The organism is Bradyrhizobium sp. 172 (assembly GCF_023101065.1).
Lineage (GTDB): Bacteria > Pseudomonadota > Alphaproteobacteria > Rhizobiales > Xanthobacteraceae > Bradyrhizobium > Bradyrhizobium canariense_D.
This window is the reverse complement of sequence record NZ_CP064702.1, coordinates 171855-229525: the sequence shown is the minus strand read 5'-3', so window position 1 is coordinate 229525 and position 57671 is coordinate 171855. Positions and strand designations below refer to the sequence as shown.

Annotated in this window: 52 protein-coding genes, 1 tRNA gene, 6 pseudogenes and 1 other annotated feature (2 of these 60 cut by a window edge); of the genes and pseudogenes, 31 read left to right on the top strand and 28 right to left on the bottom strand. The window is 60.8% G+C overall.

The window, feature by feature from the left end:
* The 5 genes from IVB07_RS39670 to IVB07_RS39650 form a co-directional block, all read left to right on the top strand.
* Positions 1-1370, top strand: partial view of an alkaline phosphatase family protein gene (locus IVB07_RS39670; RefSeq protein WP_247405587.1) — the 3' portion only. The gene continues 136 nt to the left of window position 1, outside the view; 1370 of the gene's 1506 nt are visible here — the last part of the coding sequence; its start codon lies beyond the left edge, outside the window; it ends in the stop codon at positions 1368-1370.
* A gap of 1001 nt (positions 1371-2371) precedes the next feature.
* Positions 2372-3442: an MBL fold metallo-hydrolase gene (locus IVB07_RS39665; RefSeq protein WP_247767877.1), complete on the top strand. Its 1071-nt coding sequence runs from the start codon at positions 2372-2374 to the stop codon at positions 3440-3442.
* A 265-nt stretch (positions 3443-3707) separates the two neighbouring features.
* Positions 3708-4226, top strand: coding sequence for a hypothetical protein (locus IVB07_RS39660; RefSeq protein ID WP_247767876.1), 519 nt, complete (start codon positions 3708-3710; stop codon positions 4224-4226).
* 478 nt (positions 4227-4704) lie between these two features.
* A complete protein-coding gene (locus tag IVB07_RS39655) occupies positions 4705-5637 on the top strand; it encodes a hypothetical protein (RefSeq protein ID WP_247405581.1) in 933 nt (310 codons plus the stop codon).
* A gap of 119 nt (positions 5638-5756) precedes the next feature.
* Positions 5757-7058 carry a DUF2235 domain-containing protein gene (locus IVB07_RS39650; RefSeq protein ID WP_247294325.1) on the top strand — a complete coding sequence of 434 codons (1302 nt, stop codon included), beginning with the start codon at positions 5757-5759 and terminating at the stop codon, positions 7056-7058.
* A 313-nt stretch (positions 7059-7371) separates the two neighbouring features.
* Here the strand turns inward: IVB07_RS39650 and IVB07_RS39645 are convergent, their stop codons facing one another.
* Positions 7372-8040, bottom strand: a complete 669-nt coding sequence (locus IVB07_RS39645; RefSeq protein WP_247357274.1) for a hypothetical protein — start codon at positions 8038-8040, stop codon at positions 7372-7374.
* Between the two features lie 130 nt (positions 8041-8170).
* Here IVB07_RS39645 and IVB07_RS39640 point away from each other — a divergent pair, with 130 nt between their 5' ends.
* The 11 genes and pseudogenes from IVB07_RS39640 (at position 8171) to IVB07_RS39590 (ending at position 16761) form a co-directional block, all read left to right on the top strand.
* Complete coding sequence (locus tag IVB07_RS39640) at positions 8171-8317, top strand: hypothetical protein (protein ID WP_247294346.1); 147 nt, start codon at positions 8171-8173, stop codon at positions 8315-8317.
* Between the two features lie 547 nt (positions 8318-8864).
* Positions 8865-9458 carry a DUF6088 family protein gene (locus IVB07_RS39635; protein WP_247357273.1) on the top strand — a complete coding sequence of 198 codons (594 nt, stop codon included), beginning with the start codon at positions 8865-8867 and terminating at the stop codon, positions 9456-9458.
* The gene (locus tag IVB07_RS39630; RefSeq protein WP_247294350.1) at positions 9451-10464 is read left to right on the top strand and encodes a nucleotidyl transferase AbiEii/AbiGii toxin family protein; all 1014 of its coding nucleotides are present in this window, start codon (positions 9451-9453) and stop codon (positions 10462-10464) included. The genes IVB07_RS39635 and IVB07_RS39630 overlap by 8 nt, the downstream gene beginning before the upstream one ends.
* 185 nt (positions 10465-10649) lie before the next feature.
* Positions 10650-11753 (top strand): DUF3800 domain-containing protein, encoded by a 1104-nt coding sequence (locus IVB07_RS39625; protein ID WP_247767874.1) that lies wholly within the window; start codon positions 10650-10652, stop codon positions 11751-11753.
* A 239-nt stretch (positions 11754-11992) separates the two neighbouring features.
* Positions 11993-12412: a transposase gene (locus IVB07_RS39620; RefSeq protein ID WP_247767872.1), complete on the top strand. Its 420-nt coding sequence runs from the start codon at positions 11993-11995 to the stop codon at positions 12410-12412.
* Complete coding sequence (gene tnpB, locus IVB07_RS39615; protein ID WP_247357269.1) at positions 12406-12759, top strand: IS66 family insertion sequence element accessory protein TnpB; 354 nt, start codon at positions 12406-12408, stop codon at positions 12757-12759. The genes IVB07_RS39620 and tnpB overlap by 7 nt, the downstream gene beginning before the upstream one ends.
* A gap of 51 nt (positions 12760-12810) precedes the next feature.
* Positions 12811-13509: pseudogene (locus tag IVB07_RS39610) on the top strand (transposase); the annotation flags it as partial.
* Positions 13510-13579: 70 nt separating this feature from the next.
* Positions 13580-13864, top strand: a complete 285-nt coding sequence (locus tag IVB07_RS39605) for a plasmid pRiA4b ORF-3 family protein (protein WP_247294356.1) — start codon at positions 13580-13582, stop codon at positions 13862-13864.
* A 592-nt stretch (positions 13865-14456) separates the two neighbouring features.
* The gene (locus IVB07_RS39600; RefSeq protein WP_247294358.1) at positions 14457-14666 is read left to right on the top strand and encodes a hypothetical protein; all 210 of its coding nucleotides are present in this window, start codon (positions 14457-14459) and stop codon (positions 14664-14666) included.
* Between the two features lie 92 nt (positions 14667-14758).
* Positions 14759-15553: a hypothetical protein gene (locus tag IVB07_RS39595; RefSeq protein ID WP_247294360.1), complete on the top strand. Its 795-nt coding sequence runs from the start codon at positions 14759-14761 to the stop codon at positions 15551-15553.
* Positions 15550-16761 (top strand): hypothetical protein, encoded by a 1212-nt coding sequence (locus tag IVB07_RS39590; RefSeq protein WP_247294362.1) that lies wholly within the window; start codon positions 15550-15552, stop codon positions 16759-16761. Before IVB07_RS39595 ends, IVB07_RS39590 begins: the two co-directional genes overlap by 4 nt.
* A gap of 122 nt (positions 16762-16883) precedes the next feature.
* Here IVB07_RS39590 and IVB07_RS39585 read toward each other — a convergent pair.
* A pseudogene (locus IVB07_RS39585) lies at positions 16884-18041 on the bottom strand (IS3 family transposase); the annotation flags it as partial.
* Positions 17716-17832, bottom strand: a sequence feature (AL1L pseudoknot). (Overlaps the previous pseudogene by 117 nt.)
* Before the next feature lie 52 nt (positions 18042-18093).
* Between IVB07_RS39585 and IVB07_RS39580 the strand changes: the two are divergent.
* Both IVB07_RS39580 and IVB07_RS39575 read left to right on the top strand, forming a co-directional pair.
* A complete protein-coding gene (locus IVB07_RS39580) occupies positions 18094-18267 on the top strand; it encodes a hypothetical protein (RefSeq protein ID WP_247767871.1) in 174 nt (57 codons plus the stop codon).
* Between the two features lie 184 nt (positions 18268-18451).
* Positions 18452-19225 carry a hypothetical protein gene (locus IVB07_RS39575; RefSeq protein WP_247405568.1) on the top strand — a complete coding sequence of 258 codons (774 nt, stop codon included), beginning with the start codon at positions 18452-18454 and terminating at the stop codon, positions 19223-19225.
* A 211-nt stretch (positions 19226-19436) separates the two neighbouring features.
* On the opposite strand, the gene IVB07_RS39570 is transcribed toward IVB07_RS39575, so the two are convergent.
* The 4 genes and pseudogenes from IVB07_RS39570 to IVB07_RS39555 all read right to left on the bottom strand — a co-directional run bounded on the left by IVB07_RS39570 (position 19437) and on the right by IVB07_RS39555 (position 23285).
* Entirely contained in the window at positions 19437-21593 is a 2157-nt protein-coding gene (locus IVB07_RS39570) for an exonuclease domain-containing protein (protein ID WP_247767870.1), read from the bottom strand.
* Positions 21594-21668: 75 nt separating this feature from the next.
* Positions 21669-22418: an SOS response-associated peptidase gene (locus IVB07_RS39565; protein ID WP_247297813.1), complete on the bottom strand. Its 750-nt coding sequence runs from the start codon at positions 22416-22418 to the stop codon at positions 21669-21671.
* A 4-nt stretch (positions 22419-22422) separates the two neighbouring features.
* Positions 22423-22872, bottom strand: a complete 450-nt coding sequence (locus tag IVB07_RS39560) for a hypothetical protein (protein WP_247767868.1) — start codon at positions 22870-22872, stop codon at positions 22423-22425.
* Positions 22873-22884: 12 nt separating this feature from the next.
* Positions 22885-23285: pseudogene (locus tag IVB07_RS39555) on the bottom strand (hypothetical protein).
* Between the two features lie 169 nt (positions 23286-23454).
* On the opposite strand from IVB07_RS39555, the gene IVB07_RS39550 reads away from it, so the two are divergent.
* The 6 genes from IVB07_RS39550 to IVB07_RS39525 all read left to right on the top strand — a co-directional run bounded on the left by IVB07_RS39550 (position 23455) and on the right by IVB07_RS39525 (position 30917).
* On the top strand, positions 23455-24786 hold the full coding sequence (locus IVB07_RS39550) for a metallophosphoesterase (protein ID WP_345946457.1): 1332 nt from the start codon (positions 23455-23457) through the stop codon (positions 24784-24786).
* Positions 24786-25892 carry a GTPase-associated system all-helical protein GASH gene (locus IVB07_RS39545; RefSeq protein WP_247405544.1) on the top strand — a complete coding sequence of 369 codons (1107 nt, stop codon included), beginning with the start codon at positions 24786-24788 and terminating at the stop codon, positions 25890-25892. Before IVB07_RS39550 ends, IVB07_RS39545 begins: the two co-directional genes overlap by 1 nt.
* 1 nt (position 25893) lies before the next feature.
* On the top strand, positions 25894-26895 hold the full coding sequence (locus tag IVB07_RS39540; RefSeq protein WP_247767867.1) for a hypothetical protein: 1002 nt from the start codon (positions 25894-25896) through the stop codon (positions 26893-26895).
* A complete protein-coding gene (locus IVB07_RS39535; protein ID WP_247297801.1) occupies positions 26892-27779 on the top strand; it encodes a hypothetical protein in 888 nt (295 codons plus the stop codon). Before IVB07_RS39540 ends, IVB07_RS39535 begins: the two co-directional genes overlap by 4 nt.
* The gene (locus IVB07_RS39530; protein ID WP_247405539.1) at positions 27764-29809 is read left to right on the top strand and encodes a hypothetical protein; all 2046 of its coding nucleotides are present in this window, start codon (positions 27764-27766) and stop codon (positions 29807-29809) included. The genes IVB07_RS39535 and IVB07_RS39530 overlap by 16 nt, the downstream gene beginning before the upstream one ends.
* A gap of 343 nt (positions 29810-30152) precedes the next feature.
* On the top strand, positions 30153-30917 hold the full coding sequence (locus IVB07_RS39525) for a hypothetical protein (protein ID WP_247405537.1): 765 nt from the start codon (positions 30153-30155) through the stop codon (positions 30915-30917).
* Here the strand turns inward: IVB07_RS39525 and IVB07_RS39520 are convergent.
* The 4 genes from IVB07_RS39520 to IVB07_RS39505 form a co-directional block, all read right to left on the bottom strand.
* Positions 30914-32086: a hypothetical protein gene (locus IVB07_RS39520; RefSeq protein ID WP_247405534.1), complete on the bottom strand. Its 1173-nt coding sequence runs from the start codon at positions 32084-32086 to the stop codon at positions 30914-30916. The two genes, IVB07_RS39525 and IVB07_RS39520, sit on opposite strands and share 4 nt — an antisense overlap.
* Before the next feature lie 283 nt (positions 32087-32369).
* Positions 32370-32445: transfer RNA gene (locus IVB07_RS39515), tRNA-Ile, on the bottom strand.
* A 54-nt stretch (positions 32446-32499) separates the two neighbouring features.
* Positions 32500-33813, bottom strand: coding sequence for a DUF2130 domain-containing protein (locus tag IVB07_RS39510; RefSeq protein ID WP_247297819.1), 1314 nt, complete (start codon positions 33811-33813; stop codon positions 32500-32502).
* Between the two features lie 362 nt (positions 33814-34175).
* Positions 34176-35369 (bottom strand): cytochrome P450, encoded by a 1194-nt coding sequence (locus IVB07_RS39505; protein ID WP_247767866.1) that lies wholly within the window; start codon positions 35367-35369, stop codon positions 34176-34178.
* 147 nt (positions 35370-35516) lie between these two features.
* Between IVB07_RS39505 and IVB07_RS39500 the strand changes: the two genes are divergently transcribed.
* On the top strand, positions 35517-36245 hold the full coding sequence (locus IVB07_RS39500) for a TetR/AcrR family transcriptional regulator (protein WP_018456547.1): 729 nt from the start codon (positions 35517-35519) through the stop codon (positions 36243-36245).
* Positions 36246-37029: 784 nt separating this feature from the next.
* On the opposite strand, the gene IVB07_RS39495 is transcribed toward IVB07_RS39500, so the two are convergent.
* Positions 37030-40119: an EAL domain-containing protein gene (locus tag IVB07_RS39495; RefSeq protein WP_247767865.1), complete on the bottom strand. Its 3090-nt coding sequence runs from the start codon at positions 40117-40119 to the stop codon at positions 37030-37032.
* A 649-nt stretch (positions 40120-40768) separates the two neighbouring features.
* Positions 40769-41326, bottom strand: coding sequence for a hypothetical protein (locus IVB07_RS39490; RefSeq protein ID WP_247767863.1), 558 nt, complete (start codon positions 41324-41326; stop codon positions 40769-40771).
* Between the two features lie 5 nt (positions 41327-41331).
* Between IVB07_RS39490 and IVB07_RS39485 the strand changes: the two are divergent.
* Positions 41332-41436: pseudogene (locus IVB07_RS39485) on the top strand (DNA ligase); the annotation flags it as partial.
* The gene (locus tag IVB07_RS40560; protein ID WP_256464742.1) at positions 41408-41533 is read left to right on the top strand and encodes a hypothetical protein; all 126 of its coding nucleotides are present in this window, start codon (positions 41408-41410) and stop codon (positions 41531-41533) included. The pseudogene IVB07_RS39485 and the gene IVB07_RS40560, both read left to right, overlap by 29 nt.
* Before the next feature lie 42 nt (positions 41534-41575).
* Here the strand turns inward: IVB07_RS40560 and IVB07_RS39480 are convergent, their stop codons facing one another.
* The 4 genes from IVB07_RS39480 to IVB07_RS39465 all read right to left on the bottom strand — a co-directional run bounded on the left by IVB07_RS39480 (position 41576) and on the right by IVB07_RS39465 (position 44909).
* Complete coding sequence (locus IVB07_RS39480; RefSeq protein WP_256470647.1) at positions 41576-42136, bottom strand: DNA-directed RNA polymerase subunit alpha C-terminal domain-containing protein; 561 nt, start codon at positions 42134-42136, stop codon at positions 41576-41578.
* A 677-nt stretch (positions 42137-42813) separates the two neighbouring features.
* Positions 42814-43227 (bottom strand): hypothetical protein, encoded by a 414-nt coding sequence (locus tag IVB07_RS39475; protein ID WP_245288443.1) that lies wholly within the window; start codon positions 43225-43227, stop codon positions 42814-42816.
* Between the two features lie 376 nt (positions 43228-43603).
* Positions 43604-43957, bottom strand: coding sequence for a hypothetical protein (locus IVB07_RS39470; protein WP_247767860.1), 354 nt, complete (start codon positions 43955-43957; stop codon positions 43604-43606).
* A gap of 781 nt (positions 43958-44738) precedes the next feature.
* Positions 44739-44909 (bottom strand): hypothetical protein, encoded by a 171-nt coding sequence (locus IVB07_RS39465; protein ID WP_018456540.1) that lies wholly within the window; start codon positions 44907-44909, stop codon positions 44739-44741.
* An 88-nt stretch (positions 44910-44997) separates the two neighbouring features.
* Here IVB07_RS39465 and IVB07_RS39460 point away from each other — a divergent pair, with 88 nt between their 5' ends.
* Positions 44998-45357 (top strand): hypothetical protein, encoded by a 360-nt coding sequence (locus IVB07_RS39460; protein WP_018456539.1) that lies wholly within the window; start codon positions 44998-45000, stop codon positions 45355-45357.
* A gap of 2 nt (positions 45358-45359) precedes the next feature.
* Positions 45360-45563 carry a hypothetical protein gene (locus tag IVB07_RS39455; protein ID WP_247385372.1) on the top strand — a complete coding sequence of 68 codons (204 nt, stop codon included), beginning with the start codon at positions 45360-45362 and terminating at the stop codon, positions 45561-45563.
* Positions 45564-46092: 529 nt separating this feature from the next.
* Here IVB07_RS39455 and IVB07_RS39450 read toward each other — a convergent pair.
* The 12 genes and pseudogenes from IVB07_RS39450 to IVB07_RS39395 all read right to left on the bottom strand — a co-directional run bounded on the left by IVB07_RS39450 (position 46093) and on the right by IVB07_RS39395 (position 56630).
* A pseudogene (locus IVB07_RS39450) lies at positions 46093-46738 on the bottom strand (FMN-binding negative transcriptional regulator).
* A gap of 65 nt (positions 46739-46803) precedes the next feature.
* Complete coding sequence (locus IVB07_RS39445) at positions 46804-46956, bottom strand: rubredoxin (protein ID WP_039799797.1); 153 nt, start codon at positions 46954-46956, stop codon at positions 46804-46806.
* Between the two features lie 367 nt (positions 46957-47323).
* A pseudogene (locus tag IVB07_RS39440) lies at positions 47324-48876 on the bottom strand (tripartite tricarboxylate transporter permease).
* Positions 48877-49344: a tripartite tricarboxylate transporter TctB family protein gene (locus IVB07_RS39435; RefSeq protein ID WP_018456533.1), complete on the bottom strand. Its 468-nt coding sequence runs from the start codon at positions 49342-49344 to the stop codon at positions 48877-48879. It abuts the pseudogene before it with no gap.
* 10 nt (positions 49345-49354) lie between these two features.
* Positions 49355-49888, bottom strand: coding sequence for a helix-turn-helix domain-containing protein (locus tag IVB07_RS39430; protein ID WP_247385366.1), 534 nt, complete (start codon positions 49886-49888; stop codon positions 49355-49357).
* An 87-nt stretch (positions 49889-49975) separates the two neighbouring features.
* Positions 49976-50926 carry a PDR/VanB family oxidoreductase gene (locus IVB07_RS39425; RefSeq protein ID WP_247523890.1) on the bottom strand — a complete coding sequence of 317 codons (951 nt, stop codon included), beginning with the start codon at positions 50924-50926 and terminating at the stop codon, positions 49976-49978.
* Positions 50927-51439 carry an MOSC domain-containing protein gene (locus IVB07_RS39420; protein ID WP_247282255.1) on the bottom strand — a complete coding sequence of 171 codons (513 nt, stop codon included), beginning with the start codon at positions 51437-51439 and terminating at the stop codon, positions 50927-50929. It lies immediately after the preceding gene.
* Between the two features lie 32 nt (positions 51440-51471).
* Entirely contained in the window at positions 51472-53115 is a 1644-nt protein-coding gene (locus IVB07_RS39415; protein ID WP_247768016.1) for a thiamine pyrophosphate-dependent enzyme, read from the bottom strand.
* Positions 53112-53789, bottom strand: coding sequence for a 3-oxoacid CoA-transferase subunit B (locus tag IVB07_RS39410; protein ID WP_247337895.1), 678 nt, complete (start codon positions 53787-53789; stop codon positions 53112-53114). The genes IVB07_RS39415 and IVB07_RS39410 overlap by 4 nt, the downstream gene beginning before the upstream one ends.
* The gene (locus IVB07_RS39405) at positions 53786-54448 is read right to left on the bottom strand and encodes a 3-oxoacid CoA-transferase subunit A (protein WP_018456527.1); all 663 of its coding nucleotides are present in this window, start codon (positions 54446-54448) and stop codon (positions 53786-53788) included. Before IVB07_RS39405 ends, IVB07_RS39410 begins: the two co-directional genes overlap by 4 nt.
* A 19-nt stretch (positions 54449-54467) precedes the next feature.
* Entirely contained in the window at positions 54468-55646 is a 1179-nt protein-coding gene (locus IVB07_RS39400) for an acyl-CoA dehydrogenase family protein (RefSeq protein ID WP_247768015.1), read from the bottom strand.
* Positions 55647-55664: 18 nt separating this feature from the next.
* Positions 55665-56630, bottom strand: a complete 966-nt coding sequence (locus IVB07_RS39395) for a tripartite tricarboxylate transporter substrate binding protein (RefSeq protein WP_247297760.1) — start codon at positions 56628-56630, stop codon at positions 55665-55667.
* A gap of 266 nt (positions 56631-56896) precedes the next feature.
* Between IVB07_RS39395 and IVB07_RS39390 the strand changes: the two genes are divergently transcribed.
* Both IVB07_RS39390 and IVB07_RS39385 read left to right on the top strand, forming a co-directional pair.
* Positions 56897-57559, top strand: a complete 663-nt coding sequence (locus IVB07_RS39390; protein ID WP_247367219.1) for a TetR/AcrR family transcriptional regulator — start codon at positions 56897-56899, stop codon at positions 57557-57559.
* Positions 57560-57572: 13 nt separating this feature from the next.
* A protein-coding gene (locus tag IVB07_RS39385; protein ID WP_247768014.1) for an MDR family oxidoreductase crosses the window boundary here: on the top strand, positions 57573-57671 show its 5' end (the start). 885 nt of this gene lie beyond the right edge of the window; the window shows 99 of its 984 coding nt (coding positions 1-99); the start codon lies at positions 57573-57575; its stop codon lies beyond the right edge, outside the window.

The window sequence follows — 57671 nt, the reverse complement described above, 5'->3', positions numbered from 1 at the left end:
GGAATGTCACCGTCTATCCGAGCGAAACGCGGGCGGCGATGCCTAGTCTTGTTACCGGCGCATCACCCGGGCGCCATGGCATGGTCGGGAACCAATACCTCGACCGCGCAGCGGTGCCGTCCCGCTACATCGACACAGCCGAAGACCAACTGGTCGAAACCCTGGATACGTTGAGCGGCGGGCGTCTCATGGGCGTGCCATCGCTCGGCGAGGTTCTTGCCGCCCAGGGCAAGACGCTCGCGGTGCTCGCGTCCAATTCTGCCGGGACGACCCGCCTGTTCAACCACAAGGCGCGCACGCTCGGTCATCCCACAATCTCGGGGCACTTCGCGCGGCTCGCGACTTCCCGACCTCTTCTCGAGGCGCTGAATGCTCGAATCGGTCCTCCCCCGGCGCCCCCGCCTGCAGGAACGCCCGACCTCGCAGCCCAGAGCTATCTGACGGCGGCTTTGCTCGACATCGTCTGGCCACAGCTTCGGCCTGACGTCACCATTCTCTCCTTTGGCGAACCGGACAGCTCGTCTCATTACTGCGGCACGGCAGAGGTACGGACCTTGGAAGCGCTCGCCTGGGCCGATCAGCAATTCGGTCGCGTTCTGGACTGGTGGGAGGCTGAAGGCCGGCGGCAGGACGTCCACATCATTGCCGTCTCAGATCATGGACACGTGAGCGTCCATGCGCAGGCTGACGTTCACCAAGTGCTCAGAGATGCCGGATTTCGTTGCGGCTCGGCGCCTGGGCAAGACGTAGATGCGATTCTCGTTCCCGGGCAGGTGGGGGCCATTTATCTGGCAGACCCCTCGGAGCTGAAGATCCGGCGAGCCGTCGCAGCAATGACCAAGGCGCCGTGGTGCGGACCGATCTTCACCGCTGGACGAAATGACATCGAGGGCATCGCGCCGGGCAGTTTTGCGCGACAGCTTGTGATGGCAGATCATGCCCGTTCCAGCGACATCCTGTTCTCCTATCGTGCCGATAGTGAAGTCGATCCATTCGGCCTCATCGGCCGAACCTGGAGCAACGACGCGCCGATCGGACTGGGAGTACACGGCGGCTTGCATCCTAAAGAGATGGCGGCGGTCGGCATTCTCGCCGGACCTGCCTTCCGCTCGGGCAGCCTTTCAGAAGTTCCGTCGGGGATCTGCGACATCGCGCCGACCATTCTGCATCTTCTGGGAATTGTCGCCCCTAGCCAAATGGATGGGCGCGTCCTCAACGAGACGTTTGCGACATTCCCCCAGGCTGCACCCGCTTCAGTCGTAGAGACCGTCTACGAGGCAGGCTCCTCCACTTACCACCAGGTCTTGCGCCGCATACAGGTCGGAGCCGTAGGCTATATCGAAGGCGGCTTTGCAGAAAGCGCCGCGTGAGCCTGATGGCTTTCCGCCTCGTACATTTTGCAGAATTTAGCCGTTCTATGCCGTCGGCTCCTTCTCACCCGTCTGCCCATCCGGGCTTACGGCCAGCGAAGACCAATTCACTAAGCCCGATGGTCCAATCTCGCTCGGGGGCGCGGCGCTCATTCCTGAGCAGGGCGCCGACCAGCGTTGATATAGACGAACAACTTTGTGGATGGGTTTGATAGTTGTGGCGCTCCCGGCCCGCGAGTCCTGGCCGAGGCTCGATTGATGATTCTGTGCGTCTAAAGCGCGAAAAGAATATCTGCACCGGGGCGACATCGGTAGTGATGCCTCATTCTCAGTCGCTATCCATACGCCCGCTGGCTCAGCCTTCTCGGTAGGTCGAAGATGAGAGGCGCGGGTCTCAACGACCGGTCCGGATCGTCTTGAGAATTGGTGTGGGTGAGTCCTGGCAGCTCCGTCAGGAAGCCATGGACCCCGCTTCTGATCCGTTCTGGGGATTCCTGGAAATCCCGATGGGCAGACGTTGTGCTCCGCGTGTTGCGAGAACGAGTGTCAGGAGGTACTGCAACTGAATTATATCCGGAATCGACTGCCCGCTACTTGCGGTGGCGAGCTTCTTTGCGGGGCGGGTGACGGCGATTCGCGCAAAGAAAGCGCGTTTTCGGACAAGTTGCGACGAGAAACGGCGTCTCAAGATAGATAAGAGCCCCCGGAGAACCTCCGCGGTATGCAGAATGCTCTGCGCGCGGCTTCAGCGGGCCGTCTGAGGCGCCGCGGGAGCGGCGCCGTATGGGGTCGAATTCCTCGTTCGATATTGGCGTTTTCAGGTTGGGAGGCCAAACGGGGAGCTGACTGATGCGAGATTTCCGTATCCCAATGCAACGCCACTCATCTGAGATTCAGGACTGACGTGTTTCTCGGCACCACTAGAAAGAGTCCATTTCGGTATCTCTGTGACCAGAATCATTGCCTGGAAACCCTCAGGCCAAGCTCTTGGAGACGGAAACGTGGCTGACTATTTTGAGGTCGATTTTTTAGATGTCGAAGCAAAGAGCAGCGGTGACGCCATTTGCGTTCGCTATGAGTTGAATAATCGTACCTTCATTCATGTCGTCGATGGAGGCTATCAATCAACCGGCGAGAAGGTCGTCAACTTTCTTAACAAATACTACGGGAAGCCGAGGCGGATCGATCATGTCGTGGCGACTCACAACGATGGCGATCATGCGGGAGGCCTGCAGCGCGTCCTGGAGGATTTTGAGGTCGGCGCGCTTTGGATGTTGCGACCCTGGCGTTATGCTGCAGAGCTTCTTCCTAGGTTCAAACGCTTCACGACCTCTCAAGGGCTGGAGACAGCCTTGAGGGAGGCTTATTCCAATCTAGTTGCTCTTGAAGAGATCGCCCTCCGAAAGAACATCCCGATATATGAACCATTTCAGGGTAGCACGATTGGTGCTTTCCGCGTGATGCCTCCGATCCGTTCGCGCTTTCTGGATCTGGTTGTCTCCTCCGACAAAACCCCCGAGGAGAAAGGGTTGCTCGAGATCGCGCGCGATGCGGTTATTCGTGTGGCGAAGGAGGCCGCCGCGCTCGTCAAGGCAGCTTGGGGTGACGAATATTTTCCCGCGGGCGAGACGAGCAACGAAAACGAGATGAGCGTGGTTCAGTATGCCTATCTCAATGGTTGCAAAATCTTGCTTACCGGCGATACTGGACGCACTGGGCTCAAAGAAGTCATCGACTATGCACCTTTGATCGGATTGACGTTGCCCGGCATTGATCGATTCCAGGTTCCTCACCACGGCGGGCGCCACAACGTTTCGACCGAACTGCTGGATCAACTCTTGGGTGAAAGGAAGGCGGCCCAGGGCGGTAAGACAACCTTCACCGCGGTAATTAGCTCGGCTAAAGCCGATGAGAATCATCCGCGCAAATCCGTTGTTCGAGCTATGCACCATCGTGGGGCGCATGTCATCTCAACCGAAGGGTCAGACAAGCGAACTGCCAAAGACGCTCCGGAACGCGATGACTACAGCCTCGCCGAATGCTTGCCATATCCCGACAGACAGGAAGACTGAGACTTGCGTTCGCATCTCAGGATGTCCCGGCGATCCATCTTTTTGTCGAATGACGTTCGTGTTGGCCGAAGGATAGCGAGCCGGTTCTCTCGCTCTTTGCCGCGGTGCGAGCCCCCAGATAGGCAAGAACAATGACAAGGGCTCGAAAGAGAGATCTCTCAAGGATCAGAACACTACTTCCTTAATCACCATCCTGGTCGTCAACATCGCTATTTTCGCGGTTGCGCTTAAGACTGATCAGCTTGTTGCAGCCGATTATCAGGAGATGCTGAAGCATTGGCAGGCGCTTATACCTGCTGGATTGGGGGCCGTGCTCATCGGAGTGATCAACGGTTTGCTTGATATCCAAACCAAGGCCAGATTGGTGTTTTGGCGTTGGCACGATCCCCTGCCTGGATGTCGGGCGTTTTCTTACTATCTTCATCGCGATGCGAGAATCGATATCGGGACACTCAAGACTAACGTGGGGCCGTTTCCCACCACGTCGAGCGAGCAAAATGCTCTTTGGTATAAGCTCTACAAGTCGGTAGAGGACGATCCGCGCGTGCTGCAGGTCCATCGCATGTTCCTGCTGACGCGCGACTATGCCGGCATTGCGTTCATGCTGCTGATGGTCTTTGGCGGAATCGGCGTAGTGACCATGCAGACATATAAGACTGCGCTCGTATTTGCGGCCGCGCTCCTCGCGCAATTTGTCCTCAGCGCAATAGCGGCAAGGAATTATGGTGTGCGTTTTGTAAATACCGTACTCGCTTTAAAGGCGGCAAGCCGCCGGCCAATCTAGCGGCGAGCTGCGCAAGCTTCGGGATCAGAACGCCGCATTCGTTGGCACGGGCAGTAACCACGCGACGATGCGCGTTGGCTGTTGCTCATCAGTGGATGCCCATCTTGCGAAATATTCAACCGCAATGTAAGGTCGTTTAATTTATAATATCAACTGTTTGTTGGCGGCCGGTTTTCGGGCTGATGGTGGGGGGACTTCATGCGCGCGTTTTGCTTGTCCATAATCTTCGTGACCTTCGTTTCAGGCGAGGCGTTTGCCTGGCGTTGCGGTGAGCCAGGAGCGCCGAAATGCCCAGGGGGCCTATGCGTTCACGACCTGACATTGGCGAGCGACTACTGCGCTCGAGGTCTCATCATCGCCGACAGCCCATCGGGACCGACTATAGAGGTCGCTTCACCCAAGGCCAGTGCACTGCTGCGCCGTTTGCGGGCCAAACCGATCGTAGGCAACGAATAAAGTTCCGATTGTGGGGGCGACCATGTTGGAGCGATCGTTTATTCTTGTCGCGCTGGGCTGTACGCTGACAGGCTGCGGACTCTCCTATTCGCGGCTACCAGAAGTGTGGGATCAGGCGGGAGACCCCAACGCTACGCGGGATATGGAACGCCAGGTCAAGAACGCCATCTACTGCGAACTGAAGTTCGGCCGGGACGAAATCCGCAGACTTCCGGTACCCGTACGGTTAGTTAACGGGAAGCAGGTCTCCACCGCGGAGGACGCCTACATGCCGGGCTCCTGGGGCGTCCTCATTCAACTTACGCTGCAGGCAGACGAGAAGAGTTCGGTGACACCAGGCGCGTCGTACAAGATGCCGCTCCCCAATTCGCAGACTTTCACCTTCGGTTTGGGTGGACAGCTTTCGTCCGAAAATCTGCACTCGCATAAGTATAATTTCTACTACTCCGCAAATGATCTGGCTGAGCCGATGATAGGCAGCAGCTGCGCTCCAGGCTTCCCTCTCGGGCCTCGGTCGACCAGCTCGCCGTTCGTGGATGCCTCAAACCTCGGTATCCGGGAGTGGCTCGTTGACGCGGTCCAGGTGATCGATTTCCATCGGTCGTCACGCGCGACCGCGAATGGTGAGGGGCCGCCGCTTGGGGTTGCCGGCACACAGTCGGATTCGTCGCAATACGACAACAAGTTCATCATCACGACGGATGCGAGTATGGCCGCGACATGGAGTCTTGTTCGGCTGTCGACGCCGTCCAGTCCCTTGCTCGATGCTAGCCGCACCAGGACGCACGAGCTCCTTATGACGCTGGCGCCCGGAGCCTCGTCTTTCCAAGCGGTCACCGATAAGCGAGGGAAGGTGGTCGGGAGGATCGTGAACGGCCCATCGCAAGCGGCCGTCGATGCGCACAACGCGGCTCTGATCGGCAGCGCGGTCGCGAACGCGCTGAGACCTCAGTGAGCGCGAAGGATCTGTGCCACCCACCTGGGCTCGTACCTACAGGGTTCAATCAGATCCCCTGACCCGCGATCGAGTCGCGGAGAAGGTCATAGAATTGATCAGCAAGCGTGGAGCTGCTTATGAAGATTTGGCGAATTTTTGAACGGCTCGCGCACTGGGTGGCCCTTCTCTTGGGTATTGTCGCAATCGTCGCGATCGGTGTGATTATCGGCCACCCTGCGGAGAAAAGCGGCAACCAGCCGAACTTCGCCGGTGCTGAGCAGCAACAGAAGCGTCTGGCGGTCTTTCTCGATGGGACGTGGAATAGTGTCGATAGCAACACGAATGTCTGGCGGATGCGGGCCCTGTGCGCCTCGAAAGGGAGAGACGGAAAGCCGCAGCTCGTCTACTACTCGGTCGGAGTGAACGGTTTTCTCGGTGGGGTGTTCGGACAAGGGCTCGATGAGAACATCCGGCTCGCCTACGAGTGGCTCATAGAAAATTACAACGACGGCGACGAGATCTACATTTTCGGCTTCAGCCGCGGCGCATACACCGCAAGAGCCTTGGCTGGATTGATCGCCATCGACGGCATCCTCAAGGCTGGGTCGCCCATAGGCGTCAGCGAGCTCTTCGAGCGCTATAGGAAAGGTGACGAGGAAAGTATTTGGACTTTGAAGGATAAGGAAGCGGCTGGCGACGTCGCCAAGCTGACCGAGCAGGAGAGATGGCTACTCAAGTATGCCCAACCCACGAAAATCAAGGTGATTGGCGTCTGGGACACCGTCGGGTCTGTCGGCTTGGCGGCAGGGAATATCCCCGGCATCAGCCGTTCGTCTTTCGATTATCTTCAGACCGGACTGCGTCTTCCCATCCTGAACGGATATCACGCGCTGGCTATCGATGAGCATCGGAACGACTTTGTTCCCACCCTCTGGGATGTCCACCATCCAAAAGATCCGAAGGCCATCATCGCGCAGCCGCGACCGCTCTCCGGCGTCGAGCAACGCTGGTTTGTGGGCGCCCACGCCAACGTAGGTGGCGGCTACGAGACCGACCTTCTCGCCCAGGCACCACTGCGCTGGATGATGAAAAAGGCAGAATCGCAGGGACTTTCGTTTCGATCAGAGGTCGACTTGGAGGGAAATTCGGTGGTGGCGCCGATCACCGATTCCTACAAGCTCTTCGGCTACGGGATGTACGCCAGGTTCACGCGACCGCTCTACCGGTCGATTGGCCAAGAGCCGGATGTCCGCGACGACGGGAGGCACATCAACATAAACGAGACGATCGACGGCAGCGTGTTTGGGCGCTGGCGCGCCGATCCCGGGTATCGTCCGACCAATCTTGTCGAATGGGCACAACGCAAGAAAGTAGACCCGGCGCAGCTGCAGACGTCCGTGCGGGCCGACGATCCTCATTCAGCCGTGCCCGACCAATAGTCGCACTGGATTTTGATGAGTCCCGACGGTCAAGCGGAGAGAAGCGAACATGCTAGCCCTCGAACCTAACTGTGCCACCGCGTCTTGTCGCATGTACCGACGTTGCTGATAGACCTATTGTTGCCTGAACTATTGTGCTCCCTGACCAGGGGAGCGATGAGGCCGGTCGTACAATCAATAGGCATTGGCGAGCGCGCCGATATCGCGCGCGGTCTTCGGCTGTGGCCCTGGTTGCTCGGCGAAAGGGGCCCATCGGGGCCGTGCTGGACGAAAAGGGGTGCCCTGGATAGCGCCTGTCCTGAACAAGGCGCGGTCAATCGAGGCTCACGTCTACTACCCGCTGGCTATTCAGATCGTATTTGCAGGTAACCACGATGTGCACGATTGTGCCGGATGCGTTCTGGAACTCCGCGTCGGGCTCGACCAACGTCGCCTGTCCGGTCCTCACGAAGTCGTTGCCGCTGTTGAAGTTGCTGAACGAAAAGAAGGGGAACGACGGGGCGCCGTACTTCGCGAGCTTCTTTGCCGCATACTGGCACGACAACGAACTGCGGCTGCTGTCCTTGAAATTGTTCATAAGGTCAGCGTTATCGGAGCACTGGCGCCAGTCGGAGTTGCAGGAGCCGTTCCGCGAGTCGGCGGCCGGCACCGGCTCCGGCTTCTTCGGATGTCCCCCTTCCTCGGCTATCTGCTTGGTCAGGACTGCCTCGCAATCCGGGATCGCGCCGGGCGCCTGGCAAACCTCTTCAGCCAGTTCGGCGGGCGACTTCGACGTAGGGGCGATGGCGTGCTCTTGACGCGCCAAGGCCTGTTCCTTTGCGCCATCGATGGCGGTCACCGGCAGGAACGTAACCACCGAGACTGTCAGCACGATTGCCGCCATTCGGCGGTCGCGGATGTACAGGAAGCGGAGTGGAAAGGCAACGGAGACCAGCCCGATCATGATGCCGAAGAAGGACAGGAAGCTTGCTACTGTCATCATGGGAAAGGTGCCGAACTGAAGGGAAGGCGGCAAGCTTAGGTTAAAGCGATGAAAGCCATCTTCCGGAATTTGCTAAATGTCTCTCTACCGTAGCCCCGCGCGGGCGCTTGGCAGAGTGTGCCGATGGAACTTGGCCCGATGGCTGCTGACCATGACGACGCGGCGTCCCTACGAGGTGTACACCATGGCCGCCTTCCACGCATTCATCGCGGCGAGGCTCGGCAAGCCGGGGCCAACGGCCGCGGAGCAAGCCGATCTTGCCGGGCCCGACAGCTAACGCCCCGCTGCGACTTGGCTGCCCACCTGCAGTGCCGGTGCAAGCTCGGGACCTTAAAGGCGGACCCCGGAGGTTTCGCGGCGGAGCGCCGCCATCTGCGCTGAGATCGCGATCAACCGGCCGGACCCGACAGTGTGTGGTGCCGGGACAGGCCTGCTACCACTGTGCGCTTGATGGATGGCCAGGAGGGATGGTGCCAGGCCGTCTTTGGCTGCGAGCCCCAATCTCTCGCGGGGGCGCTCGCGAAAGGGCGACGTCGAATATCTCGCCGCCGCCCCGTCGATCAGTTTGCTTGTTTTCTCGCGAGCTGGAGGTGTTCGTCTACTCGGAGGGAATTAGGAGTGGAAATGGTCGGCTTACCTCGTCGGCTTGTGCAGCTCGTGAGGACTGGGATTGGGCCTGAAAACCTGATTGTGGAACTCTTGAAATGGCCGGATCCGCCCTATGTTTTGACAAGTAATTGATTTTCCAAGGGAAACCTTTTCTCACGGCGACACTTGTAGGGTGTCAGAAGTTCTCCTATGTTTCTGACAGTGGAGTGAGTGCCATGACCACCCTGAGCACCCGGATTTTGGAAGTCACAAAAGAACTGCCCGAAGGCGCGCCCATCGCTGCCAAGGCACTTTTGCAACTTGGAAAGCGTGCTGCCGTCGATCAGGCCCTTTCGCGTCTTGCCGAGCGAGGAAAGCTCTTGCGCGCGAGGCGAGGGGTATATCTACGTCCGGTCGAAAGCCGCTTCGGGACTAGAGCTCCGTCGGTCGAAAAAGTCATTGAGGAGACCAAGGCGCGCAGCGGTGAAATTATCGTTTCCAGCGGCGCTGCGGCGGCCAACCACCTCGGTTTGACGACGCAGGTACCTGTTCGGCAGGTCTTTCTGACCTCCGGTCCTTCCCGCCAGCTCCATCTTGGCAAGCAAGTTGTGGAATTCAAGCATGCACCGCGTTGGCAGCTTACCCTGGCCAACCGTCGAGCAGGTGAGGTCGTGCGCGCGCTTGCCTGGGTCGGTCCAGAGACTGCAAGACAAGCCTTGCAATCGGTCAGTCAAAAACTGACTCCGATTGAAGCGAACGAACTGAGGTCTGCCGCACCTTCATTGCCGACTTGGCTTGCCAAGCCGGTAAGCGAACTGCGCGTTGGATAAATTTCTAAATCTATCGAATGCCGATCGCCGAGAGGCGCTCGGCGTTGCTGCTTCAAACTCAGGACTACCTGCACATCTTCTCGAGAAGGATGTTTGGGTCGTTTGGTGCCTGAATGCGCTTTTTTCCTCGCCAATGGGCGACCATCTGGTCTTCAAGGGCGGAACGTCCCTTTCGAAGGCTTACGGCGCAATCCGCCGTTTCTCGGAAGACGTCGATCTCACCTACGACATCCGCGCGATAGCTCCGGACCTGGTGAGCGCAAGTGAGGACAATCCGGTCCCTCAGAGCCGCAGTCAAAGCAAAAAGTGGAGCGACAAGGCACGAGAACGCCTCCCAGTCTGGGTCAAGGAAAAGGCGTTGCCCGTAATCAATAAGCGCTTGCAACATGACAAGCTGAGCGCCAAGGCTGAAGCCAAGGACGACAAGATTTTCGTCACGTACGATCCCTTGGAGACTGGTAGCGGCTATGTGAGCCCCGCCGTGATGCTCGAATTCGGCGCACGATCGACAGGGGAGCCGAGCGAACTTCATGACGTCGTTTGCGACGCTGCCCAGTACCTTGAAACTCTCGAATTCCCGACCGCTAAGCCCAAGACCATGAAAGCGGAGCGAACCTTCTGGGAGAAGGCGACTGCGATCCATGTCTTTTGCGTTCAAGGGAAACTGAAAGGCGAACGCTTCGCTCGCCACTGGTATGACCTTGTGAGATTGGACGATGCAGGGATTGCGGAATCGGCAATGAAGGACCGAAAACTTGCTGTAACCGTTGCGGAGCACAAGTCGTGGTTCTTCTCAGAAAAGGATTCTGCCGGGGCGGTCATCGAATACAACTCGGCCGTCGGTGGCGCCTTAAAGCTCGTCCCAGAGGGACAATCGCGAGTCGTCTTGGAACGAGATTACAAGCACATGATCGCGGACGGACTCTTGCTCGACGAGCCCGAGACATTTGATGAACTGATGCGTCGGTGCGCGGACCTCGAGAAATGGGCGAACAAGGTTATTTGAACCAACGTGCGCATCGGTGGATGCAGCCCAGCCATACCGCCATGTTTTGCGTCGGAAGTAAGGTCACGCACGAGCGTGCAGCTAGCTGTCGCGCAGGAAAGTGCGGTCACCCAGTCGCGCGACGGTAAACACCGGCCAGCATTACAAAATCTAAATCCCGATTTTGCCTCCAAGCAAGTACGAACATGATAGAAGTGAATGAGCTCCGCAAGTTCGACATTGCACTGAATGAACTGACTGGAGCCGACGCGACCTACACGATGTATTACGACGAGACGAACAATATTCGCCGCCTGCACACCCGTGCGGATGGACTCAATGTGAGGGAGCCAAAATACTTCGTGATCGCCGGCATCGCCTATCGCGGGCCGCCGCGCGAGTTGAATATCGATGACTTGCGACAGCGTTGTCGCATCCAAAAAACCACGAAGGATATTAAGCTTGAACACATAGCCAAGGGCGACTTCTTGCAGCTGTTGGCCGCTCAGAAGCTGGAGTCTTTCCTGCGATGGGTCATCGAGAAGGGCTTCGCTGTTCATTACTCCGTGATGGACCCGCTCTACTGGTCCACCGTCGATATTATCGATTCAATTTTGACGGAGTATGAGAAGCATCAACTCCTTCCATTTCATGGTCAGCTCAAGGACGCGCTTTATACGATTCTGCGCTTCAACCTGGCGGACACGGTTGATCTGTTTCGGCGATATTCCTATCCTGATGTCGGAAGCCAACGCCGAAACGACTTTATTTCCGAGCTTCGCGGGCGTCTAGAAGAGCGCGAGCCGCTGCTCGGTCATTTCGAATACATGATGCTCAAGGGCGTTCTTCAGATCGCCGAGAAGCTGGATGCGCTCCCGTACCTTGAGGACGAGCAGGCCCACGTGCTGGTCGAGAGTTTCGGTCCTTTCTATGTTGGGCGGATCTGCTTGTTCAAGAATTCGCACCACATCCTGGATGTGGAAAAGGTGATCGAGGAGTATCTCGGCGCGGAAGTGTTCATGGACGGCGATCGGCGACTCGAAAATTTCCGTTTTGTCGTATCCCATGAGGAGCCGGGCGTGCAGGCGTCTGATGTCATTGCCGGGTTGTTGGGCAAGTTCTTTGCTCTGGTTCAAGTGACCGACCGGGATCAGCTCTGCAGCATACGCGAGAACCTGAGCAACCAGCAGAAGACAAACCTCGGTCTGCTCAAGCAATTGCTCGATGGATCGATCGCGGAGAACAAGGCGTTTGCTCACCGAGTCCTGAGCTTCGAGGACCAGCAGCGCGCTGCAATCCTGCTTGGCTGACGACTGTCCTAAAGTTCATATCCGGGCGCCGTCGGTTGCATGAGGCAAGAGACTGCCAGGAAAGCCAATGAACCAACCAACATGATGGACAGTGCGACCAGCGCGCCGTCCGTCCACTACAAGACGTACTCGTTTACGCCGGAGATAGGACGTGAGCGTGGTGCTGAGGCCCTTCAGATTGTTTGTGCGCAGTCTTGTGAGCGCCGCTAGAAGGGGCATCTTCTGCAAGGGTGCTCACAATGGACGACCATTCGGACGACATAAGACGACCATCCCCGCGTATCGAAGTGTATGCTGGCGCAGGTCGAAAGCGCTGGCCAGACGATCTGAAGGCACGGATTGCCGCGGAAAGCTTCGAGCCGGGCACGATTGTCACAGATGTCGCCCGCCGCCATGGCTGCCGGCCCCAGCAGGTGAATGACTGGCGGCGTCGAGCGCGTTTGGGCCAGTTGGTGCTGCCGGCTTCGGCTGATAACTTATCGTTTGTGCCTTTGGTGTCGGAATCGACGCTACCGGCGGCTGCGGAGCCCTCTATATCGGCGGAAGCAGCTGTTGTTATGGTCGAGTTCCAGGGGGCACGGATAGAGGTACGCGGGACGCCTAGCCTTGCGGTACTAAGTGACGTGTTCACGGCTCTGCGACGGACACGTTCATGCTGACGCCATCCACGGGCCTCACGATTTATGTTGCGACCCAACCTGTGGACTTCAGAAAGGGTGCGGATGGCTTGCCGCTCTTGGCGAAGGAGACGCTTGGCCAAGACCCGATGAAGGGTGTGGCGATGGTCTTCCGTGCGAAGCGCGCCGATCGCGTGAAGATTGTCGTCTGGGATGGTACCGGCCTGGTGATGTACTGGAAGCGGCTCGATAGCAGCGGCTTCAAATGGCCTCCCACCGTGGCCGGCATGATGCGGATGATTGCCGCGCAGTTGTCTGCGCTTCTGGCCGGCATGGATTGGACGCGCATGCACGCACCTCAAATCCCGCAACCGAAAGCACTTGCGTAGGGAATAAAATCTTCGCTGCATCAAGGCGCGAAGCATGGCAGACTCGGACCAATGAGTGATTTGCCTGATGAGCTGCCGAGCGATCCAGCCGAGTTGCGTGCCTTTGCCGCGGCTCTGCTGGATCGCTGCGCCAGGCTCGAACGGTTGCTCAAGCTTGCGAAAGATGCGCAGTTCGGTCGATCGTCGGAAAAGCTGGACGCTGATCAGCTACAGCTTGTTCTGGAGGACATCGAAGAGACCGTCGCGGCTCTCGAAGCAGCCGAGGATCGCTCCAATCCCAGAGCCTGCGAGAAGAGAAATACCGAGCGCAGAGCCAACCGTGGTCAGCTTCCGGAGCATTTGCCGCGCATCGTCGAAACCCTGATGCCGGCTGAAACCTGTTGCCCGTCTTGCAAAGGCGATCTCTTTGAGATTGGTCGCGATGAGAGTCAGAGGCTCGACGTCGTTCCGGTGCAATACCGGGTGATTGTGACCCGCCGACCCAAACTGGCCTGCCGCGCCTGTCATGGCGTCGTCCTCCAGCACGCTGCTCCCGAGCGACTGATCAGGGGAGGACTGCCCACCGAGCGGCTCGTCGCGCAAGTGATCGACGCCAAGTATCATTGGCATTTGCCGCTTTACCGCCAGGCGCAGATGCTGGCGACGCACGGTATCGCCATCGACCGTTCGACGCTCGCCTTCTGGGTCGGCTATGCCGCCCAGGAATTGAAGCCCTTGTGGCATCGTCTGCGCCAGCTTCTGCTCGCCTCTCCGATATCGTTCAGAGACAGGCGCCAAGGCGATCCATTATCTCTATGACTTCGGCGACAGCTGGATCCATGTGATCAAACTCGAAAAATGGTTCGACAACACGACGATAGAGGGACTTCTCCTCCTGCTCGAGGCCGCCGGTCGTTGTCCTCCGGAGGACGTCGGCGGTGCGCCAGCCTCTGCCGAATACCTCGACGCCATCAGCGACCCCACCCATCCGGAGCACGAACACATGCGCCTCTGGGGGCCCGAACACTTCGATCCCAACGTCATCGACAGCAAGGCCCTCGAGGCCGCCGTCAACGCTTTGTCCGAAATTTGGAAGCCGCGGCGCCGCGTCACGCGCTCAAAATAGGCGTCAAGCACCAATCAAAAAGGGGAGCTACGCTTACGATAGGACTATGGGGATGTGAATCGGCGCAGGGGTCAGGCTGTTGCAGATATCGGCAGTAACGCTGTGAAGGAATTAAGAAAAGCCAGTGGAAATGGGGTCAGCATCGGCGCCGATCGTGACCCCATCCCGACGCAGATTCCTTTGTTCGCCAAAAGGAATTGCTGGCGTTAGTTCAAGTGGTTCAGTTCGGCCCCGATTCACAGGCCGGGCGTTTGACGCCCAGGCTGGTCATCCGTACCCGGCGAATCCGTAGTTCTGGACGACTTCTCCAAATTTTGGACGGCGCTTTTGATAGTCTCCGCAGGCCTGTTCCTGCGGAGCGGATAACACATTGAAAGAACTATTGAAAATGGCGCTTCCCGAGCCGCTTCGTTACTGGTGCGTTGCGGTTTGATGAAATAACCATTGGTGTTGGATGAAGCGTCAAAGAGGTTTTTCCAAACTGCAAACCCGATGGGGATAGTCGTGGTGCGTTGTTGGCGGTTGACGCCTCGGGGATGGTCGTACGGTACGAGCCGGGAAGCATCCCGGAGGCTCACTTTCGGAGACGGGCATGGCTAAAGCCACGCAAAAGCGAGAACCGAACCTGGCGAGGATCGCCGTAGGGATGGGCGGAATCCTATCTCAGTCCGAGACCGTTGTTCGAGCCTTTGGCCGGGAGCGGGGGTTTGTCCTCATGCTGCTCGCGGTCCTGGCTGGCGTCTTGGTCTCCCTCTGTACGCTTCTTTTTCTTACCAATGGCATCGTCAGACATTTCGGTTGAGTAGTGGGGATTACGGTTGTGAGAACCTACCTGCCGCAACCGGTTTTGATAGATTGGCGTCCCGGTGATTTGCTGCACCCCATGGATATCCGATGGTCAAGCCCACAGAGGTGAAGCTCCGCGAGTTTTTGAAGAACAGCAACCTGGCTGTACCGAAGAGTCCGCCGTGGATACACAGCACCGCTTCGAGCAACCTGATTCCGATCTTGAATGAAGAGAAGCTTCTCGCGGTGAAGTGCAACGTCTTCCAGGGCGAAAAGCTCTGCTATCTGTTCGTCGGTCGTGCTGCCTATAAGGGCAAGGATGCGCTGAACCCGGAACCGTGGCAGCTGCCGACCGTGTTCGTGATGCGCTTCAGCAATCCGCCACCCTTGAAGCGGATACATCCCTTCGATACGGGCGCCTTCGAGCGGGGAAGGATGCCGGATTACCTGACGACCTTCAAACTGGAGGACTTCAACGTCGGCACCGATCAAGACCAGATCGGCCGGCTTATCTCCCTGTATTTCGAAACACCGCGCCGGTACGTCGATCGGGACGCGAACGATCAGAAGAAGCTCAAGGAGGAGCATCTTCTCAACATGAGCCATTCCAGGGTGCTCGCGGTTTCTAAGCTGTACAAGGAGGGGTCGACTAAGGATTGTGACGATCGCGCCGCGGTGATCGAACTTCAGGTGGAAGCGGATATCCCGCTGAAGAAAGAGAACTTGCTGGGCGTCGTCGTCCCAGAAGAATTCCAGCGGACGCCTGGTGTCACTGAGGCCCTGAAGGAACTGACAAACGTAATCGAAACCTATCGGTTGCTGCCACTGAATGTCAGCCAACACTGCGGACTGATTTATGAGTGCGTGGAGCAGGTCTACAAGCGGGCAGGGATCAACCTTTGACGCCTGACGCCCTGGCAGTCTCCGCTGCAATTCGACTGTCGCCGGTCGACTCAATCGGCGTGCCGATCTTTTGGGCCGGGAACTCGATGTATCTTCCCGAGATGGATGCTGACTTCAACATCAGTGCCTTCTTGCACTTCGATAACGCCGACGGGTACGAGTTGACCGGGCTGATTCCGGACACCTACCGGCAACGGCTTTTCCGGATTGGAGATCCTGCGCCCATCATCTTTTGGGTAGACCAGGCCCCGTACATTGTTGAAGGCGATGCCGAGAAAGCAAAGTTAGAGGAAATCTTCGGCACCCGGGCGCGAACCCACCCGGTCCTGAAGGACCTCGGGGGGATGTTGCACGATGCCCGGACGGGAGTGTTCAAACGCCAGCAGGAGGAGTGGCTGGCGCGGGAGTTGGAGGTTGCCTATGGCGATGTGTTCCTGGAGCCGCCAAGCCGGACGAAGTATTGGATACACCGCTACAGGGTAGCCCTCGAAAACGCCCGAAAGCTCACGCAGCCTCCCCACCCCATTGATGTGCGGTTGCGGCGCGCCTCAACGGAATGGTTGGAGAAGTTCGCCACCAAGACCGAACTGCCTATGATCTCGGCCCTTCTGGGCGAAGCATCCCAAGGCGTTTATTCGGTGCGCCAGATTGCCGAGATCATGTTTGCTTACCTGAGCAACAAGTTATCAGCGGCCCGTCCGGTCGAGATCAATAAGATCACCAGCGACCAGACCGTCCGAGCACTGTTTCCTCACGGCATGTACGACTTCTATATCCAGGACGGGTGGCCCCATGCGCCGTTTCAGTATGGCAAGCTCGACTTTGTCGATCTGATGAAGGAACGGCTGGTGCAGGGGAGCGAAAGCTGGACGTGGGCGCCAGCTCTGCAGCTCGCCAAGCTCCTGTTCGGCGATAAAGACGTTCCTCCCGAAGTCGAGGATGTCGCGATGATCTACATGCGGCCGATCCTCACAGACTACAAAAGGTTGCTGGATGAACTTGCTAACCAGTACACATACAAGGGTGAACCGATCTCCAGCGAAGGCATTCTAGAGCGCTCAAACGAAGTCCTTGACCTGTTCGACCGCATTCAGGAGTTGGGCCGCGTAATCGTTGGTGCTGACCGCGATAAGGCTCAAATGATGGACGGACGCTTTCAGGTTAGTGAGAGCCAGGTCAGGTGGTACCGGGCATTTTTGGAAAGCTGATCGAGACATGAAGGTCTTCTGGGCTTGGCAATCTGACCATCCGCGCGAAATCTCTCGTGATGTTATCCCCACCGCGGTTGAGGTGAACCGCCCCGGGTTTGCCGGAGGCCATTTGGTTTAAGTTATGCCGCCATGGCGGGTTGTTCCAGCATGGCGTAGTAGCGTTGCTCGGCTTCGGCCGGCGGTATGTTGCCGATGGGCTCGAGGAGCCTTCGGTTGTTGAACCAGTCCACCCATTCCAGCGTCGCGAACTCGACGGCTTCGAAGCTGCGCCATGGTCCGCGCCGATGGATCACTTCGGCCTTGTAAAGGCCGTTGATGGTTTCGGCGAGAGCGTTGTCATAGGAATCTCCGACGCTGCCGACAGAAGGCTCGACACCAGCTTCAGCCAAGCGCTCGGTGTACTTAATGGAGACGTATTGGGCGGCCTCTGTCGCTGTGGTGCACGAGCCCGCCACGATCGGCCGGCCGTCGATCATGCAGTGCCTGCTCCAGCGCATCGAGCACGAAGCCTGCGTGCGCCGTGCGCGAGGCTCGCCAGCCCACGATCCTGCGGGCATAGGCGTCGATCACAAAGGCGACGTAGACAAAGCCCGTCCAGGTCGCGACATATGTGAAGTCGGAGAGCCAGAGAACGTTCGGCCTTGGTGCCTTGAACTGGCGATTGACGTGATCCAGCGGGCATGGCGCGGCCTTGTCGCTGATCGTGGTCTTGACCGGTTTGCCGCGGATAACCCCTTGCAAACCCATGTCCCGCATCAGTCGCGACACCGTGCAACGGGCGACATCGAAGCCTTCGCGCTTGAGCTGGCGCCAGACCTTGCGCACGCCGTACACGGAGAAGTTTTGATCGAAGACGCGCCGAACCTCGATCTTCAGCGCGGCGTCCTGCCTAGCGCGCGCCGACAGCTTGGCGGGATCGCGCCGCTTGGCCACATGGGCGTGGTAGGTCGAGGGGGCGATCGGCAACACCTTGCAGATCGGCTCGACCCCATGCGCCCCACGATGATCGTCGATGAAGGCGATCATGGCTTGGACCGGCGGTCGAGCTCCGCCATCGCAAAATAGGCGCTTGCCTTGCGCAGGATCTCGTTGGCTTGCCTAAGCTCGCGGTTCTCCCGTTCGAGCGCCTTCAGCTTCTCGGCCGTGTCGGTCGGAACGCCGGCCCGCTGCCCGCTATCGACCTCGGCCTTCTTGACCCAGTCATGCAGCGTCTGCGGTGTGCAGCCGATCTTGGCAGCAATCGATGTCACCGCCGCCCAGCGGGACGGATGCTCGCTGGCGTGCCTGGGATATCGCGTCGGCGCTCCCGTTGGCTACGGCCTCCGCCGCATGATGGTCGACGAAAGCGAGCATCCGAAGGGCTTCCTTGAGAAGGGCCAGTTCAAGGCTCTGCAATCGGATCGCGTTCGACTGCAGCACGGCTCCGCCGAGGAGGCAGCCGTGATCCGGGCCATCAGTTCGTCAACGGCCGGAAATCTTACAGCGACATCAGGCGTCAACTGAACGAGGCGGGAATTGCCAATCACAACGGCCGGGCCTGGACCGACGGCATGATACCGACCATCCTCGCGAACGAGAATTACATCGGCAAGACCGTCTACAATCGCACGCCGCGGCGCTTGGGACAGAAGTTGGTCAAAAACCCGGATCACACCTGGTCCGGGGCGCTGCGGCGATCGAGCCTATCGTGGACCCCGGCATCTTCGTGCACGCCCAGAAGCTGCTTGCCGTGCGCCGCGTAGAAATTCCGGAAGATGAGATGCTGGTGCGCCTACGTCTCGCGCTCCGTCGGCGCGGTAAGCTCAATTCGCGCATCATCAACGAAACGCTGGGCCTCAATCATGTCTCCTCGTACGTGAAGCACTTCGGGTCGTTGCGAAAGGCCTACGCGCTGATCGGATACACGTCGCCGCGTAACCGCGACTGGATCGAGACCCGGGATTTTTGGGCTGCCGAACAGGCGAGGCATGCTGCCGAGCTCGCGGAGTTGCTGAGAACCGAGCTGGGCCTGCAGGCTGACTTTTTTCCTGATGGCATAGCTCTCCAAATCGGCGGCGAGCGCCTGGTCTCATTTCTCGTGGCGCGACGACTGGCGCATCGCGGAGAGGACCACGCCGCGCAGTGGAAGGCTTACCGAAGGCAGATCTCATCTGGCCTGCTTGCCGTGATGCGGCTGGATGCGGCGAATCGGGCGATCGAGGACTATGTGCTGTTGCCTGCCCCGCTGAGGGCGGGCCGGTACGTCTGGCTTTCCTCCGAGTCCCTTCGTCGACATCGGGGCGCGGTCTACAAGGAAAAGGGGGCATTGTTCGGCGCGGTCAAGGCAATGCTGGCAAAAACCACCCATGCCGCCCCAACCAGCTCAGCACTGCCGAAAAAGCGATCGAGATCAGGCCAGCCCAAAGCCAAGGGCTTCGGCGGGCGGCGCTCACGGTGCGGAGGTACAAAATCGCACCGATGAGATTGCCGTAATTCCTTCGGAAGTCACCGTTCAGTTTCGCGATCTTGGACAATTCCGAGGAGGTGTCCACGTCATTCGCCATCGGGCTGGCTCCTTCGTGTCGCTAGGACCAGCGCCTTATGAACCACTGTTTTGCCCGACGGAGCAAGACAAATTTCGTCTTATCGGAATTTTCCGGAGCCGTTTCCAAGTCACCCATTGGCTCGAACCGCTAGGCGGCTTCGCCGATGTATCTCTCCTCACTCCGCTTCTGGTTGATGAGATTCAACAACTGGGCGGAGGCCCGCGCGTCGCATAGGGCGCGGTGGTGATTGTCGAGCGATATGCCGTAGATCTCGCAGAGCTTCCCTAGTCCGTAGGATTTGTGTCCCGGAAAGCGCCGCCGCATTCCGACACATGTGCAGAGCTTCGGAAATCTGAAGCGTCGCCCGATCCGCTCGAATTCGTAGGTGATGAAACCGTAGTCGAAGCTGACGTTATGGGCGACGAAGATGCCGTCGGCCATGAACTGCATGAAGAAATCCGCGACTTCGGCGAACAAAGGCGCGTCCCGAACCATTTCGTTCGTGATGCCGGTCAGCTGGACGATCTTTGCCGGAATGGAACGCTGCGGGTTGAGGAGAGAGTGCCACTCGTCGACGACCCGGTGGTTGCGGATCTTCACAGCGCCGATCTCGGTGATGCGGTCGCCGTTCGACCATGAGCCGGTGGTCTCGATGTCGAGCACGACGTAATCCTGCTCGGGGTCGAAGCGGTAGTCGACCCGACCGATCTCGGCCACAATGCCGACGTCGCCGAGCTGACGGAGGCGGGTCAGTTGGTTGCGGCGGATCACATCGCCTTCCGCCTTGACCTCCATGAAGGACGCCTTGCCGTCCTGGACCAACATGAGGTCGGGGAAGCCGTCTCGCATCCCGCGGAAATCGTCGCACATGCCGCGGACGATGCTGGCGATGCCGGCCGTATCGGATCCTTCGAGCAGGGCGCGCAGCGCCTCCACTTGCACGTGATCCCAGCTGAAGATCCCGTTCGGGCGCCCCCATCTCGCTGCGACGGTGCGGAGGATCAACGGTAGGGCGTATCCGGACGCGATGGCCGCCAGCTTCTCGTCGATTATCGCGGCGAAGAGCCGGCGGAAGCTGCGGTCCTTCAGGCAATGAGGCAGCCAATCGAACCCGCTGGGCATGCGGGTGCTCTCGAACAGCTCGTCCCAGAAGAGCAGGCCGAACAGGGTGTGCCACAGCACGTTCTCAGTGAAGAAGACCTTCGTACCATCGCGCCGCAGCACGCCGGCGACGCCCGCCTCGGGATTGCCGCGATGGGTGTCATCGACGGTGATCGTGCGGCCGGACCGCAAAAGTTCGGTGTGGAGACCTGCGCGCCGTCCGCCGAACTTGCGGGCGTAGAAGTCGGTGGCGAAGAGGTGTTCCTCATCGCTGGCGGGATCATCGATCATCCGCTGAAGCAGTGCTTCGGCCTCTGTCTTGTCGCCGGCATTGTAGAGCAGTCGGACTAGACGCTCGTTGCAGTCCGGCGAAGACCCCGCGCGGTAGAGCTGACGGGCTAGATCGCTCTCGCCCGCTTTTTCGAAGAAAAGTCCCGTCCGATGCGCGGCGCGGCTGCGGAGATCGCCGGCGTACTGGGACGTGTAGGCTGGGCCGGTGAGCACGTCGACGGCGGCCCGTCTATGGACAGGCTCCGATCCGGCCTCCAGGCTGTCGAGGATCTGGCTGTAGTGGAACGAGGCGAGCGCCTCCTCGGCATCGGTGAAGCGCGCGCTGAACGAGGTCTCTCGGTTGGTGCGTAGGATCCCCAAATCGCGCAGCGCGAAGTTTTTTAGGTTCACCTCGGTCTTGCCGAAGTAGAGGTAGAGCAGGAACTCGATCGGCTGCGTCCCCTCGAGCGCGATGAAATTACGGGCGCCAAAGTGCTGCGCTGCGACCGAAAAGGGGATGCTCTGTAGATAATAGTCGACGAACTTCGGCTTCGACCAGGATTTGCGGACGTCTCCTCGCCCGGCCGCCTGCGCTCCGGTGACGAGGACGTCCTTCGGCAAGGACGAGACGAAGGCCGCATAGTCCGCCTCGCCGAGCGCGCGGGCCTGACCGGCCGCGGTCAGATCGGCGGCCGCCCGCTCGACGTCATCGATCTCGGGGTAGTTGAACAGGGATCGGTTGAAGATGGCACCGCGCCTGTTGATCATGCGGACCAGGAGGCATCGCGCATCTCTCGATAGGCGCCCGAACCGAGCCATGAAGGCACGATGCTCCGGACCAAGCACGGGGGCATACGTCCGCTCCACGAACCCCAACATTTCGGCGAAGTGGTCGAGATAATAGTAGACGGGCAGTTGCGGCAATTTGGCCAAGCGGACCTTCGGGGCAAGAATCGTTTGTTCTATTTTTGTTCGAGTACCGTCCTCAAAGTCAAGCCGCTCGACGAGCTACGGGTGACCAGAGCCGCGGACTTCGGCAGCCGCCGGCGCGGCGTCTTCCTTCACACCCCGTGCCACGATCCGGAGCGTACCGTCCGGAAGGGGGCGCTGCAGCTTCAAGGCCTCTTCGGTAGGCGCGGTCATCCAGGTCTCGACCTCGTCGGCCGTCGTGAGGATCACCGGCATCGCCTTCGGATGAATCGCTCCGACCTCGGCGTTCGGCTCGGTTGTGAGAAATGCGTAGAGGTCGTTGGTGGTCTCGCCTTCCTTGACCTTCCGGACCGATGTCCAGTTGGTCCAGATGCCGGCGAAGCAGAGCAGCGGGCGGGTCTCGTCGAGTGCAAACCAGATGTCGCCGCCCTCGGCCTTGTTGAACTCGCTGAACGAGTTGAACGGCACCACGCATCTATTCTCGACGCCGAGCCAGCGCGTCCAGTGCTTCGACTTCACGTTCCGGATGTTTGTGGTGCCGCTGTCCGGCTCCATCCGCAGCAGCTCCTTGAAGTCAACCGTCTTGCCCTTGGCCTGCAGTTTCTCGGCCCGCTTCTTCGTAGCGTCCATGAGCGCCTTCGACGACGACGGCATACCCCATCGGGCGGTGGCGAGCTCCCGACCAGCAGCGCCATTGCGGACGATCGGCGCCGTGTAGTCGGGAAAGACGCCTGGCATCGGCGCGAGATTGCCGACGTAGCGGTTGACGACGCGGAACAGCGCGCTGATGGCGGCCTGGTTGGTGGTGATGCTGTAGAGGTTGCACAAGTTTTCAGGTCTCCGGATCCGGATGCCGAGCCCTCTGGGCCAGCTTCAGCAGGGCGGCAGGCGGGCGCTTACCGGCCTTCGCGCACTTCCGGCACCGCAGGCGGCTGGCGAGATCATGCACGTAGGTGGTCGAAGGGTGCGTCAGCGCCGCCAGATCGACGTCGCGCGCGGCCTTGCACCGCGAGCATTCGATCTGCAACCAGCTATAGCCTCCGTTGATGGCCTGGTCGATTGTCGGCGACGGGTCGATCGGGCCGCCATCAGCCCACATGCGCTCGTTCCAGGACTCGGACAGGAGCCGGTCGGCTTGCTTGATAAGCGCTTCACCCTTGGTCCGCGCCTCAGCTGACTGGGCGGCGAGAATCGTCATCATCGCGCGGGCCTTGCCGAGTTCCTTGACGAGCGCCTTGCGGTCGCCCCCGGAGAGCGGGGTCCCGTGGTGTTTTGGCGCCATGGACAGCAGCCGTCAGTCGTACGACGGCCAGCAGCCGTCTTCCTCATGGCGCCCGGTCCGCTGGCTGCAGGTGTTATCGAGCAAGCGCTGGCCAACGTCCCGCCAAACCGCCTCCGGACCGTAGAGCCGGATCGCATCGGCCTTCTGGATCTCGACGGTCCTCCCGCAGCGCCGGCAACCGACCCGCAGAAGGTGCTTGGAAATCCGGTCCAGCCGGAGCTGGCGTCCGGACACAGCGGGCGCCGGGCCCCCGCCGGCGCCGGCGTCCGCCAGGAGCGACTGCCAGTATTCTGGCGGTAGGTCGTCGTCCGGAGCCAGCCCGCGCACCGGGGGGCGTTCCTGCCGACGGCACGGGCCATGGCTTCCATCTGCTTCCGGGTGGGCATGCGCCAGCTGGCGGGGCGGTCGGTCATGCCGAATTAGAACATATCAAGAACACAAGAGTCGAGTACGAGAAGATGTTTTTCAGAGGACTTCGTTGACGGGAACAGCGCTCTCGCCCATCTATGGTGCTGTAGAGCCAAGCGAAATTCAAAAAACACACAGGCCGAAGACCGGCGATTCCCGGATAAGTTGAGGTAAATGCTGGGTAATCGTCGATGGGGAGCTGTTTCGGGAATGCTTTTACTTCACGTATCGGACATTCATTTTCGTCATCCGATCTGCAACACGAACCGCGACCCAGACCGGCCTTTCCGCACGCGCTTAATCCAAGATGCGAGAGACCGGGTGAAGTCGCTCGGATCCGTCGATGCGATCCTCGTCGGCGGCGACATCGCTTTCGCCGGAAAACCGCAGGAATACGTAGCGGCCCTAAAATGGCTCTATGAATTGGCCGACGCTTGCGGGTGCGCCCGGAACCGCATCTTTGTCATCCCCGGGAACCACGACGTGGATCGTGACGTGATCCGCGCCGATCTGTCGGTTCAGAACGCACAGCGTGCCATCGTCAACGCCGCGAGCGCCGACGACAAGGAATGGCAGATTGAACGACAGCTGCAGCACGCCGAGACGGGACCGGCACTTCTGAGGCCCATTGCCGCCTACAACGACTTCGCCTTCAATTTTTCCGGCAATATCTTCGCCCCCGAACGATTGTCTTGGAAGGCAGATCTTCCCTTTCGGGACGGGATCACGCTGCGGATTCACGGTCTCAACTCGACCATCCTGTCGGGTTGGCGCACTCCCGAAGGCCAGAATGACGTCGAACGGGATCTCTACGTCGAGCCGCAGCAGACCGCCCTCGATCCTGTCGACGATGTCGTCAACCTGGTTATGTGCCACCACCCCCCGGACTGGCTTACCGATGGTGATCGGGTCGCCGACGACGTGACCAGCAGATGCACGGTCCATCTCTTCGGCCACAAGCATCGCCAGCGCATCGTGCGCGACCCGAGGTACGTCACGTTCTATGCCGGCGCGGTGAATCCGGAACGGCAGGCGAAGGATTGGAGACCGGGATACAACATGATCGATCTCTCGCTGGGCCGGAATAAGACCGGGCAGCCGCAGCTCGAGGTCGCGGCCCATCTGCTCGAATGGCAGACCAGTCCCGAGGGATTCAAGGCGATTAAGGACGACGATTGCGAAATCCATCATGCCGAGGTCAGATTGAGAAACGTAAATCCGAGGCCATCGGCCGCGGTCGTCGGGCCGGCGTCGCCCGTCGCCGAGCCGCCGTCGGATGGCGTGGAGGCAGTCATGTCAGACGATCGCGCCCGTAGCATTGTGCTGCGTTTCTGGCAGTTGGACATGAGCGACCGCCGCGAGATTTCCCGCACGTTGAAGCTGAACGATCCGGCGGAGGCCGGGCTCCCGCCGTCCGAGCGGTTCGGCAGGGTGTTGATCCGGGCGGGACAGAAGAATCTGCTCGAAGAACTGGATCGCGAAATCGCGAAGAGGGAGAGGCGCTGATGGCAGAGGAAAGCGTTCCGCCGATGAGGGGGGAATTTCCGCGCTGGTATCGCACGGTGGACGTCAGCGAAAATCGGGCCAGGCTGGACAACAGGTGGAAGGGGGTCGCGTCGCTCGCAAAGGCGGCGGACTCCGCTGGCATCGAAACGATGCTGGCTCTACTGCTCAAATCGAAATCGCGCCCCGGCGACGCCGCGATGGCGGTCCTGCGCGAACATTTTAGGGCGGCGGACGACCTGTTCGACATGGCCGACAACGACCGGGAACTCGAGATCCTGTGCGGCGCAGCGCTCGCAACGATCCTCGACGGAGACGACGACATCGCTGTCGAAGCGTCGTTGAAGACGTCGGGTGCGTTCTTCGTGGGCTCCCGGAAGGCGACCTTCCCGTTCGATCTAGCCGCCGCCGCGGAAGTCGCGATCGCGAGGATCGCCGACGGGCGGCGCACGCGTCCGACCATTGGTCGGGTTGCCGACGTAGGAGGGACCGGCCTCGACCAGGCCACGCGCGACAAGATGACGAAGGAAGGATTTTCGATCGAGGTCGTGATGGCCGGTATCGACAATCTGACGAAGTACACGAACAGCGTGATGGCCGACGTCGTCAGAAAGACGAATGCGGCCCTCGCCGGCATCGATGATTTCGTCGCTGTTCAGGACGAGGAGCTTCAGATGCTGTGGTGGCTCTTCGGCGCACGCAGCAAGACCCTCGATCGCCCCTTCGTCGACGTCCCCGCCGATGCGCAGCCGATCATCTTCGCCGCCGAGCTCGCCGACGCGACGCGCAAGGCGCCCGGGCCGTCGTCGGTCAAGCCGATTCTTTCGAGAGCCGGCCTCAAGGAATGCAAGAAGACTGCGATCTCGACGGCGATCAACGCGTGCGACGTCGGCTTTCTGCGCACGCTCGTGGTCGATGGCGCGAAGCCGTCCGCGGTGACGCAGCCTATTCACTTCGCCATCCAGCGGAAGCTGGAAGTCGGAGACGACACGTCGTGGCCGGCCGCGTGGTCAGCCATCACCGGCATCGATTCGGACTTGGCCGTCGCGGGCATCGACCTTGGGAATCTGTTCTATCGCGAACGTCTCGGCATCTGGTTGGAGAGCTAGGTTGGCCGAGAGCGCCGAAATCCTGTGTTCGAACTCCGCCTGCAAGGTGCGCCAGGACGGCCGATGCGTCGAGGGATTGCCTCTCGACAAGTGCACGCATTACGGCAAGCCTCTCGTCGTCGAGCAGTCCGTCAAGGCTGCGGCGAACGGAAAGAGCGGGATAGTCCTACCGTCGGGAGACTTCTTGGACCCTGAAGAGGCATCCTCGATCCTGCGTCGGGGAAGCTCGCGCGTCATCGCCGTGGTGGCACCCAAGGAGGCGGGCAAGACCACCCTGATCTCTTCGGTCTTCGAACTTTTCCTCCGCGGGCCCGTCGGTCCCCTGCGATTCTGCGGCTCCCAATCGATGTACGCGTTCGAGCGTGCCTGCCATCCTTCGCGCGGCGTGTCAAAGAACGCCGTTCCGCAAACGGAGCGCACAATCCTGACGGAGGTGAGGTTTTACCACACTGCGATGCGACGGCCGGATTTGCCTAGAATCGATCTTTTGGTCGCCGATCGAGGCGGCGAGGATTACCGGGCGGCGGCTGACGACGCGAGCACGGCACAAGGTTTCGTCGAGGTGACACGCGCAGATACTATTACGTTTCTCGTCGACGGACGGCAGTTGGCCGATCCTGTGACGCGGATTTCCGTCGGATCGGAAATTCTGGCGATCGCGCAGGCGCTGGCGGATGGAGGTGCCATTCAGGGACGTCCGCGCGTGGCCCTCGTCCTCACGAAGTTGGACGACGTCTTCCGGTCGCAGGACCGCGAGCGCGTGGAGCGCGACTTCGAAAGATTCGACGAAAAGTTCCGGCAAATGCATGGCGGCAGCTTCGGAGAAATCAGATCGTTCAGGGTTGCGGCCTGTCCCTCGGACGATACGCTGCCGCTCGGACACGGGGTGGACGCGTTGCTTGCCTATTGGGAGGAGGCCGCCCCGATCGAGCTCGTCGAGCCGGCACCTTTCGTGCCGTCGCCGACGAGATACATGCATCGACTGCAGAGATCGAGCGAATGACGGATGCATCCGAAAGCTCTGTCGTGATCTGCGGACTGCCCGCATCCGGCAAGACGACGTTTCTTGCAGCGCTTTGGTACGTCGTGTTCGAGAAGCGCGACCCGGACGCGCTCCTCAAGTTCGACTCCTTGAGCGGTGTCGATTTCTCGCACCTCAACGCCATCATGCGTCGATGGCAGCATGCGAAGGAACAGATCCACACGGAGATCACCTCGGGAAAGACCGTCTCCATGAATCTGAAAGACGGCGCCGAACGTAGAATCCAGATGGCGTTTCCGGACCTCTCGGGCGAATCCTTCCAGCAGATGTGGGAGGATCGGGAATGCGATCCGAAACTCGCCGATCTTCTCCGCAATGGTGCCGGCATTCTTCTCTTCGTTCACGCCGACAAGATCAAACACCCGATGGGAGCGGCCGAAACGACCCGTCAGGCCGGCGGGCTCGACGCCTCCGGCGCCGGCGCCGGCACCGCTGTAGGCTGGCATCCGAAGGATGCTCCCACCGCGGTTCAACTCGTCGAGATGCTGCAGCTGATGCGCTGCCCGGCGCTGCAGGTGCCGGCACGCCGCTTGGCCGTGGTCTTGTCCGCCTGGGATAAAGTCATGGAGGAGGAGCCAGACATCAGGCCGGAGGCGTATCTCGCTCGCGAGCTGCCGTTGCTCGACCAATACCTCCGCTATGGAGACGGCGGTTGGACGGTCCGGACTTACGGACTCAGCGCGCAAGGCGGGGATTTCGAGCGGGAGGGAAAGCTCGACGACGAAGCCCGCAACGAAAGGGTCGCCGCCATCCGCAAGTTGGAGGATGCGTCGAGCCGCATAACCCTGATATCGTCCGAACCGTCGCACGATCTCACGGAGCCGATCGCATGGCTCACGAAGTAGGCGGGCGCGTACCGCTGCAGCAGACGCTGCACGGTTACTCGGAAGGCCATCGCCTGCTGGCGTCGTCCATCGACTTGCCGTCGCGGGATGCGAAGACGCTGCTTATGATGAGCGATGCCTCGGGACCTGCGGCGACCATGGGTGCGGATGGGTATCTCACCGGCTTTCCGCTGGTCGAGAGCGGACACTACGCGCTGGCCCGCACGTGGCCCGCGCCCGAGTTGCCGCGACCAGGCTGTGTGTGGACGCACACGATTCTCATCGATTTCAGCGACATCCCCTCGTTATCGAGCGCGGGAGGCCTGTTGGGCCTGTTCCGACGACCCAGGGGCGACGAGAATTCCTATCGAAGCCCGATCGATCATGCGTCGTCCGATTCGTCGGATCGTTTCGGCGTGCCCGACGATCTCGCGCGCCGAATACTCTCCGCTCTTTACGAAGAGCCGGCCAAGCCGATCGTTTCGATGGCCGCCGAAGTCGCGGTCCGCGACGGCCTCGTTCTGGCCATCTGGGGACAGCAATGGCCGCGCCTGAGGCGCTCCTTCCGGTTCTGTACGTTGTCTTTCGCCGACAGGTCGTCCGCGAACGCGACGTTCGATCTGCAATTCCTGCCGGCCGCCGGACGTGTGAAACCGACGCAATTCAAGGGAGCCGTCGATGCGGACCGTCGCGATTTCGTCTCGACGGCCTGGTTGGAGGACGCGGTGGCCGACCTTGGGCAGGGGTTCCAGGGGAGCTTGCGCAATTTCCTGCGCGCTGCGGGCAGCGATGTCGGCGGCCGCGAATCGTTTGAGCCTTTGGCTGCATTGCACGCGCTTTCGCTGCAGTTCGAATCCGACCCGGCCGCGGTCGAGCGCGCGATTGCGCTGCTGGAGCAAACGATGGCAACCGATCAGGGGCACGCGGCCCGTTCGTCGATCGTCCGCGCTGCGGCGGCTGCGGCCGACCGGATCGGGACCGAAGGACAGCAGTTCGTCCTGCGGAACTTCGCCCTGATCGACGCGAACGAGGCGCAGGCAGCCGCCGAACGCGTCGGCAGCGCGATCTGGCACCGCGATCCGAAAGCGTTGTTCAACGTCCGGTCTGACCCGGAGAAGGCCGCGATCGCCGACCGCGCGATCGCGGCCTTACCGCCGACGGCGCTGATCGAGGGCGTGTCTTCGATGCCGGATCATCTGTTCGAATTGCTGGAAGCGAGACCCGACCTTGCGACCGAACCGGCGTTCTGGTCGCTGCAGGGCGCCTCCGGATCAGACGTGCTCCGGCTCGTTGGAAGTTCTCCGGGCCGGGCCGACGATACGATCGAAGCGATGATCGCCTCGGGCGGGTCGCTGGCTCGCGCGGCTCAGACGGCTTTCGGAAGCGACCGGGTCCTGCGTAGGCTGCTTGCGCGCTCCGGCGACCTGGCAATTGACGGCGGGACCCGAGCGGAGTGGCTTTCGGCGATCGCTTCGGATTCGGACGCCGTCGCGCGCGTTCTTGTCGAGGAGTGGCTCGACGACGCGCAGACGCTCGAAGCGATCGCGCGCTCGGTGTCGCCGGACTCGATCCCGAACGCGTTCGGGGACGATCCGTGGCTCGTCGCCATCAGACGTCTGTCGGCGCCGCTGCAGAACGCATATCTGGCGTCCTTTCTGCTGATCCGGGGCCTCGGCAGGCGAACCTTGCAGAGCGTCGACCTGGTGCAAGCGACGTTCGACGTCGTCTACGATGCGGCCGAGAAGCGGATATTGCCGGACGACGCCTGGAGAATCCTCGATCGCAGACTGGATCGATCGTATTGGTGGGAGGATTGGGACAGGTGTGTCAGGATTCGGCATACCGTCGTCAGCATGTATCTCGATCGCGGGATCGACGCGCTGGCGTTCGTGAGGATCACGGAACGAGACGACTTCTTCGTCGCCCTGATCAGCGCGTTATCAGAAAAGTACGGAAGCCAGAGATACCTAAAGTGGATGCGCAACCGCATGGGAGATGCGGGCATCGACGGCGAACGCCTTCGGGTCGTCAAGCACGCGATCTGGTTCTGATACCGCCAACTACATCCAAGGAAGCGAGATGCGCGCCTCCGATTGCAGTTGTCGGTAGATATCGGGTGGCCGCCGAAAAGCGTCCGGCCCGCTTCTCGCTTGCAAGCCTGCCGACGCCCGGACAGCGGAGATCGAGTGGCGGGCCTCGTCCGATGTGTGATGGTCAGGCGCTGGCTCGGTCATCGGAAAGAATCCGTTACCTTAGGAATATCGGCTGTGTCGATTTCCCAAGGATTCATTCAGGAAGAGTCTAATCGTGTCCGTCGGGATAGCCGTGGGCGCTTCGGCTTAAAGTTCCGGAAGGAAAAGCGAGGCAGAACCGCCCTAACAAGGGTGGCGCTCAATGCCGGCACTGGCGGATGGAAAACTTGCGACTTTGGTAAGGCAGGTGATGCCGCCGAGAGCGCAGGAGTGGACTGTGCAAGTGGTCACGGATCACAAAGACGCTTGCGTGATGTTCAACCGAAACGTTTTGCGCGTTCACTGGACTTGGCCGACCGCCGTCCATGCCGCCGGCATGCACTCGATCTTGGATCACGATCCGTTGAGCCTAAAGAAGATACCGTCGCAAATTCTTAGAGGCTTGTCGTCCCGAACAGTCGTCGATGTCTGGCAGGCTTGCACGGTCAAGAAGGGCTACAAGGGACGCCTGTCCGAAAGGCGAGGATTTTTTGCCTGCACCGCAAGCGGACAGTTCGCATTCGCCAGCAACGCGGCGGCGGCGGAATTGGATGCGCTTCGCGCGGCCAGGCGGTCGATCTACGAACGATCTCGCCAGGTACGGGCTCGATCCAAGCGGGATGAAGATTATCAGGGCCTTCTGACCAAGCGTCTGTCGGGCCGAAAATATGATGGTGCGTACCGCGTCCCGCTTTCGAATTACGAACGGTGGCTGCCGAAGGACATGACGGAAGCGTTCAAACTCTATGGAGAAGAAGGCGTCCCGCTTTTAGCGATCGAGGGCGAAGCGTTCGATCTGGTCCCTTCACTGAACGACCACGATTTGGCGGACTTGGTCTATCAGTTGGACTGCGACGTGCAGCGTGCGCAGACCGAGACCGACGACCGGTTGATCGACCAGGCGCTGACGCGTCTGGCCGATCTTTAGCGTGACGGAAGCCATCCGGTTGCTTCGTCAGTATCTGGCTTCGGACGGATGCCGGATGCGCGATAGTCGATGATGATCGGCTTAATACGTTCCCAGACAACTTCGATGAGATCGAAGAAGAATTGGCGATAGTCTGCAGCTTGCTGTCGATTATCTGCGTGCAGGTTGCCGTCCACTTTGGCCAGATTGGAGACACGCTCCGGATAGGGTGGATGATGGGATCTCGGTGGGGGCTCGTCTCGGCCTGTTTCTAGCACCGCTCTTACGCGCCTGATAAGATCCAGCGCGCCGAGGATGACGACGGCACCAGCCCCCGACACTGCGTAGAAGTTTTCTTCGTCCTCCTTCGAACAGATGACGATGCAGCAATTGCGCCCGAACAGATCGGCGTCGAATTCGTCTTGAAACGGGTCGGTCGCAGATTCATCGGACGTCGTTACCCGACCATGTTTCATCGAGTGATGGCCATATTCATGCCCGAGCGCGAATACCTCGATCGCTCGAAGCAAAAGCGTCCGTATCACATTTTGCGGATCGTTCAGAGGCACCGTGGGGCTTTGCGCTTGCACGCCGGTGACCGCAAAAGACGTCAGCGCTTCGCTCCAGTCGTGAGCGAGGTCGATGTCGCGCTCCAGCATTTTACGGGCAAGATTTATGTCCCGCACTATCAGGACATGGTCTTCGCCCACTCGATCATGGGGGACGGTACGTCCGAGCAGCCTCGATATTTGGTTGATGAACGATAGGAAGTGGACGCTTACGTCGATGATGCTGGCTTCGGTTTCGAGGACGGGGAGTTGACCGATTCCGAGATCCAGCGCCGCGTCATTTCCATAGGCAACACCGGCGTGGGTCGAAACTCCGTGTTCTAGGCACGCGTCTTCGATTTCTCCCATCAAGCGGTCTAGCGTCGCGCGGAGATTGACGTCATCGAATTCCGAGCCTGCCGAAGCGCTCTTGATCGCCTGCCTGTAGGCTTCCAGGTGATCCTCGTCATCGGGTTTTGGAGGTTCCGCTCCTCTCATGAGTTTGAGAAGCGTTTCCTTGTTTTCGTCGATCCACTCGAGTTGCTCCGCCGGCGTGCGGGCCTTGTAGCCGGTGATCCTTGCCGACGCCGCCTGGCGTTGCCGGCGATAGTCTTCCGCAACTTCCTTGTCATCCATGCTCAATGACCGGCCTCCAATCGAATGCAACTTTCAGGCTGCGGTTTCAACCGTTGAGACAAGGTAGTCATCTTGGTGCTGGCTGCCAGTTCTGATGGCCCCGAATTCGTTGCCGTATGCGGTTTTCACCTCACGGCCGAATCTTTTTGGCGTTAATGTTGGGGTTCCCGGATTCTCGAAAGCCCAACAGCCACTTACAAAATCGAGTCGTTCTTACGGTTCGGAATTGAGTCGCTCTTATTGTCCAATCGAGTCGCTCTTAAAGTGGACGCACATTGATTGATCACGCTGGTGGGCCCGGCAGGACTCGAACCTGCAACCAGACCGTTATGAGCGGCCGGCTCTAACCGTTGAGCTACAGGCCCGTTCCCAATCGTCATGCTGACGCGGCAGGGAAGGGAGGCGATCGTCTAGTGAAACTAGCTCGCTTTGCGTTCGGGCGGATCACCGGCTTCTAGCAAGGGCGGCGCCAAACTGGGAATTTCAGGCATTGACTTGCCGGCTATCGCTTGGAGGTCGCCGACCATCCCGACGGTCGAATCTATCACAGATACAATCTGCGTTTCGCGTTTCGCCCATTGGCGACCCATAAACTTGCGTTCCTTGTCCAGGTCGTCTCTCATGTCATTGAATTTCTCGATGACCGCTTCGACACGTTGCCGGAATCTGGTGCCGGTCAGATAGTCATAGACCTGCTCCATCTTTGTCTGCTGGCCTTGTTGCACGAGCCGTGCGCCGCATACGTCGAGCAGCGCTTGACGCAGCGCTACCGCAACGGGGAGGGCGCACCGAGGATGAGCGACCCACACGCCATCCATCAGATCGAATTGTTCGATGTGTTTGGGTAGCGCGTGCGAGATGATGAGCGATACGTCGGCGCCCGACCGCCGTTGGTCATCCCTGAGCTTCGCCAGCCAACCGTCGCTCCACGATTTGGTACGTTTCGTCTCCCATAGGATTATGCCTGCCGGCTGCCCGACGGCGCCGTTGACCTGCTGGATGACGTCGGCGCCAAGCTCGCCTTTGCCGACCGGTTCTATGATATCCGTTGGGAAACGGCTGCGCAAAAGCTCCTCGAGTTCCAGTTCGAGGACTTCGCCTTGGGCCTGTTGCGAACCTTGCTCCGCCTTGCGCTTCAGTTCCTCGATCGTACGTGCCATCGACTCGATCGTTTGATCCTTTTCGGCAACGCGAAGCCTGGCAGCGTCGTCGGCTTCCTGCCTGGCCTTGGTCTGAACCGTTGCAACGGAGGCCTGAACGCGCTTTTCGATGGTCAAGTCCAACTCACGCTTCTCATCGTCCAGCGCGCGCTGCTTGCGAATAAGTTCAGCCTGAGCCTGCTGGGCTTCGGCAAGCTTGCCGTTATTCGCCTCCAGAAGCTGACGGAGCTCGGCAGCCTCATTAATTTTCGCTGATAGTTCCGCGGCAGAGGCTTCGCGCGCCTTCTTGGCTTCAGAAGCGACAATCCGCTCGCGTTCGGCCGTCAATCGTTTCGCGACCTGGTCTTCGACCGCCTCGCGGTCCTTGGTGAGCTGTTCGCGTTCCAGACGGAGCGCCTCAGTCTTGCGGGCGACTTCAGCATCTTTTCCCGCGAGCTGTTCCTGGAAGCGGCGGCGGGTTTGCTCGAGCAGCGGCGCGGCAAGCGATTCCGTCAGTCGAATTTCGTGATTGCAGTTCGGACAATGTAAGGTAGGCTCGTATGCGCCATTCGTGGCTGCCGCTTTGAAGCTCATCGCGTTGATCTCATTCGTCGCTGAGTCGCGATTGAACCGTATTGGTGTGTCGGCGCCAGAGCGGAATGTGCGTGTCCACATGGGATTTCCACCTGTGGGCTTCAAAATCTGAAATCCGAACGTGCGGATCCGTCGAAATATTCCATAATCTATGTTATGCGAATGGAAAATGCCTTTGGAGTCAAACGGTTACACCTAGCAGTGACTGTTGCCCTCTCAATATTTTCCTTGTTCCCGCGTCATCATCGTTGCAGGCGACGAGAAGCAGTAACACCGGATCCGGTGTTGGAATTGGTCGGTTCTAGCCGACTTCGCCTAGGCTTGGCGGCCGCTAACGTGAGCCCCGGCGCGACCGGCCGCGCCTACTGCGTGACAACGCGCACTGGTAACGAGCTGAGCGCACGCAATCCGCTGCTGTCCCGGTAGAGTGGCTCGCCTGCTATCTCAATCGATGCGACACGCCCAGCCAAAGCTGCCAGTACGGCTTCGCCTTCGAGCCGTGCGATCATCTGACCGACGCAGCCGTGGATGCCGGTACCGAACCCGATATGCCCGGCGACGCGCCGGGTGATGTCGAACTGATCGGCTCGCTCCCACCGCGCGTCGTCGCGATTTGCCGATGCAATCAGCAGCAACACCTTCTCGTTTTTGCCGATCGGCACGCCAGCGACTTCGGTTTCGTGCGGCGTGGTCCGGAATACATACGGCGCCGCCGTATCGTAGCGCAGGGTCTCGTCGAACGCCGCGCGCGCCAGCGACGGATTGGCGGCCAGGATGGCCCACTGCTGGGGATGACGGGCAAGGCTGTAGAGCGCCATGCCGATGGCACTGATGGTAGTATCCAGTCCGGCCGAGAGAAAGGATCGGACCAGCAGCGGCGCCTCTTCCTCTGTGATTTCGCCGGTATCCGCCGCCTCATAGACCTGCGCCCCGAAACTGCCGGGAGCCAACGCCTGCCGCAGGCATTTCGCGGCGACCCAGGGCAGCACCTTGGGCGCATGGGCCATCAGGCTTCGGAAGTAGTCGTTCTCCGGCCCCATGCCGGCAAACACCATCGCGCCATAGGTCAGGAAGTTTTCGCGGCCCTCATTGTCGATGCCGAGTGCGTCCGGGAACACGGTCAGCGGGAACACTTCTGCAAGATCGCGGATCGCATCGAACGCCCCCTTCTCGACGAGGTCATCGACCAGCGCGACGGCCTTGGCCTTGAACGCATCTTCCAACTTCCGCATAGCGCCAGGCGACATGATCCGCGCCAGCACTTTACGGGTGCGCGTATGCAGCGGCGGATCCGCCTCAAGGACGATGCTCGGCGGGCGCCAGGGCTTTTCCTTGAAGTAGTTGGCTAGTCCGGCACCGCCGGCATTACTGAAGTTCACATGATCGGCGAAGATTGCCTTGACCTCGGCGAACCTGGGTACGGCGAAGATGCCGTACTTCTCAAGACGGATGATCGGCCCCGCGGCGCGAAGCTCGACATAGGCCTGGTATGGATCGGCGCGGGTATCCGCGCCGAACGGATCGAAGTCACTGCAGGCATGATCGAGCGCCAACATCCCCACTGCTTCCTCCTACTCTCTGCGTTTCTAGTTAATTGACCATAGTCATTTATCTTAAGCGTGGCAAGCCGTGAATGAACGATCTTTCTTTGCTTGTGATTCCAGTGACGTAGCGGCAAGGAGGGACCGGCGGAGATTCGGAAAATGTCGATCAAGCGGTCAGGAAATCCCGAGAGCGCGCGGCGGTTTCAGCGCCGCGCGCGCCAGGAAGCCGACAAGCAGGCGTTACAGGTACGCATCCTTGAAACTGCGCGCAGGGAATTCGCGACGGGCACCCTCGAAACTGTGTCAATCCAGAAGATTGCTGACGCGCTTGGCTACTCGAAGGGCACGGTCCTCAAGTACTTCCCGACCAAGATACTTCTGTTGCTGGCGGTCAAAGAACGGAATCTTGAGGAAATGGCGGATCGGCTCGAGCGCGTCCGCGCGCGACATTCCAACAGCGAGGCCCGGCTGCGGCGTGTCATGGAGACCTATATCGACTACTGGGTCGACAACCCCGATCACTTCCGCTCGCTCTATTCGATGGCTGGGACGGTCGAGGACAGACGCTTTCCTGATGGCGTCTATTTCGGGCAGACCGACATTGCGCGGCGGGGATTTGGGATTTTTGTGACCTCGATCGGCGAGTATCTCTCCGAGCTGGGTGTGGAGACAACGCCGATGCTAACGCAACGACTGGCAACGGCCCTGCTCTGCGCGGCGCATGGAGTGATTTCACTGCCGCTCGGAACGCCAACTATGAAATGGCCGGATATCCGGGGCAACGGCCGATTGGTACTCGGCAATCTCATTGACGCTTGGTCGGCGAAGATCGAAGCCGCGCGGCGGACGGACGCCTGGCCGAAAATTTCAATCATCAATTTCCTTTAGACCGGCCGCACGGAGCCGACAACTCGGTTTGTGAGACTCAACCCCGGCCATGTCTGTTCTATGCCAACCGCGGTCGCCGGCTTGGCCCCTGCTGTATGCCCTACGGCGCTCACCCTCGTCCTTCTTTATGTCCGCGTGACCTGCCTCGTCAGACGTCGACATCTCTCACTACCGTCTCCCTGAATCGGGCCGACCTGCAAAAGGTCAGCGCAGCGCACCACTGAGCGCCGCCTCACAGCTTGGTCGCCATCGTCACCCGGACCGCCCCTGACGGAGCGATCACCGGCTCGCCTTCAGCGCCTGGGCAATCGACGAAATCATCGCCCTATCCGCTCCACGCCCGGCTCGGATCGTGATTCCGTCGACCTCAATCTCGATGATCCCGCTATCCGCCCGCGCGCCGCTTTGCGCTCCCGGTAAGCACTTGGGTCGGTACCCTGCGACCAGCACGGCCGGCACAACCTTTACTTGGGCAGCTTCGGAATGACCGCCTGCTGCTTGTTGCGACTGACGTCGCGAGCCAAACAACTGCTGTGGGTGAAGACTTCAAGCCGCGGCACCGGCTCCGTGATGGCAGTATGGCACTGTGTCCATTCTAAGCCTAACGGTCGAAACCGAACCGCAGACTGGCAGATCACACCCTCATCCGGTAGGTGGCCGCTGAACTGCCCTTACGTTTGCACTGTCGGGCAGCGCTGCGCCGATCCCGGCACGCTGATGCAAACCGAATGCAGTGGCACCGAGATTGTCGCCCTATAAGGCTCCGCAGCGATGTCGCAAGGTTCTATGACGCCGACAGAATGAGCGACTTGGAGTTCTGCCAATAACGAGCTTTCTCGGCCGCAAATCGTTGCGGGCGTCCGATCAAGTAGCCTTGCATCTCGTCGCAGCCCTCCTTAATGAGCAATGACATCTGGTCCTTTGTTTCGATCCCTTCCGCCAGGACCGGCACACCCAGCCCATGGGCGAGCCCGATGATCGCGCGAACGATGGCCAATGATCGCTCGCTCTGTCCCAACGAGGCGACGAAGGACCGGTCGACCTTGATCCTGTCGAGAGGAAATGCCTCAACATAGGACAGCGAGGAATACCCGGTCCCGAAGTCGTCGAGCGCGATCAGGATGCCCAGGCTCTTGAGCGATTGCATCGTCCTCTTGGCGCGCGAGACGTCCTCGATCAGGACGCCTTCGGTGATCTCGACCTCCAGGCGCGCAGGCGCGAGCCCGCTTTCACGCAGCGCCTTGCGGACCTGTGCATCGAGGTTTTCCCTGCGGAACTGCGCGGCCGAGACGTTGACCGCGATCCTGAAGGGCTGGTCCCACGATGCGGCCTCACGGCAGGCCTCCATCAGCACCCAGTCGTCGATCTGGGCAATCGAGCCACTCCGCTCGGCCACTGGGATGAATTCTCCGGGAGGGATGATTCCGCGATCGGGATGCCGCCAGCGAACGAGGGCCTCGTAGCCGGTAGTGTGCCCATCGCGGTGCTGCTGAGGCTGATAATCCAAATAGAGCTCCCCGCGTTCGACGGCGAACCGCAGGTCATGCTCGAGCGCGCGGCGCTCCCGGAGCTGCTGGTCCATCGCGCTCGTGAACAGCCGGATCGCGCCCCTGCCCTCGTGCTTGGCGCGATAGAGCGCTGCATCCGCGTTCGCGAGCAGAGAAACGATGTTATCCGCATCTCTGGGAAACAGCGCCGCGCCGACGCAGAGGTCCAGCTTCAGACCATGACCATCGACTACGATCGGATCCTCGAATGCAGCCCGCATCTTGGTCGCGAGGAGTTCCGCGCTTGCCGACATCGGCTCTTGTTCTGTAATGCCGATGAACTCGTCGCCGCCCACCCGCGCTACGTAGCAGCCTTGTGCGGCTTCCTGAAGGCGCCGTGAGGCTTCGCGCAGCACGGCATCTCCGACCGCATGCCCGAATAGATCGTTGATCTCCTTGAAGTGATCGAGGTCGATACACAGCACGGCGAAGCCGGATCCGGTGACCTCGGCCCGCTCGAACGCAGCCGAGAGGTGCTGATTTAAGGCTGTCCGATTGGGCAGCTCGGTGAGAACATCATGGGAGGCCAGATAGCTGATCCTCTCCTGGGCGCGGTTGCGCTCGGTAATGTCGAACGCCACGCAAACATGGGCTAAACGTCCCTCGTACTGGAGCGGACGAGACTCGATCGCGACCTGTATGAGATCCCCGCCAGCGGTTCTGTGCAGTTCAAAGTCCACAAGGTCATCGGATGGTCCGCACTCCAGCTGCTGCTCGGACATCAGAAGTAGATCCTCGCGCCGATAGCCGTAGTGTCGGCACATCGCTGCGTTCACCGCGAGTAATTGCCGCGTTGTTGTATCGACAACCCACATGGGCAGTGGATTCTCCTCGAAAAGGAGCCGGAACGAGGCCTCCCGACGCTTCAGGTCGGTGATATCGATCCGGACCCCGATGCTGCCTCCATCAGCCGTGCGTCGCTCCTCCACTCGGATCCAGCGATCGTCGGGCAGATGCTGCTCGTGCGAGTATCTTGGCAGAGCATGGCGTGCCAAGCGTTCGGTGAGCCATTCATCCTCCCGCCCAATTGCCTCGGGATATTGCCCCCGCGCCAGCCCAGCCCGCAGGATGCTTTCGAACGGTGTTCCCGTCGCCAGCGCTTCCTGGCTGGCCGCATAGAAATCCGCGTATTGGCTATTCCAAAGGACCAGTCGATCATCCTTGTCAAAGACGGCGAGGCCTTCAGGAACGACCTCAAGCGCCTCGGTGAGATGGGAGTGAGCGGCGCGGGCGGCAGCTTCGGCCTGTTCGGCCGCAGCCGTCGCTTCGGCAAGAGCCATTTCGGTTCGATGCCGCTCCGTGATATCCTCGTGCGTGGCAACCCAGCCTCTGCCCTCCATGGGGCGGTGCCGGATGCGCACAATCCGTCCATTCGTCAGCTCGACGGTCGTATCTGAGTTTTGGGCGATCACCGGGTCACTATTGCGCCAGACCAGATACTGCTCCTTCGAGATCTTCGGTGCGCTGCCGGCCGAGTACCTGAGGTCGACGATGTCATTCAGCTTCATCCCCGGCCGCATGGCTTCTGGATCCAGATCGTAAATCTCCAGATACCTCCGATTGCAGACGATCAGACGCTGATCATCGTCGAAGAAGCATAGGCCCTGGGACATGTTGTTAAGGGCCCGATCGAACCGTTCAGCCACGGCGGTCGCCGTCTGCTCCGCGGCTCTTGCGCGCTCCCCTTCCTGGATCAGGCTGCTATGAGCTTGGATCAGTTGGACAAACGAGCGAAAGTTGGTGTTGATCATCCGGCCGAGCAGCACGAGCAACAACAGCAAATTGATCCCGAGCGAGATCATGATCCCGTCACCCGAAACGAGCAGCACGGTCGCGATTGGGGTGCCGGCAATCAGCATGGTCAGCAGGGACGCCGCTGGAAAGCTGCCGAGGCAGTAGGCCGTGCCGATGCACCCCATGAAGACCAGCAACGCGATGGGCGCGCGCAGACCGGGATCTACGGTCGCGAACAGGGCCAGAATCCAGACAACAAAGCCCGCATTGAGTAGCACCGCGACAACGCGAGTTCGCCTGAGCTCACGGTGCGCCTGCTCCGGCGTGACATCGACCGTTTTCAAGCGGAGCCACTGAACCAACCGGAGCAGGCACAGTGCGAGGAGAGCGGTTGGCAGGCCGAATCTGAGCCAGGCCGATACAGTTAGGGGGAGGACCAGGGCTACACTGATACTATCGACCAGCAGTACAGCGTAGAGAACTGGAACCTGCTTTCGCAAAATCCGGAATTGCTCGATGACCAGCGAACGACCGAGCGGATCCGTTGTATCGCCCACGGCGAACGCGGCACGTAGTCGCGCGAATAAATCCATCGAGATTGTCCTGCCCCCTTCAGAACTTAGGCGGGAGAGACGAACGACGGGTAAAGCCGTTTGGTATCCCGGGACTTAATGGCTTGCTGCAACTGCAAGCTCTTCAGCAGCAGCGAGGCTCAACTTAGCGCAGTTTCCCGTCGTCTCAAAAATCCAAGGTGATCCTGAATCCGGAAGCCGAGCAGTTCCTCAGGCCCTTACAGCGAGCGGGCCCCGGAAGCGTGGCACGGCCGCGGACGATGTATTGGAAATTGGGCTGAACGGTCCAGGCGTCCTTAATATTAATTTAATAGAGCGCGGCCAGAAGTCGTTCGAAGCTTCGTACCCGGCCAATTTGGACCAACCCGGGCTCCCGATAGCCCAAATCGAGCGCCTGCGCCCGCTTTGAGACGAGAGCGTACCGGCTGCGATGCAACTTGTCGTCAGGACGGTTAGCGCGCAAACCGACGAGCTCGAGGCCCGGCGTAGAGATCGATAGCATTGCGGTCGGCGCGCCGCCCCCGGCAACCCTGGCGATCCCGCGGTCATGGTTTGCGGGGCGGATCGTTGACGTGAAAATCACCTCCGTAGCGTTCCGCTCCTGCGGATCGCCCGGACCGACGCCGCCTTGGGGCACCTCGAGATCGACATGCACTGACGAAGCGGCAACTCAACTCATCCGTGTACGCATCCTTCGGAACGCCGCGACGAACCATGTGCGCACCGCGAGGATTGCAGTCCAAAGCTTGGCAAACCACGGGATGGTGAGCAGTTTTGGCTTGACGATGACGAAGAGCCGTTCGACCACGAACAGACTGAGAAGATAGCACGTTGCGATCATCGCCGTCCCGGCGATCCAGTGACCTTCCCCGGCAACGGCGACCGCGACCAATTTCAACGGCTCTACGGTCGCCGTCGGCACCGCCAACAGAAATAGCGATTGGTAGGGTCCAAGATTTTCGACCCGTCGTTTAAGGCTCATGAGCAGCTCCTGATTCTTCAACTGCGCAGCGAGCGGCGACGTTCCATGCTCGGAACATTTGCCGGTCTTTTCCCCTTCGGGGGCACACGGCGATCGAGGAGTTCGGGCATGGAGAAAGATGTCGCGATGCCTGTTGGCGGCCACGATAGCAACGGGCGCATGCGCGGCGACCACGGTGCTGACGGTCGCGCCGACGGAAAGTTGGACGGTGACGTTGGGCCTGGAGATGCCGATGAAGGAGTTCATGAAAGGTCGCTGGGTTCGCCCTGGACGGCAGCCGCTGGGACGGCATCTATGTCGGCCGGCAGAAGGGCGACGAGTTCATCTATGCCGGCGCGGTCGACCACGGCTTCGAATGCGATCACCGGCGTCAAGGAAGCCGCCGATCACGTCCTCGAGGTGGCAAAGACCGAGATGAAACAGCGCGCGGATGATCTTGGCGAAGGTACCTGACACCCAAGCAGCGGGCGAAGCTGATCGTGAACGGAAGGCGGCTTACAAAGCGATCCATTCGGAGACAAAGAGGGGTGGCGACTGCCGATCTAAATCCCAAGTTCGTGTTTGAAATCGAAAGCCTTTCGACGATACGCCGCAAAAAGCGAACGATCTCGGACAGCCCTCGCTCGCGGCGCGACCCGCGCCAAGGCACTCGGTCCTGACCTTGACCGCGTCGCCGGGACGTCGCCGGACAAGGGAGCCGAGCTCGACGCCCTCGCCGCCATGCAACCCGAGGGCCAGGCGCCAATATGCGCGTGGGCTGCCGCAGCCTTCTCGGCGAGGACACTGCAAGAGCGGCCCGGCGTTCGCCTCGCGCGCCGCTCCCGGGTCAGCCGCCGCCACGTCCTTTTCGAGGTGGGTCGCTTCGCGAAGCTCCAATAGTTGACGCAGATGGCGAACGGAGGCGGCGCCGAGGTTCTGGAAGCTCAGCAGATCGGCATCGGCCATGTTCCGGACCTCGCCGACAGTCTTGACGCCCTCGATCTCGAGCGCATTGCGAAGACGGGACGGCAAGTCAATTTGATCAAGAGGGGCTTCGTCTGAAAAGTGAATGGGCACAACGGGGTTTGGTGAAGAAGACGGCTAGTATGTGATTAGGCGCAAAACCTGACGGCAGCCTTACCGCTGCGCCTCGGTCGCCATCCAGCATAGCCGCCTTCGGGCGCGCAGGTAATCCTAGTAGCGGATGGTTGGGTCCACGTTCCGGGCGGCCTTGAACGCGGCCTTGAAGTCGAATAGTTCGCCGCACGGCCTCCATCTTCTCGATGGCGGCGTGAAAGGCCGCCACCGCGGCGCGAGCGCCCTCTAGAGAGCCTGGCCACTATTTCCTCGAGCTTACGCGCGATGACAAGGGGCTTGCCTGGACGGAGTGCTTCCAATCTGAGGCGGAAGTGATCGCCGCGGATGCAGCAATAGACGATGCGGCCGGCTGGTCGTCGACGGTCGCATCGTCCGCCGCGCCGATGTGCCCGGCCTCCGTCGATCCAGATCGCCGCGACGTCGCCGGCGCGGAGGTAATTGTCAGCCAGGTCGTCGTCGTGGCGAGCCTTGCCAACGTCGCCCAACACGATCCGTGGTTTGCGTCGATCGCGTCAACCTGTCTCCGTTTTTACCGCCTGACACGGCGATCATGCATGGCCGCTGCCAGAATACCGACTGCCACGCCCATGATGATGATCCAGACAACAAGTCCCGCGTACCAAGGAAGCACGTTGGTCATCGTCACTCCTTCTGGTCTACGCCGACCGGCGCTCTCGTGGCGTCCGCCCCCTCCTCCCGGGACGCCCCTTGCGATCATTGACGCGACGTTGCGGCGTATTGGAAAGCGGCGGGGGACCCCTCGACGGCGCGTCATCGATCAAGTCATCAAGTGTCGGCTCGTGCTCGGCTGGTGGACGCTCCAGCGCGGCGAGAAAGGCCCTGCCCGCGTCGGTTATGCGCCACTCGCCAGGCTCGCGCACAATCAGCTTCTTGCCGAAGATGTCCACGCTGCCGCCGGCACGGGTCTCCATGCGCTTCATCCGCGCCGTCCATTCCGGCCCGCTGGTCATGAGCACGGCAAGATAGCGCTTCAGCTCTTCGAGCGTCGCCCGGCCGCTGGGATGGCCGTCCAGAACCTTGAGGATAGTGAGCTGAAAACTCAACGCCACACTCCGCAACGAAATCATTAAATATGATGATGAGCCTACATCGGACCATGCGGCTGTCCAGAACGAATTGGGAAGAGAACCCGCATTCTGGGCTTTCCTCCCGCTCAGCACCGACCTTGCAAATGCCAAGACCGAAGCATTAGGCCTGCCCCGCCAAGCTCGCCGGCCGCGGGCTCGGCCCAAAGGGCCGCTCGGCGTCCTCCGCTTACCGGGCGGCCCGGGGCCGAAAGGGTCTTGGCGACCGTTCCCGCAGGCCTCATCGGGCAACCGGATGCGGCTCACACCTTCATTCGGCTGTCCAACACCGAGACCTATCTGAGGCTGAAGAAATGAACGCGTCGGGCACGCCGCCGCCTGCCGCCGCTCGCCGCGATCTTCACCTCAATGAGCAGGCGATCGACGGTCGCGGCGTTGATGGCCAGAACACGATCACGGTCCGCCTGGCCAAGCTGCAATCGGCCATATTGCTCGCGGGCAGCAAGGTCGGGATCATCGCCTTGAGCCGCTTGCCCCACGCCCAATCCCACGCCTCCCACAGCGCCGTCATCGCGTCCTTGATCGTCGCACCATATCTACGCTTGCGCTCTCGACGTGCTGCAGCTGCGCAGGCCCAGCCATTGCGCGTCGCCGGAGTGCGCGCACCGCGCTGCTGCAGTGATCGGCGATAAGTTGTCCAGTCGTCGTGCGAGGAGAACACCATCGGCGGCAACGCGCCCTTCCCGGGGTTCATCGAGCCGCCTGTCTCACCAGGGGGTAGCGTGCCTGTCTCATTGCCCCAGCGGCCTCCAGCCCGTGTCTGCTGCTAATCTGCAAGACTGACTGAGCCAAGTACAAGAGCAGCTATGGGCACGCCCAGGATAGCAAGCCGGAGCTTGCTAAGAGCCGGCGAAATGGCGTTGCCGCCCTAGCTGTGGTCCCGCGCTGGCCAGCGCTCCGCCACCTGAACCTTTACGCTGACCGTTCAGACGAATGAATGTCCGGGATTTTGCTAATCCCTCTCGGGGCTGGAACGCCGCCTGCGCTTTATTTCAAGCGGGCGGCGTTTTCTTATGGCGTTCGTGGAGCTTGCGGTGCCCTCCGCCCGCCCAGCGGGCAACAAAACGGCCCCAGCGGGGGGGCTGCAGGCTGGGGCCGCCATTCCATCCCGGACAATAATCGGCGGTAAGGCGTCCGGGGTGGGACAAGTTCCAGAGGAACCAGAGGTTCCATCAATGGCCTTAAAGAACGGGCCCGGTGTACCCTGGAGGACGGGCCGATCGCTCAGCAGTCGGAAAGGAGTTGTTCGGCTACAAGGCCGCACCGTACAGGATCGGCAGGGCTGACCTTGATGCCGATCAAGCACCTGAATGTTAAGCGGCTTCTTGAGGCCGTTCGCGCGGTGACATGGCAGACCTACGTTTTGCCTGCCCGCGACAAAACTCCGCTGCAACCTCCATGATCGTGCCGCCCACGATTGACTCTGGGCGCGTGTCAAAGGACGATCCCCGCCGCCGGCAATGGGGCGAGGCTACTCAATGATGGATCGGACGAACCTGCGCTATCTTCTGCGTCTGCTTGAACATGGCCCATTTGAACGTCGCCCGCGCGGTGGCTGGCGCTTCGGCACCAAGGTGATCAGCGACGCGGTTGTCGAACGGCTGCTCGTCAGCGGTCGAGTCGAGATAGTCGGCTTGACGCTGCAACTCGCAGCAATGCCACCCTCAGGGCCGAGCCGATCCCGGAACGAACGACCGTCAGCAGGATTGCCTTTCTCGCAGTAGGAGTTGCGTCATGCGTCATGCGCCGTCCATCGTGCCGCTGGATCGGCTCGACCGGGACATCTACCTCGTCCTGGAGGATTTCGGTGCCCGGGCCGGCTGCTCATGGCGCGAGACCGACGAGCAGGACACCGACTTCGAGACGATCATCCGCGACCTCATCACGGGCCAGTACGCCTATCCGGTCCGGATCGTGGCTTTCAACGCCGTTGATGGCTGGTCGCGCGACGCCACCAGCGAGGTCGCAGATGAGCTTGGTGAGCGCGCCGCGGGCAACGCCGAGATCACGCCAGCCCTGCGCGCCTTCATCGAAGCGAATGCTACCCGGCCGTTTGCTGTCCAACTGGCACTTCCACTGCGCGGAGCTGTGTGAGCATGGCGCCCCTGGCCGCCGCCTCGAGCAGAGCTATTGACGCCATGAACGCACTGGCCAACTACCTGACACGCGAGGACGACGCGCAGACCACGGTCGATTGGCTGCACCGCATCCTGGATCGCGACGGCCTCCGCGACGCTATCACCGAGGTCTTGGTTGACGCGAGGGTGCATCCGCGGCCGAGAGCTGACGTGCCGGAATAGACGGTCTGGCCAGGGCAACCGTCAGAAGCCGTGCATTAGCAGGTCAGCTCGTGACGCGATCGCTGCCCGATGTCCGAGAACGGGGAACAGGCGACCTCCCGTATGAAGTTGAGCTACACGGCCGTAGCCCAATCGACCGAATGCCGCCCTGGCCGCTGCGGCAGGATAGGGACGAGCAGACAATTGCAGCGAGAATGACCACGGAAGCTAAAGGACGACTCAGGGAGAGCCCGCCATTGACTGGCTTGCGCGCGCGACATTCCAACAGCGAGGCCCAGCTGCGGCGTGTCATGGAGACCTATATCGAACTGGGTCGACAACCCGATCACTTCCGCTCGCTCTATTCGATGCGAGGGCCGCTGAGAGATTCGATAGCCCTTAACTGATTGCCTGCTAAGAGCTGCACTCTGCTTTGCAGTTGGAGCGCAAGGCCGCCAAAATGAGCAGGTCAACCGAGGTGTTTCGATCGGAGATCGTTGCGGTATCGACGATCGGCGTCGCCGCGATGCTCTTTTTTGGGGATCTCTGGCTATGAGGCCTGCTCCGCCTTGACGGCGGCAACGGCCAGCATCGCGTCGCCGATCATGTTGCCCTGTGCCTTCAGGGCATTGCCGGCGCCGACGCATATCCCGGACCTCTTTGTTCTGGCTGAGCTTCGACTTGCCGACCAGGCGTGTGATCTCGATCTCGATGCCGACGATCATCTTGAGCATCGTGTCGATGTAGTCCTTGGGGCTGTCGGTCATCTTCCAAGGATTGGCCTGTTTCGCCTCATGAATGCGCGTCAGGCGCGCAACCATGCCGCGGACGTAACGCTCATCATCGCGGATCGTGACACGTCCGTACACATGCGCAACCATGTAGTTCCACGACGGGACCTGCTTCTTGAACTCGACCTTGCTCGGATACCAGTTCGGCGCGATGTAGGCATCCGCGGCGCGGAAGACGATCAGAACCTCATCACCGGTGGCGAGATCCTGCCAAACAGGGTTCGCACGAGCTACATGCGAATGAAGCACGCCCTGCTGACCTTCGTGCGCATGCAGTTCGAACGGAATATGATTCGCGTCGAGTCCACTCTTCCCGTTCGTAAAGAGGATGCCGAGCGGATTATTTTCAATGAGATCGTGAAGCACCTCGGCGCGAGCCTCAACGAAGTGCGGAGGGACGTACATGACAACTCCTTGGCTATTGCAGGACGCTGTGCACCCTTAGGTCGCGCAGCATCAACAGGCTTGGTTCAGACCTCGGTCATCTCGAATTCACTCTTGCCAGCACCACAGTCGGGGCAGATCCAATCTGCGGGCACGTCCTCCCAGCGGGTGCCGGGCGGAATGCCCTCGTCAGGCCATCCGTCTCGCTCGTTGTAAATGAGCCCGCACAGCGCACACATCCAGGTCTTGTAGACAGGCGCATCGCCCGCGATTTCCGTGTTCACGTGAGCAGTTTCGTTGCTCATGACAACTTCCCCTATTCCTGTGGCAGGTTCATCACCTCCGTTTAGGGCAAGGCTGGCCTATCCAACAGTGCCAGATGACTGCAGTTTTACCGGACCAGTTTCTTGCCTGCGATACTACTCTTCCTTTTGTTTCGCCGATCGTGATCATCACCTGCACCTTGCGTTTGCTGGCGTGCCGATGCTGCGCCATCGCGCGGGTAGCGCGTTCGTCGAGATACGCCTCATCTTGGGGCTCTTGTTGCCTGGAGTGCCTGTCGTCTTTATTGGCCCGCGAAGCGACCTGCTCTTGAACGAATGAAGCTCACTCGGCAGGCCGGGCGGTCGAGACGGCGTTCCCCTCCGCATTGTCGTGCGCCGCAAGAGCCTTCGGCTTGCGCAAACGCACATAGACCTGCGCCGCCAGAAGCGTCACGCAAAGAAAAAGAAAGAACGCGCTGATCGGCCGCTCGACGAAAATCATGGCGTCGCCGCGCGAGACCAGCAGCGAGCGGCGAAAGTTCTCCTCCAAGCGTGGCCCCAGGACAAAGCCGAGCAGGATCGAGGCCGGGTGGAAATCGAGCAGCAGGAGTAGATAGCCGATCAATCCAACGACGACGGTCTCGCCGACCTGGAACATGTCGTTGTTGGTCGAGTAGACGCCGATCGCGACGAAGAACAGCGCGCTTGGATAGAGATATTTATACGGAATCATGAGGAGCTTCACCCAGAGCCCGATCAGCGGGACGTTGAGCAAGACCAGCATGACGTTGCCGATCCAGAAGCTCGCGATCAGGCCCCAAAAGATGTCGGGGTGCTCTTTGATCAGTTGCGGACCGGGTACGATGCCCTGAATCATCAGCGCACCCAGGATCAGCGCCATGACTGCGTCCCCGGGAATACCAAGGCTCATTGTCGGAATGAAGTCGCCCTGTACCGACGAATGCGTCGACGCCTCTGGACAGGCGACGCCTTCGATCATGCCGGTGCCGAACTTCTCCGGCGTCTTCGAAATCTTTTTCTCGGCTGCGTAAGAGATAAAGGAAGCGATCGTTGGTCCCGTTCCCGGAATGAGCGAGCAAAGGCTCCCGATGATGGTGCCGCGCAACATCGCAGGGATGGAACGGCGCAGTTCGTCGCGTGATGGGCGCAGATCGCGCAAACCGACTTTCGAATAGCGCGTGTTCACCTCGGAGTATTGGTTCACGCTCTTCATGAACTCGGCGATACCAAATAGGCCGAGAGCGAGTCCGACGAGTTCGATGCCGTCAAGGAGATTGGGATGCCGAAGGTGAAGCGCTCCGAGCCGGTCTCGACATCCGTTCCCACGATTCCTAGAAACAGGCCGAGCAACGTCATGGCGATGCCTTTGAGAGGCGAGCCTTTCGCCAGCGTCGAACCGGCGAGCAGGCCCAGAAGCATCAGCGAGCATATTTCAGTTGGACCGAACTCCAGCGCGACCTTCACCAGCACCGGAGCCAGAAAGATCATTTCCAGGATGCCCCAGGAAGCGCCGACGAACGACGATAGGACCGTGATGCCGAGCGCCGCACCGCCGCGGCCCTGCTTCGTCAGCGGAAACCCATCGAGGCACGTCACCGCGTGCGGCGGATGGCACGGTAAGTTGAGCAGGATCGAACAAATCGCGCCGCCGTATTGGGCCCCATAGAAGACTCCTGACAGCATCAGGATGGCGCCGACCGGCTTGATGCCGAACGTCAGCGGCAGCAGCACCGAGATGGTGGCGAGTGGCCCCATTCCCGGCAGGACGCCCACCATGTTACCTACGAGGACGCCGACAAAACACCACATGAAATTCTGCGGCTCGAAAGCGACACCGAAGCCGTACCAGAGATCGGAAAGCGCGCTCGCGAACATCTAAAACCCCCAACGGTACAGCGGGAAAGGAACCTTGAGCACGTAGGAAAACAGGAGGCAGCCGACGACCGCGACGACCGCGGCCAGGACGGCTGATCCTTTCAGCGTGGCGGTCCTGTCGCCGAGCGCGGAGACGAAGACGCACATGAAGGTGGCCGCGGCCATTCCGAAATAGAGGCCGAAGAGGACGAACATCAGAGGACCCGCGAGGATGCAGGCCCAGCCACGCCATTCCATCGCCGCGGGCAAGACGCGCTCTCCCTCTTCGAGAGGCGTCGCCAATCCGGTGACGAAGATCAGGGCTCCGACGAGAACCATCATGAGGCCGAGCATCAACGGAAACATGCCCGGTCCCACGTGCGCGAAGGTCCCGAGCGAATATGTTGCTGAGTTGACGCCGATCCCGGCGCCCAGCAGCACCATGAGCAGCCCGGCGTAGAAGTCCTTCTTCCGCAGCATCATCGGCATATCGGCACCTCTAGTTGGTTTTGGTCGCTATCACGACGAGCGCCGAGGCTGGTTCGGAAGACACCTGCGTCAGCTTGTGCGGAATCGTGGAGTCGAACTGGACGCAATCGCCCGGCTTCAATGTCTCCTTGCGCTTTCCGATGACGAGCTCGATCCGGCCGGAGAGAATGAACAGGATTTCCTCACCTTCGTGGTGACTCATGATGCGACCGCGTTTCGCTGTCTTGGTCGGTCGCACGATAAAGGCGCGCATGGTGCGGTCGGGAGCCAGACCGGCGACGAGCGACAGGTGCGTGTCGACGTCGCCGGCCTTCCCGTTCTTCGCGCGGACAATCGTGATCGGGTCGTGGTCGTCCGGCTGGCCGTAGAAGCGGTCTAAGGTCGTTCCGAGAGCCGCGGCGATCTTGAGGGCGGAGCCTATCGACGGAGAGGAGAGCCCGCGTTCCAGCTTGGAAAGATAGCTGCGGGTCAAACCGGAATCGGCGGCAAGCTGCTCCAGCGTCATGCCGCTCTGCACGCGAAGGAATTTGAGGTTGAGTGTCATTGCGCTCGGCTCTTTCCCAAGTTATTGCCCGCATCGATCTCGCACCAAATCACCGATAGTTCCAACCTTAGAACGGGTGCCGACTGATCACAGATCCAGCACTAGCCTTTGTCCGGCGCAATCGCCCACGCAGACGATGAGCTCATTCTGCCGCTCAGCAGGCGAAAGCACGCGATCGCGATGGATGGGCGGCCCCTCGGTCCAGCGCGTGCGGCAGGCGCCACAGATGCCGCCGCCGCAGGACACGGGGACGTCGACGCCGAGGGCATCGAGCGTTCCGAGAAGACCAACATCTGGCGTGACAGTTGCAAGCTTCTGGCTCCCCGACAGATACAGCTCGTAGGGAGGCACGTCGCTTCGGGCGATGGCCTTGGGCGGGGTGAACATTTCAATGTGTTTGCGCTCTTCCGGCCAGGCCGAGACGGCATCTTCGAAAGCCTTCAGCATCGCTGCGGGTCCGCAGCAGGCCGCTAGGCCACATCTGGCAAATTCCCCGACAATTTCGGCGATGACGGGCTTGGCCTGCGCGGTCGTATCGTAGAGGCGGACACGGCCTGCTCCGATTGCCGGCGCGATCATATCGGTCAGGACCGGTCGTCCGCGGCTGGTCCAGTGCAGCACGTAGTTCGAGCGCCCTCGTCGTTCGAGATGCCGAATTGCGGAGATGAACGGGGTTACGCCGATGCCTCCCGCGAGGAATACGTTCGTTCCCTCCTGGTCCAGTGCGATCCCGCCGCGCGGCAGCGAGACCGAAATCGGCTCTCCCGCCTCCACGCGATCGTGCAGGAAGTTCGAGCCGCCGCGTCCTTCGCGTTCGCGCTTCACCGCGATCACGTAGCGCCGATCATCGTCCGGTTCATTGCAGAGCGAATAAGTCCGGACGAGACCCTGGTCCAGGTGAACGTCGATATGGGCCCCGGCCCGAAAGGGTGGCAGCTCCCAATCGTCCTGGTCGACCAGCGTGAAGCGCTTGGTGTCGTTGCCGAGATCCTCGACCTTCGAGACGACGGTGGAGACCGTCTTGATCGCCTTCGCCATCTAGATCGGCCTCACGGCGTCGCCTACGCGTAGCGTGCCCCCTGCGATGATCTTGCAGTTCAGCCCCGACCGGTTGATCAACGGATCGAAGACGGACTTGCCGAGTATCTCCTCGATGTGCCGGCACGGCGTTGAAAGGCGGGTCGCCTCGACAATCGCTTCTCCGAGCCGGAAGCGACGGCCGACGAGATGATTGAGCGGGACGCCTTCGACGGTCACGTTCCGGCGATGTTCCTCGGGCAGCAACTCAATCTTGTGGTCGCGTTGCAGGGCCTCGAGCGTCTCCATCTCGAACAGGGTGACCTGCCGCCCCTCCTCCGGCTTGTGGGAGTAGAATCCTGTTTCGTGGCCGGCGAAATATCGATCGCCCTCGATACCGCGTCCAGCGACGAGCTCGAGCGAGGGAAACGAGCGCATCGGCAAAAAGGCACGCGGGGTCTTGTGCAAAAAGCGGACGACGCCCTGCCAGGACATGGTGACCTCGGGCTCATCGATTGCGGTCGCGTCCATCATGTTCTCTCCATGGGCCTTAATCCGAACTGGTCTCAACGTGATGCGGCGAGCGATTTGTCAAGGGTCTGGCGCACGTCTGATCGCACCTCGATGACGGCCGGTCCCTTGGTCGTCATCGCCTCTGCGACCGTCGACGGAGCACTCTCCGCGTCCTCGATGATGAATCCCTTCGCGCCGAAGGCACGCGCCAAGGCAGCGAAGTCGGGATTTGAGAGGTCAGTGCCGTAGGGACGATCTGGAAAGGCTCGCTCCTGGTGCGACCGGATGGTCCCGTAGGACTGGTTGTTGGATACGACGATCGTGAGGTTCGCGCCTCTGGCGACGGCCGTCGCAAGCTCATTGCCCGTCATCAGGAAGCCGCCGTCTCCGCAGAAGGCAACCACCTGCCGCTCCGGAAAGCGAAGGCTGGCAGCGAGCCCGGACGGGACCCCACTGCCCATCGCCCCGCAAGCCGAGCCGAGCAGCCGCGCGGTCGGCTCGAGGCTGAAGATGCGATGGACCCATCCGGCGAAATTGCCTGAATCCGTCGTGACGATGCCATCGGGCCTGAAGTGCGCGGCGATCGCCGCCACCGCGTGACCGAAGACGTCCGCCGATGGTACGCCGAACTGAGGCCAACCATGCGTGGCCGTCCGCGCCGCGGCAGCCGCGGAGGACCACTCGGCGCAGGCCCGCGCCGTCGCGGGAGCTGCGAGCATGGCCGACACGAATGCATGCGATCCAGAGACGACGGCGACGTCGGTTCGGACGCGCTTTCCGATCGCATCGGGATCTGGATAGACATGGATCAATGGCTGGCGAGGCTCGGCCTGTCTCGGAAACGCAAAGCCGAGCGAGGACAGATCGCCCAGACGGGTTCCGACAGCAACGACGAGGTCGGCGCGTTCGAGCAGTTTCACATGAGGCTGAGACGTGAAGAACCCGAACTGACCCGCCCACAGCGGGTGAGAGTTCGGGAACTGGTCCTGCATTTTGTTCATAGTGACGACCGGCACGTTCCATTTCTCGGAAAACGCGATCAGATCTTGGCGGAACGATGCCGTCCGGCATTCGCCGCCGACGAGCAGGATCGGCCTCTCCGACGCCGTCAACGCCGCCCTCGCCTGTTCAATGGCCGCAGCACCGGGCTCCGGACGCACAGCTCCGTTGGCTGTGGCCACAATTCCCTCGGCCGGGTCTTCAAGGAGATCTTCCGGCAGTTCGACGGCGACGGGACCTGGCGTTCCCGCATGGGCCACGGCGAACGCACGGGCCATCATCTCCGGAACGAGATCGGCCGAGTTCAGACGCACCGACCACTTCAGCACGCCATCGAAAGATCGGCCACAGTCGATCTCCTGTACCGCGTCCCTTGCGAGGTTCGGACGGTCGACTTGACCGACCAGCATCACCAGCGGAATCGCCTCCTGCGCCGCGACGTGAAGTCCGAGCGCGGCGTTGAAGGCGCCCGGACCACGGCTCGCCATCACGACGCCTGCGCGCCCTGTGAGTTTGGCGTCCGCGACGGCCGCGAGGCTCGCGCTTCCTTCGTGCCGGCAGGTCACCAGATCGAAGTCGTTACGGTCACGCAGCGCGTCCAGCAGCGCCAGAAAGCTTTCTCCCGGTACGCCGAAGGCCCTGTCCACCCCGTGCGCGATGAGACAGTCCGCGACGAGTTCCGCGACGCGATAGGTCATGCGACGCTCCCGTCCTGCCTGATGGTCAGGGGATCACCCAGCACGCGCAGTGGCGCCTCCGTCCGATCTCGCAGCGCCTCGATCGCGAGGCCGTCGAGTAGGGCCCGAACGGTCAGGCCGTCCTCGGCTACGTCGATGATGCAGAGGTTGGTGAAGATGCGGGTCACCACTCCGCGCGCCGTGAGCGGATATCCACATCGCTCCACGATGCGGGAGCGGCCATCCTTGGTGGTGTGGTCCATCATTACCCAGATCGACTTGGCGCCGACCGCCAGATCGATGGCTCCGCCGATGCCGGGCGGAGACCCGTTGTCACCCGTCGTCCAGTTGGCGAGATCACCACTCTTGGACACCTGAAAGGCGCCGAGCACGGCCACGTCGAGATGACCGCCTCGCATCATCGCGAACGAGAGGCTGGAGTCGAAGTAGGAACCGCCGGTCCGGATCGAGATGGGCATCTTCCCTGCATTGATGAGATCCCAGTCCTCTTCGCCCGCCGCCGGCTTCGGACCTACGTTGAGGACGCCGTTCTCGCTGTGAAGGATCACGCCAGACCCCTCCGGCAGGTAGTCGGCGACGTGCGTCGGGGCGCCGATACCGAGATTGACGAATCCTTCCTGCGGCAGATGAAGTGCGACCATGCGCGCCAGCGCATCGCGTGCAAGCGGTGTCATCGGGAGCTCCTTGCGAAAACGCGATCGACGAAGATGCATGGAGTGACTATGGCTTCCGGATCCAAATCGCCGACGTTGACCACGCGGTCGACTTCCACGGCGACCGTCCGGCCGGCGGTCGCCATCACCGCGCAGTGGTTGCGCGCCGTCTTGTTGTAGGTGACGTTGCCGAGCGTGTCGGCGAGATGACCTTTGACGAAAGCGAAATCTGCATGAAGCGGTAGCTCAAGAATAAATTCGCGCCCGTCGACGACGATCTTCTCCTTGCCGTCAGCGAATACCGTCCCGACGCCGACGGGAGAAAGGAAGCCGCCGAGACCGGCGCCGCCCGCCCGGATGCGCTCCACCAACGTGCCCTGCGGAACGAGTTCGAGCTCGACCGTGCCGGCACGATATTGTTCGGCGAACTGCTTGGCGCTGCGCGGATAGGAGCAGACGATCTTGCGAACGATCCTGGCTTCGAACCACAGCGACAGATCGTCCTCCGTGGAGCCGGCGTTGTTCGATATCAGCGTCAGGTCGCGGACGCCCCGGTCGAGCACCGCCTTGACCACTCCGAGCGGAAGCCCCGCTCCGCCGAACCCGCCCATCATGACGGCGTCACCGTCCTTGATGCCTTCCACGGCCGCCGCCGCGTCTTCAACCACTACGTTGCGCATCGTACATCCGCCGTCTCTGCTACGGGATTGATTTGAGGTACGTCGTTGACAGGCCACGGCCGACCCGGTCGAGCAGCATCTCGTTGGTGCCGTCGGCGTAGGCCGCCATCCGGACCTCGGCGAAATGCATGTTCAGGCGGTGGGCTGCGCCGGCGCCCGTCGCGCCGACGATCCGGACGCACTGATCGATGCCCCAAAGCGCGGTGTCGACAGCGAACTTCTTGGCTTGCGCAGCGAGGGCGACCGGATTTCCCCCGGTCTGTATCTGCTCGGCGGCGCGGAAGACGAGCGCGTTCGCGGCCTCAAGCCGGACCGACACCTCCGCCAGCTCCCAGCGCAGGCCCTGATGTTCGGTCAGCGGCTTTCCAAAGGCCTGCCGGCCTTCGCAGTAGTCCACCGCCTCGCACAGCGCCGCATACAGAGTCGCGACGCACATGGCGGCCACGTGAACGCGGGCCGCGTTGACCGACGCCATCGATGCCTTGAGCGCGGCGCCCGGCGCTGCGATCAGACACCAATCGGGAATGAAGTGAGCGTCGAAGGCCACTTCGGCCAGACGGAAGGAACGCGCTCCGGGAACGACGATCTCGGTGCGCTTCACCGTCTCGGCTTGGCCGAAGGGCACGTAAAAGCTGGCGATCTCACCCGCCCCCGCAGCGTCTCGGACGCGGGCCAGGACGATCAGACCACCGACCAGCAGGCCGTCGGTCATCCACGCCTTGGTGCCGCTCAGAGCCCAGCCGCCGTTGACTGGAATCGCGGTGGTGGTCAGGGCGGAGACATCGCTGCCACCGGCTGGCTCCGTCATGGCGGTTGTCAGAAGAAGCTCGCCGCGCAACGCGGGCTGCAGCAGACGCTCGATCTGGATCGACGTACCGGTTTGTGATAGGCGCGTCGCTCCGCCTTGATGGTGGTTCAGGCAGAACGCTGCCGCAAACCCGTGGTGCGACATTTCCTGCGCGACGCGGACTTTGCACAGATAAGACGCTTCCAAGCCACCGTGAGCGCGCTTGGCCTGGAGGCCCAGCATGCCGAGAGCGGCCCACTCGGCGATCCACTTCTGCGGGAACGCGTCACCTGACATGTGCGCGGCGAAGACGCTGTCGGAGAAGGCACCGGCGCAGAACGCCCGCGCCTTCGCCACGTGATCACGCTCTTCGGCGGAGAGATGAACGTCGTACTGGTGATAGAAGTCCACAGGAGATCCTTCGGCGAGCTACTTCTGAAGAGGCGCCCCAATGTCCTTAGCCCACTTATTCCAGTAGGCCTCTTCCTGTCCGACGTCGGCCGTGAAGGTCTCCACCGTCGAACCAGCGATCGGAGTTGCGCCGATCGTCTCCAACTGCTTCAGGAACTCCGGATCGCCCGAAGCCTTGTCGAGGGCGGCGCCAATCTTGGCGACGACGTCGGCCGGAAGGCCCGGCGGACCCGCGATCCCGAACCATGGGGAGATATCGATAGGCTTGCCGCCCGCCTCTTCGATTGTCGGCAGATCCGGGAAGGCCGGTGACCGCTCGGCCGACGTCACCGCTAGCGCCTTGAGGGTGCCGGCCTTGACCTGCTGGCCGATCGTGGCTTCGGTGAAGAAGCCCACCTGCAGGATGCCCGACATGCAATCGACGATCGGTTGATTGCCGCCCGAATAATTGATGAACGTCATCTTCGTATCATAGGCCATGTCGAACAGCGTGCCGCCGACATGGGACGTCGCCCCGAACGTACCGCCGAAGTTTACTTCTCCAGGGTGCGCCTTCAGATAGGCGACCAGTTCCGGAACGCTGGCCACAGGAAATTTCGGGCTTACGACGAGCAGATTCCGCTGCTTCGCGACCTTGCGAATGTAGGTGAAGCCATTCTGCTGATCGTAGCGCACGGACGCATAGAGTGCCTTGGCGCGAGTATTCGAGGACTCCACCGCGACGAGAAGCGTGTACCCGTCGGGCTTCGCGCGGGAGACGTTTGACGCGGCGATCATTCCGCCGGCACCACCATTGTTCTCGACGATGACGGTCTGGTTCAACTCCTTCGAGAGGAGACGGCCGATGACGCGGCCAATGATGTCAGTCGGGCCTCCAGCCGGGAATCCGACGACCAGCTTGATCGTGGTCGAGGGATAGGCATCAGCCGCATCGGCCGGCTCAGCAATAAAGCCGAGACAAAGAATGGCGGCGCCGGCGGCCATCAACGCTCTTTTTCGCAAAGATCGAAACATGCAGCACCTCCCTCGAAGGACGACCCACCTTCAAGCCAAGGACACTTTGTGTCAAGTGTGAAACGATCGTGACCCGACCCAGAGGCGCACATTGAGCGGGCAAACGCTGCGGAAAAAGCGTGCATCATGCATGCTGCACCACACCTAGGCCAAATGTCGCGCCCGGCAGCCCGACCTTCCAGGGTTGCCAAACCCCATCGTTGTGTTCTAGACGATCGGTCTACAGAGAACACAAAATGGCGAAATCTACAGACAACCACCGCAATGGGCAGGGCCGAAATCAAGTCGGCTATGCGCCGACCCGCGACGTTCTGATCCGCTGCGGAATGGAGGTGATGACCCAACAAGGTTTTGCAGCTACGGGCCTGGACGCGCTGCTGCGCCGCGCCACCGTGCCAAAGGGTTCGTTCTACCACTACTTCGAAAGCAAGGCCGACTACGGCCGCGAAATCATGAAGGCCTACGACTCCTTCTTCCGACACAAGCTGGACCGCGCCCTGGACGACGGAAGGCTTGCGCCGTTGGCGCGCATGCGAGCTTTCGTCGAAGGCGCCAAAGCGGGCATGGCGAAATACAGCTATACGCGCGGCTGCCTCGTCGGAAACCTCAGCCAAGAGGTCGAAGCGCTGCCCGACGATTACAGGTCCGCCTTGGACGAGATCGTCAAAGGATGGCAGCGGAAGGTGGCGCGTTGCCTGGAACGCGCATACGAGGCTGGCGAGATCGGCAGCGCGGACTGCGATGCCCTGGCTGAGTTTTTCTGGATCGGCTGGGAGGGAGCGGTGATGCGGGCGCGCCTCGTCAAGAACGGCCTCCCGCTCGATACCTTCATCGCCGGTTTCGTCGCCGGCCTGCCGCGTCCGGACGAGCCGAAGGCCAGGTCCAGAAGAAAATCGTGAAGAGGAGTTCGAGTTGTTCAAAGCCGTGTTGATCGAGAAGGACGAGCGGGGATATCGCGCCGACGTCGCTGAATTACCGGACAGCCGCCTCCCCGACGGTGAGGTGACGATC

Bases quoted from the DNA above. Each gene is read 5' to 3' on its own strand.
- IVB07_RS39660 (WP_247767876.1), top strand. From the start codon at position 3,708: ATGCTGAAGCATTGGCAGGCGCTTATACCTGCTGGATTGGGGGCCGTG.
- IVB07_RS39655 (WP_247405581.1), top strand. From the start codon at position 4,705: ATGTTGGAGCGATCGTTTATTCTTGTCGCGCTGGGCTGTACGCTGACA.
- IVB07_RS39650 (WP_247294325.1), top strand. From the start codon at position 5,757: ATGAAGATTTGGCGAATTTTTGAACGGCTCGCGCACTGGGTGGCCCTT.
- IVB07_RS39645 (WP_247357274.1), bottom strand. From the start codon at position 8,040: ATGATGACAGTAGCAAGCTTCCTGTCCTTCTTCGGCATCATGATCGGG.
- IVB07_RS39635 (WP_247357273.1), top strand. From the start codon at position 8,865: ATGACCACCCTGAGCACCCGGATTTTGGAAGTCACAAAAGAACTGCCC.
- IVB07_RS39625 (WP_247767874.1), top strand. From the start codon at position 10,650: ATGATAGAAGTGAATGAGCTCCGCAAGTTCGACATTGCACTGAATGAA.
- IVB07_RS39620 (WP_247767872.1), top strand. From the start codon at position 11,993: ATGGACGACCATTCGGACGACATAAGACGACCATCCCCGCGTATCGAA.
- tnpB (WP_247357269.1), top strand. From the start codon at position 12,406: ATGCTGACGCCATCCACGGGCCTCACGATTTATGTTGCGACCCAACCT.
- IVB07_RS39600 (WP_247294358.1), top strand. From the start codon at position 14,457: ATGGCTAAAGCCACGCAAAAGCGAGAACCGAACCTGGCGAGGATCGCC.
- IVB07_RS39595 (WP_247294360.1), top strand. From the start codon at position 14,759: ATGGTCAAGCCCACAGAGGTGAAGCTCCGCGAGTTTTTGAAGAACAGC.
- IVB07_RS39580 (WP_247767871.1), top strand. From the start codon at position 18,094: ATGATGGTCGACGAAAGCGAGCATCCGAAGGGCTTCCTTGAGAAGGGC.
- IVB07_RS39560 (WP_247767868.1), bottom strand. From the start codon at position 22,872: ATGGCGCCAAAACACCACGGGACCCCGCTCTCCGGGGGCGACCGCAAG.
- IVB07_RS39550 (WP_345946457.1), top strand. From the start codon at position 23,455: ATGCTGGGTAATCGTCGATGGGGAGCTGTTTCGGGAATGCTTTTACTT.
- IVB07_RS39545 (WP_247405544.1), top strand. From the start codon at position 24,786: ATGGCAGAGGAAAGCGTTCCGCCGATGAGGGGGGAATTTCCGCGCTGG.
- IVB07_RS39535 (WP_247297801.1), top strand. From the start codon at position 26,892: ATGACGGATGCATCCGAAAGCTCTGTCGTGATCTGCGGACTGCCCGCA.
- IVB07_RS39530 (WP_247405539.1), top strand. From the start codon at position 27,764: ATGGCTCACGAAGTAGGCGGGCGCGTACCGCTGCAGCAGACGCTGCAC.
- IVB07_RS39525 (WP_247405537.1), top strand. From the start codon at position 30,153: ATGCCGGCACTGGCGGATGGAAAACTTGCGACTTTGGTAAGGCAGGTG.
- IVB07_RS39510 (WP_247297819.1), bottom strand. From the start codon at position 33,813: ATGAGCTTCAAAGCGGCAGCCACGAATGGCGCATACGAGCCTACCTTA.
- IVB07_RS39505 (WP_247767866.1), bottom strand. From the start codon at position 35,369: ATGTTGGCGCTCGATCATGCCTGCAGTGACTTCGATCCGTTCGGCGCG.
- IVB07_RS39500 (WP_018456547.1), top strand. From the start codon at position 35,517: ATGTCGATCAAGCGGTCAGGAAATCCCGAGAGCGCGCGGCGGTTTCAG.
- IVB07_RS39495 (WP_247767865.1), bottom strand. From the start codon at position 40,119: ATGGATTTATTCGCGCGACTACGTGCCGCGTTCGCCGTGGGCGATACA.
- IVB07_RS39490 (WP_247767863.1), bottom strand. From the start codon at position 41,326: ATGAACTCCTTCATCGGCATCTCCAGGCCCAACGTCACCGTCCAACTT.
- IVB07_RS40560 (WP_256464742.1), top strand. From the start codon at position 41,408: ATGCCGGCGCGGTCGACCACGGCTTCGAATGCGATCACCGGCGTCAAG.
- IVB07_RS39470 (WP_247767860.1), bottom strand. From the start codon at position 43,957: ATGAACCCCGGGAAGGGCGCGTTGCCGCCGATGGTGTTCTCCTCGCAC.
- IVB07_RS39460 (WP_018456539.1), top strand. From the start codon at position 44,998: ATGCGTCATGCGCCGTCCATCGTGCCGCTGGATCGGCTCGACCGGGAC.
- IVB07_RS39455 (WP_247385372.1), top strand. From the start codon at position 45,360: ATGGCGCCCCTGGCCGCCGCCTCGAGCAGAGCTATTGACGCCATGAAC.
- IVB07_RS39445 (WP_039799797.1), bottom strand. From the start codon at position 46,956: ATGTGTGCGCTGTGCGGGCTCATTTACAACGAGCGAGACGGATGGCCT.
- IVB07_RS39435 (WP_018456533.1), bottom strand. From the start codon at position 49,344: ATGCCGATGATGCTGCGGAAGAAGGACTTCTACGCCGGGCTGCTCATG.
- IVB07_RS39430 (WP_247385366.1), bottom strand. From the start codon at position 49,888: ATGACACTCAACCTCAAATTCCTTCGCGTGCAGAGCGGCATGACGCTG.
- IVB07_RS39425 (WP_247523890.1), bottom strand. From the start codon at position 50,926: ATGGCGAAGGCGATCAAGACGGTCTCCACCGTCGTCTCGAAGGTCGAG.
- IVB07_RS39420 (WP_247282255.1), bottom strand. From the start codon at position 51,439: ATGATGGACGCGACCGCAATCGATGAGCCCGAGGTCACCATGTCCTGG.
- IVB07_RS39415 (WP_247768016.1), bottom strand. From the start codon at position 53,115: ATGACCTATCGCGTCGCGGAACTCGTCGCGGACTGTCTCATCGCGCAC.
- IVB07_RS39410 (WP_247337895.1), bottom strand. From the start codon at position 53,789: ATGACACCGCTTGCACGCGATGCGCTGGCGCGCATGGTCGCACTTCAT.
- IVB07_RS39405 (WP_018456527.1), bottom strand. From the start codon at position 54,448: ATGCGCAACGTAGTGGTTGAAGACGCGGCGGCGGCCGTGGAAGGCATC.
- IVB07_RS39395 (WP_247297760.1), bottom strand. From the start codon at position 56,630: ATGGCCGCCGGCGCCGCCATTCTTTGTCTCGGCTTTATTGCTGAGCCG.
- IVB07_RS39390 (WP_247367219.1), top strand. From the start codon at position 56,897: ATGGCGAAATCTACAGACAACCACCGCAATGGGCAGGGCCGAAATCAA.